The 57,671-nt window shown below is 58.7% G+C and carries 48 protein-coding genes and 1 tRNA gene (2 of these 49 cut by a window edge); 27 read left to right on the top strand and 22 right to left on the bottom strand.

All coding sequences use genetic code 11. The annotated features are described in order from the left end of the window. The 3 genes from VNL17_15320 to VNL17_15310 form a co-directional block, all read right to left on the bottom strand. On the bottom strand, positions 1 to 392 hold the 5' portion of the coding sequence (locus VNL17_15320; GenBank protein HXI85451.1) for a BON domain-containing protein. Its footprint begins 367 nt before the window's first position; the window shows 392 of its 759 coding nt (coding positions 1-392); it begins with the start codon at positions 390 to 392; its stop codon lies beyond the left edge, outside the window. 62 nt (positions 393 to 454) lie between these two features. After that, complete coding sequence (locus VNL17_15315; GenBank protein ID HXI85450.1) at positions 455 to 1,030, bottom strand: hypothetical protein; 576 nt, start codon at positions 1,028 to 1,030, stop codon at positions 455 to 457. 413 nt (positions 1,031 to 1,443) lie between these two features. Then, entirely contained in the window at positions 1,444 to 2,112 is a 669-nt protein-coding gene (locus tag VNL17_15310) for a carbonic anhydrase (GenBank protein HXI85449.1), read from the bottom strand. A gap of 296 nt (positions 2,113 to 2,408) precedes the next feature. Between VNL17_15310 and VNL17_15305 the strand changes: the two genes are divergently transcribed. The 5 genes from VNL17_15305 to VNL17_15285 all read left to right on the top strand — a co-directional run bounded on the left by VNL17_15305 (position 2,409) and on the right by VNL17_15285 (position 7,277). Then, positions 2,409 to 3,074: a PEP-CTERM sorting domain-containing protein gene (locus tag VNL17_15305; GenBank protein ID HXI85448.1), complete on the top strand. Its 666-nt coding sequence runs from the start codon at positions 2,409 to 2,411 to the stop codon at positions 3,072 to 3,074. 490 nt (positions 3,075 to 3,564) lie between these two features. Then, the gene (locus VNL17_15300) at positions 3,565 to 4,563 is read left to right on the top strand and encodes a hypothetical protein (GenBank protein HXI85447.1); all 999 of its coding nucleotides are present in this window, start codon (positions 3,565 to 3,567) and stop codon (positions 4,561 to 4,563) included. A gap of 76 nt (positions 4,564 to 4,639) precedes the next feature. Then, on the top strand, positions 4,640 to 6,118 hold the full coding sequence (locus VNL17_15295) for a sigma-70 family RNA polymerase sigma factor (GenBank protein HXI85446.1): 1,479 nt from the start codon (positions 4,640 to 4,642) through the stop codon (positions 6,116 to 6,118). Positions 6,119 to 6,145: 27 nt separating this feature from the next. Further along, positions 6,146 to 7,123 carry a hypothetical protein gene (locus VNL17_15290; GenBank protein HXI85445.1) on the top strand — a complete coding sequence of 326 codons (978 nt, stop codon included), beginning with the start codon at positions 6,146 to 6,148 and terminating at the stop codon, positions 7,121 to 7,123. A 67-nt stretch (positions 7,124 to 7,190) separates the two neighbouring features. After that, positions 7,191 to 7,277 (top strand) — tRNA-Leu (locus tag VNL17_15285). 96 nt (positions 7,278 to 7,373) lie between these two features. Here the strand turns inward: VNL17_15285 and VNL17_15280 are convergent. Next, positions 7,374 to 8,429 (bottom strand): LacI family DNA-binding transcriptional regulator, encoded by a 1,056-nt coding sequence (locus VNL17_15280; protein HXI85444.1) that lies wholly within the window; start codon positions 8,427 to 8,429, stop codon positions 7,374 to 7,376. 292 nt (positions 8,430 to 8,721) lie between these two features. Between VNL17_15280 and VNL17_15275 the strand changes: the two genes are divergently transcribed. From VNL17_15275 to VNL17_15260, 4 genes are all read left to right on the top strand, one after another. Then, on the top strand, positions 8,722 to 9,516 hold the full coding sequence (locus VNL17_15275) for a PEP-CTERM sorting domain-containing protein (protein HXI85443.1): 795 nt from the start codon (positions 8,722 to 8,724) through the stop codon (positions 9,514 to 9,516). Positions 9,517 to 9,610: 94 nt separating this feature from the next. After that, positions 9,611 to 12,790, top strand: a complete 3,180-nt coding sequence (locus VNL17_15270) for a glycoside hydrolase family 2 TIM barrel-domain containing protein (GenBank protein HXI85442.1) — start codon at positions 9,611 to 9,613, stop codon at positions 12,788 to 12,790. A 462-nt stretch (positions 12,791 to 13,252) separates the two neighbouring features. Continuing rightward, positions 13,253 to 20,395, top strand: a complete 7,143-nt coding sequence (locus tag VNL17_15265; GenBank protein ID HXI85441.1) for an autotransporter-associated beta strand repeat-containing protein — start codon at positions 13,253 to 13,255, stop codon at positions 20,393 to 20,395. 124 nt (positions 20,396 to 20,519) lie between these two features. Continuing rightward, on the top strand, positions 20,520 to 21,332 hold the full coding sequence (locus VNL17_15260; protein HXI85440.1) for a prepilin-type N-terminal cleavage/methylation domain-containing protein: 813 nt from the start codon (positions 20,520 to 20,522) through the stop codon (positions 21,330 to 21,332). Between the two features lie 480 nt (positions 21,333 to 21,812). Here VNL17_15260 and VNL17_15255 read toward each other — a convergent pair whose 3' ends face one another. Further along, a complete protein-coding gene (locus tag VNL17_15255; protein HXI85439.1) occupies positions 21,813 to 23,489 on the bottom strand; it encodes a nucleoside kinase in 1,677 nt (558 codons plus the stop codon). 265 nt (positions 23,490 to 23,754) lie between these two features. Here VNL17_15255 and VNL17_15250 point away from each other — a divergent pair, with 265 nt between their 5' ends. Then, positions 23,755 to 24,972 (top strand): adenosine deaminase family protein, encoded by a 1,218-nt coding sequence (locus tag VNL17_15250; protein HXI85438.1) that lies wholly within the window; start codon positions 23,755 to 23,757, stop codon positions 24,970 to 24,972. Between the two features lie 1,653 nt (positions 24,973 to 26,625). Here VNL17_15250 and VNL17_15245 read toward each other — a convergent pair. Both VNL17_15245 and VNL17_15240 read right to left on the bottom strand, forming a co-directional pair. After that, entirely contained in the window at positions 26,626 to 26,856 is a 231-nt protein-coding gene (locus VNL17_15245) for a hypothetical protein (protein ID HXI85437.1), read from the bottom strand. A 22-nt stretch (positions 26,857 to 26,878) separates the two neighbouring features. After that, the gene (locus tag VNL17_15240) at positions 26,879 to 27,088 is read right to left on the bottom strand and encodes a hypothetical protein (protein ID HXI85436.1); all 210 of its coding nucleotides are present in this window, start codon (positions 27,086 to 27,088) and stop codon (positions 26,879 to 26,881) included. A 176-nt stretch (positions 27,089 to 27,264) separates the two neighbouring features. On the opposite strand from VNL17_15240, the gene VNL17_15235 reads away from it, so the two are divergent. The 3 genes from VNL17_15235 (at position 27,265) to VNL17_15225 (ending at position 30,589) form a co-directional block, all read left to right on the top strand. Next, a complete protein-coding gene (locus VNL17_15235; protein ID HXI85435.1) occupies positions 27,265 to 27,564 on the top strand; it encodes a DNA-directed RNA polymerase subunit omega in 300 nt (99 codons plus the stop codon). A gap of 155 nt (positions 27,565 to 27,719) precedes the next feature. Then, entirely contained in the window at positions 27,720 to 29,867 is a 2,148-nt protein-coding gene (locus VNL17_15230; protein ID HXI85434.1) for a prolyl oligopeptidase family serine peptidase, read from the top strand. Positions 29,868 to 29,896: 29 nt separating this feature from the next. Beyond that, a complete protein-coding gene (locus VNL17_15225; protein HXI85433.1) occupies positions 29,897 to 30,589 on the top strand; it encodes a YjjG family noncanonical pyrimidine nucleotidase in 693 nt (230 codons plus the stop codon). A 294-nt stretch (positions 30,590 to 30,883) separates the two neighbouring features. Here VNL17_15225 and VNL17_15220 read toward each other — a convergent pair whose 3' ends face one another. Further along, positions 30,884 to 31,633, bottom strand: a complete 750-nt coding sequence (locus VNL17_15220; protein ID HXI85432.1) for a glucose 1-dehydrogenase — start codon at positions 31,631 to 31,633, stop codon at positions 30,884 to 30,886. A 236-nt stretch (positions 31,634 to 31,869) separates the two neighbouring features. Here VNL17_15220 and VNL17_15215 point away from each other — a divergent pair, with 236 nt between their 5' ends. Then, positions 31,870 to 32,475, top strand: coding sequence for a C-type lectin domain-containing protein (locus VNL17_15215; protein HXI85431.1), 606 nt, complete (start codon positions 31,870 to 31,872; stop codon positions 32,473 to 32,475). Positions 32,476 to 32,538: 63 nt separating this feature from the next. On the opposite strand, the gene VNL17_15210 is transcribed toward VNL17_15215, so the two are convergent. Beyond that, on the bottom strand, positions 32,539 to 33,705 hold the full coding sequence (locus VNL17_15210; protein ID HXI85430.1) for a DNA topoisomerase IB: 1,167 nt from the start codon (positions 33,703 to 33,705) through the stop codon (positions 32,539 to 32,541). On the opposite strand from VNL17_15210, the gene VNL17_15205 reads away from it, so the two are divergent. The 10 genes from VNL17_15205 to VNL17_15160 all read left to right on the top strand — a co-directional run bounded on the left by VNL17_15205 (position 33,704) and on the right by VNL17_15160 (position 43,131). Beyond that, entirely contained in the window at positions 33,704 to 35,149 is a 1,446-nt protein-coding gene (locus tag VNL17_15205) for a hypothetical protein (protein ID HXI85429.1), read from the top strand. The genes VNL17_15210 and VNL17_15205 overlap by 2 nt on opposite strands. A gap of 323 nt (positions 35,150 to 35,472) precedes the next feature. After that, positions 35,473 to 36,738: a PEP-CTERM sorting domain-containing protein gene (locus VNL17_15200; GenBank protein HXI85428.1), complete on the top strand. Its 1,266-nt coding sequence runs from the start codon at positions 35,473 to 35,475 to the stop codon at positions 36,736 to 36,738. Positions 36,739 to 36,956: 218 nt separating this feature from the next. Then, positions 36,957 to 37,421: a hypothetical protein gene (locus tag VNL17_15195; protein HXI85427.1), complete on the top strand. Its 465-nt coding sequence runs from the start codon at positions 36,957 to 36,959 to the stop codon at positions 37,419 to 37,421. 3 nt (positions 37,422 to 37,424) lie between these two features. Continuing rightward, on the top strand, positions 37,425 to 37,823 hold the full coding sequence (locus tag VNL17_15190; protein HXI85426.1) for a hypothetical protein: 399 nt from the start codon (positions 37,425 to 37,427) through the stop codon (positions 37,821 to 37,823). A 49-nt stretch (positions 37,824 to 37,872) separates the two neighbouring features. After that, entirely contained in the window at positions 37,873 to 38,766 is an 894-nt protein-coding gene (locus VNL17_15185; GenBank protein HXI85425.1) for a DMT family transporter, read from the top strand. A 59-nt stretch (positions 38,767 to 38,825) separates the two neighbouring features. Beyond that, positions 38,826 to 39,536: an ABC transporter ATP-binding protein gene (locus tag VNL17_15180; GenBank protein HXI85424.1), complete on the top strand. Its 711-nt coding sequence runs from the start codon at positions 38,826 to 38,828 to the stop codon at positions 39,534 to 39,536. Between the two features lie 12 nt (positions 39,537 to 39,548). Continuing rightward, a complete protein-coding gene (locus VNL17_15175; GenBank protein ID HXI85423.1) occupies positions 39,549 to 40,697 on the top strand; it encodes an FtsX-like permease family protein in 1,149 nt (382 codons plus the stop codon). 3 nt (positions 40,698 to 40,700) lie between these two features. Further along, positions 40,701 to 41,864, top strand: a complete 1,164-nt coding sequence (locus VNL17_15170; GenBank protein ID HXI85422.1) for an ABC transporter permease — start codon at positions 40,701 to 40,703, stop codon at positions 41,862 to 41,864. A gap of 2 nt (positions 41,865 to 41,866) precedes the next feature. Then, complete coding sequence (locus VNL17_15165; protein HXI85421.1) at positions 41,867 to 42,898, top strand: efflux RND transporter periplasmic adaptor subunit; 1,032 nt, start codon at positions 41,867 to 41,869, stop codon at positions 42,896 to 42,898. Positions 42,899 to 42,903: 5 nt separating this feature from the next. After that, positions 42,904 to 43,131, top strand: coding sequence for a KTSC domain-containing protein (locus tag VNL17_15160; protein ID HXI85420.1), 228 nt, complete (start codon positions 42,904 to 42,906; stop codon positions 43,129 to 43,131). 58 nt (positions 43,132 to 43,189) lie between these two features. Here the strand turns inward: VNL17_15160 and VNL17_15155 are convergent, their stop codons facing one another. Continuing rightward, a complete protein-coding gene (locus tag VNL17_15155; protein HXI85419.1) occupies positions 43,190 to 43,801 on the bottom strand; it encodes a superoxide dismutase in 612 nt (203 codons plus the stop codon). Between the two features lie 139 nt (positions 43,802 to 43,940). On the opposite strand from VNL17_15155, the gene VNL17_15150 reads away from it, so the two are divergent. Then, positions 43,941 to 44,288: a Rieske 2Fe-2S domain-containing protein gene (locus tag VNL17_15150; GenBank protein ID HXI85418.1), complete on the top strand. Its 348-nt coding sequence runs from the start codon at positions 43,941 to 43,943 to the stop codon at positions 44,286 to 44,288. Further along, on the top strand, positions 44,285 to 44,542 hold the full coding sequence (locus VNL17_15145) for a PGPGW domain-containing protein (GenBank protein ID HXI85417.1): 258 nt from the start codon (positions 44,285 to 44,287) through the stop codon (positions 44,540 to 44,542). The genes VNL17_15150 and VNL17_15145 overlap by 4 nt, the downstream gene beginning before the upstream one ends. Here the strand turns inward: VNL17_15145 and VNL17_15140 are convergent. From VNL17_15140 to VNL17_15085, 12 genes are all read right to left on the bottom strand, one after another. Further along, a complete protein-coding gene (locus tag VNL17_15140) occupies positions 44,539 to 45,276 on the bottom strand; it encodes a glycosyltransferase (GenBank protein ID HXI85416.1) in 738 nt (245 codons plus the stop codon). The genes VNL17_15145 and VNL17_15140 overlap by 4 nt on opposite strands. Beyond that, positions 45,273 to 45,446, bottom strand: coding sequence for a Trm112 family protein (locus tag VNL17_15135; GenBank protein HXI85415.1), 174 nt, complete (start codon positions 45,444 to 45,446; stop codon positions 45,273 to 45,275). Before VNL17_15135 ends, VNL17_15140 begins: the two co-directional genes overlap by 4 nt. After that, on the bottom strand, positions 45,443 to 46,666 hold the full coding sequence (gene larC / locus VNL17_15130) for a nickel pincer cofactor biosynthesis protein LarC (protein ID HXI85414.1): 1,224 nt from the start codon (positions 46,664 to 46,666) through the stop codon (positions 45,443 to 45,445). The genes VNL17_15135 and larC overlap by 4 nt, the downstream gene beginning before the upstream one ends. A 105-nt stretch (positions 46,667 to 46,771) precedes the next feature. Further along, positions 46,772 to 47,527, bottom strand: coding sequence for a nickel pincer cofactor biosynthesis protein LarB (gene larB, locus VNL17_15125; protein HXI85413.1), 756 nt, complete (start codon positions 47,525 to 47,527; stop codon positions 46,772 to 46,774). Beyond that, positions 47,524 to 48,849, bottom strand: coding sequence for a tetratricopeptide repeat protein (locus VNL17_15120; GenBank protein HXI85412.1), 1,326 nt, complete (start codon positions 48,847 to 48,849; stop codon positions 47,524 to 47,526). The genes larB and VNL17_15120 overlap by 4 nt, the downstream gene beginning before the upstream one ends. A gap of 135 nt (positions 48,850 to 48,984) precedes the next feature. Further along, positions 48,985 to 50,223: a S41 family peptidase gene (locus VNL17_15115; GenBank protein HXI85411.1), complete on the bottom strand. Its 1,239-nt coding sequence runs from the start codon at positions 50,221 to 50,223 to the stop codon at positions 48,985 to 48,987. Next, positions 50,220 to 51,830, bottom strand: coding sequence for an Rne/Rng family ribonuclease (locus tag VNL17_15110; GenBank protein ID HXI85410.1), 1,611 nt, complete (start codon positions 51,828 to 51,830; stop codon positions 50,220 to 50,222). The genes VNL17_15115 and VNL17_15110 overlap by 4 nt, the downstream gene beginning before the upstream one ends. A gap of 2 nt (positions 51,831 to 51,832) precedes the next feature. Beyond that, positions 51,833 to 52,963 carry a rod shape-determining protein RodA gene (gene rodA / locus VNL17_15105; GenBank protein ID HXI85409.1) on the bottom strand — a complete coding sequence of 377 codons (1,131 nt, stop codon included), beginning with the start codon at positions 52,961 to 52,963 and terminating at the stop codon, positions 51,833 to 51,835. Further along, complete coding sequence (gene mrdA / locus VNL17_15100) at positions 52,953 to 54,827, bottom strand: penicillin-binding protein 2 (protein ID HXI85408.1); 1,875 nt, start codon at positions 54,825 to 54,827, stop codon at positions 52,953 to 52,955. Before mrdA ends, rodA begins: the two co-directional genes overlap by 11 nt. Next, the gene (gene mreD / locus VNL17_15095; protein HXI85407.1) at positions 54,824 to 55,291 is read right to left on the bottom strand and encodes a rod shape-determining protein MreD; all 468 of its coding nucleotides are present in this window, start codon (positions 55,289 to 55,291) and stop codon (positions 54,824 to 54,826) included. Before mreD ends, mrdA begins: the two co-directional genes overlap by 4 nt. Beyond that, complete coding sequence (gene mreC / locus VNL17_15090) at positions 55,288 to 56,070, bottom strand: rod shape-determining protein MreC (protein HXI85406.1); 783 nt, start codon at positions 56,068 to 56,070, stop codon at positions 55,288 to 55,290. Before mreC ends, mreD begins: the two co-directional genes overlap by 4 nt. A gap of 90 nt (positions 56,071 to 56,160) precedes the next feature. Beyond that, positions 56,161 to 57,189, bottom strand: a complete 1,029-nt coding sequence (locus VNL17_15085) for a rod shape-determining protein (GenBank protein ID HXI85405.1) — start codon at positions 57,187 to 57,189, stop codon at positions 56,161 to 56,163. Positions 57,190 to 57,464: 275 nt separating this feature from the next. On the opposite strand from VNL17_15085, the gene VNL17_15080 reads away from it, so the two are divergent. Further along, on the top strand, positions 57,465 to 57,671 hold the 5' end (the start) of the coding sequence (locus VNL17_15080; protein HXI85404.1) for a heavy metal response regulator transcription factor. 465 nt of this gene lie beyond the right edge of the window; 207 of the gene's 672 nt are visible here — the first part of the coding sequence; the start codon lies at positions 57,465 to 57,467; its stop codon lies beyond the right edge, outside the window.

Here is a 57,671-nt window from a genome sequence, read left to right as displayed (position 1 = left end):
GCGACCGAAACCTCAGTCTGGCTGGCGCTGACGTTGCGATGAAACAACAGGGCGCCCTTCACTTTCATGCTGACCCACGTATCCGAGTTCTCGGTGGGATGTTCGCCTTTGACTTCGAGACGATTATCCACACTCTTAACGCCGGGCAGGCTTGCCACGGTATTCTGGGCCAGTGATTTGTGAGAGTCCTCGGCGACCGTCCCCGTCAAGGTGACGACACCGTCGTTGGACTCGATCTTAATGTCATCGCCCTTGAGGTACGTCTTGAACACGTACGTCTTCTTGGCGGATGACTGGATACGGGCATCCATCTCGGACGCCTGCACGGACATGGAGGTGGCCAACACAATGACTGCAACTGTCTTCAGCATCATTGAATACAGAGTTCTCATTTTACTCCTTTCATTCCACCGAGGTTTGGATCCTCGTTTCCGATCGTTCAGGACAGACGTGTCTATTTCTCTCCTTTGCTTTTGAACGGTTCTTTCAGCACGGCTTTGACGCCGGAGATGCTCTGGGTTACGGCGTTGCGGACCGCGTTCAATGCGGTGGAGCTCACTTTCTCGGCGCCTTTCAATGCCCCATGGGCCGCGGCCGAAGCAGCGTCTTCTGCGCTCACGCCGATGCCTTTGGCGGATTGGATCGCCCCTTCCACCAGACCGGTGGCAGCATGTTCGAGTTTACCGCCTACCGCGGCCGTGTGGTGGATCACCGCCCCGGCCGTATGGCCGATGGTGTCGATGGCCGCGCTGCCAACATGTTTGGTGCCGCGCAGCACCCCGACTACGGTTCCGCTCGCAGCATGCCCCAAGTGAGCCCCGACGTCTGCGGCACCCTGGATCGCGCCGCCCGCAACGTGGCCAATGGCTTCGGTCGCCGACGCGCCCACGTTGCCAGCATCCTTGAGGGTTGTGGAGAGCGTGCTGCCGACCGTATCCGCCGTCACCTTGGCGATGTCACCGCCCCCTTTGACCGCGGTAACAATCCCATTCTTGACCGTTTCCATCATCCCTGAGCTTCCTGTAGGCATGACTTGACTCCTTTCGTCTGGCACCTGTGATTGTTCCCGGCTCGGGCTGCGAGGCCACAGGTACATCAACCAGCGCAGACCCGGATTGTCAGCCGGTGTTCTCCTAGTGATTCCCTCGGTCGCTGTACCAACACTTGTAATATACGTCCTGGCGAGAATGGTAGTATACAGGCTCGGATGCCAGATTATCCTTAGGAAGGATTCCTATTCGCCAGCCGCGCCCCCTTGTTTGAAACCAGGTACTGCGGGGGGATTAGGATTCGGTAGCCAAGTAGCCATGTAGCCTAGTAGCCGAGTACCCAGGGAAAGTGAAAGGGGGAAGTCGGAGAGGGAGAGAATGAACGACGCGGCGCGCCCGGCGGTCACGCCCTACCTTTCAAGCGGAGGCGGCCCACGGTCAGCGCCGTCCAACATCACTCCAGCAACGCGACGCGGCCGGTGTCGAGATCGTAGCACGCGCCGACCACGCGGAGTTTGCCGGACTTGACCAGGCCGGAGAGAATCGGGGCGGTGTTGCGGAGTTGATTGACGACATGGTGCACATTGGCGCGGACGGCGTTGTCCAGGGCGTCGCCGGGCTTTCCCTTGGTTTCCTCCACTGCGGGCTTGATCTTCTTGACGACGGACGCGACGTGGCCCGGCGCCTCGCCGCCAGCGACCGCAGCTGACACGGCTCCACAGCGGGTGTGTCCCAGCACGAGAATTAGCGGCACGCCAAGATGGTCGGCGGCGTATTCGATGCTTCCGAGGGCGACGTCATCGACAACGTTGCCGGCCGTGCGGATCACGAAGAGATCGCCAAGACCCTGATCGAACACGACCTCGGGTCCGACCCGCGAGTCCGAGCAGCCGACGATAATGGCGAACGGGTCTTGTCCCTTGGCGACCTCGGCGCGTCGATCAGCGCCCTCGTTCGGATGGATGACCTTGCCGGTGACAAAGCGTTCGTTGCCCGCCTTGAGTCGCGCGAGGGCCTCGTCGGCGGTAACGGTAGCGGGTCCAGCCGCGTAGCCGGCGTAGAGGGCCGCTGTGAGAAAGATTAGTGCGCCGAGACCAACGAGACGGCTGTATTTTGTTGTCATGACCAGCCCTTTCCGTGACACACATCCTCACACCCCGGCGAGGGCGCAACAAGTCAGAAATCGCAAGGAGCACTGGCTCTCAGGCGGCGCTATGATCGAATGTTCACGACTAATGAGCCGGCGAGATCTCTATTTTCTGGCTTTATCTGGTTGCGGTTGAAGCTGTTGCGGCTAATTTTGTCGAATTGTTTCGAGCTTGACTCGCGGTGGGGTGTCCACTACACTATCTGCACGTCTAGAATTTGGGTAGGAGAAGCTTTCGGGCTTCACAATGCTAATAGGGGCACAAGGGATCAATGATGACAACCAACCGATTACTTTCTTGGGCGATTTGTCTGTCAACCGCCCTTTTCATCACGCACGCACCGGTTTCTGACGCGCAAATCGTCGATGGGCCACCCGTCAGCATGGCGAACCTAACCAATGGGCAAACCATCGTCGTCGGTGACAAGGCGTTCACGGATTTCACGATCAGCGGAGATTACCAAGCGAACCAGGTGAACGTGACGCCGATCACGGAGAACGGCGACTTCGGCATTCGATTCAGCGGCCCCTTTGTATCGTCCGGCACCCCAATGGCCATGACCCTGGGGTATCAGGTAAGCGTGACGAATTCGCTGAACCTGATTTCCGCGGCGAATCTGCTGTTCAATGGAGTGGTGGTGGGCGGGGCGGGTACGGCGCAGGTCACCGAGCAGGTCTTCACCAACAATACGTTTTACGGGCAGATGAGCGTTTTCGCCACGCAGACATCCACCGTGTCGTCAGCGAGTTTGGCAATCGTCCCGCCGCAGCCGCTCCTGACCATCAACAAGAACGTGAGCCTGACCGCGACGGTGCCGGCCTTCTCGAGCATTTCGACAATCGACCAGACTTTCACGCAGGTTCCCGAGCCCAGCGCAATGGTCCTGGTGGCGGCGGGATTCAGCGGCCTGGCCTTGCTGCGACGCCGACGTTCGTGACGGTGACGACGTGCCGACCGGCAGTTTTCCCAACACACCTGGTAGTACTTTCGCATTCCAGTCTACGCGCTGATTAAGTCTGTGATCCCATTTACCCTTCTGGTCGGCCATTACTACTGCGGCTTGTTATCGACATACCTTTGTTCTGGACATCGGATTCCGATAATGGTATGATGCGGGGATTGAACAAATGAACCCTCAACTCCCAACGTTCAACACAACTTTCAGGGGGGCCAGCACGGCGACAGAGCGCCGTGGCTACAAAGGGACAAGGGGTGAAAGAAACGTGCCATACTACCAAACGAACCCACCGCTTTTTGACGGGAGTTTTGTTGGAAGTGGCTATGAATAAATTGGTTGTGCGAGAAAAAGGCGAGACAGATCGGTGGGTTCGTTTTCCAAAACGAACCCACCGGAGAGGGGTTTCCAGGGTCGTTTTGACGCGTGGAGGAGGGTATAAACGGGCGGGACGCCCGTTCTACGGAGACTGATGGGACTACGTATACATAAAAAGGTGCTGCTGATCATCGGCGTTCTCAGTTTGGGGTTCTGCGCTTTTGCCCCGGCAGGTTCGGCGCAGGGGTTGCCGACGTATGAAGATTTTCGGCGAGTGGATCGGATGCGGCGGATGACGGGACAACTGGAGACGGCGGAACTGATGAAGGTGACGCAGGTCGATCGGCGTTTGATCCAGCGGACGGCGCTGCAGGCGACGAATGATTTCCAGGTGGTATGGGGTGCGGCGGAGTTGATCAATAACTGGCCCCTCAAACGGGAGCTGTTTGCCTCGGCGCTGGAGGCGAGCGGGACGAATACGATGGTGGCGTTGCGCTATGCGTGCGCGGCGGCGCAGCAACGCGATGAGGAAGTCGCGCGGCCCCTGTTGCATCTCGTGGAGAAAAGTGATGAGGGCAACGGGGTGCCGTGGCTGGTGGAGCTGAGATTGCTGCAGTGGGAGTCGAAGGGGTTTGCGGAGTTGAAGGTGCCGGCGTCGCGGACGATCCACTACCGCGATTACGGGGTCGAGGCGGCGCGGGCGCGGATTCGCCTGCTGGAGACCGCAGGGTATTCGCCGTACGCGGCGCGGCGGTTGGGGTTTGCGCCCGAGACGCCCGTGCTCGGGATCGCGCGCGAGTTGACGGAACAGCCGATTGAGAAGGCGGCGGCGCCATTCGTGGTGGGAGTCGCGCGGGCGATGCAGGAGCGGCCGATGTATCTGCTGACGGAGTTGGTGGGGCAGACACTGGAGCGCGCGGCGACGATGGCGGGCGTGGAGGGGCAAACGAGCGCGGAGGTTTCGATGCGGGGTGTCGAAGTGGACCATCGTCGGGAGGAAATCAAGGCGTTGGTATCGTCGGTCGATCGCAACGTGGCGGATATGGCCACGGAGACCGAGATGGTGCGTTATTTTGATGATGTGTTGAACCTGGGCGAGGAAGTAGCCATGCGGCGCCTTGCCGGGAAGGTGCAAGGGAAACCGTTGCCGTGAGCGCAGACCTGTTTTTTAGGGGCTGTGCAGTTTCTCTGTCACCTTATGCCCGCCGTGGACCACTGGTAGTGTGAGTATGAAAACTACCCTTGAAAAGGAATTGTTCAGTGATGTGGAACTGGTCGAGCGCAGCTGCGGCGGTGATCGCGAGGCGTTCGGGTCGATTGTGGAGCGGTACCAGTCGCTCATCTGCGCGCTGACCTACAGCGCTTGCGGTAACCTGCAGGGCAGTGAAGACCTGGCACAGGTGACGTTCATCACGGCGTGGTGCCAACTGCGCAACCTGCAGGAACCCGGCAAGCTCAAGTCCTGGCTCTGCGGCATCGCACGGAATGTAGCAAATAATTCGTTTCGACAGGACAAGCGCGCACCGACGGTTCACGCTGAAAGTTTGGATTCAGTAGCCGAAATTTCCTCCGGCGTACCTTCGCCGCGCGAGCAGGTTATTAGCAGGGAAGAGGAAGCCATTTTGTGGCGGTCATTGGGTGAATTGCCGACGGCATACCGGGAACCGTTGGTGTTGTTCTACCGGCAGCAGCAATCCGTGGCGGAGGTCGCCGAGGCGCTGGACTTGAACGAAGACGCCGTGAAGCAACGGCTCTCGCGCGGACGTGCGATGTTGACGGAGCAGGTCACGGCATTTGTGGAAGGGGCTTTGCGGCAGACGACGCCGGGCAGTGGCTTTACGGCGGGTGTCCTCGCGGGGCTCCCGGCAGTCGCAACCTCGACGAAGATTGTTACGGCGGGTGTTGCCGCGGCGAAAGGCGCCACCATGACGAAGTCGGCGGCGAGTCTTGTGAGCGGTGGAGTGTGGGGTCTTCTCGGTAGTTTCTATTTTGCCATTCGCGCCAACATTGAAAATACCAAGTCTCCACGTGAACGGAAGTACATGGTGCGTTCGACCTGGGTTTCGATGGTGGTGTTGGTTGTCGGTATCTTCATAGGACTTGCGTTGCGCGACACGGTTCGGCACATGGATCAGCAGACCCTTGACGTGACCGTCGCGGTGTTGGCATTTGCACTGGCTGTCTACTCAATCGTGGCGGCGGAGTACAAAAATCGGCGGCGGAAACAGATCCAAATTGAGGATGGCACCTGGGTGGCGGCGGAATGGATGGCCGAGGGAAAACGAGAAGGGTTTTCGCTGAAGGCAGGGCAGGGCGGTTCCAAGGCAAATTCGTATGCGTCACTGGCCTTCGCGATCGGCATCGTCGTCTTCGTGGCGCTGGCGTTCTCGAAAGCTATCAGTGGGCACTGGATTCGGGCGTTACTGTATTTGGGCATTTGTGCGGTGTCTTTGTTTCGGAACATCCGTGCTTGGAAGCATCAACCACGTTTTGACGCACGCTTTAGTACGTGGGCGAGGTTTGCAGGCATGTTCGGGGTGTTCACGCTGGTGTTTTACAACCTCTCAGTTTTCCGGGGACCCCCGAATGTAACCACTGCAGGGACTATCATTGGTTTCAATCTGGGCATCGTGGTGGCTTATGGAGTGTTACTGTGGATGCTGGCTTGGTATCATGAGAAGGTTGATCGATTGCCGACGAAGCCGTGAGACTTTTAGAATAAAGCGGATAATCCCATGAAGAAAAATATTGTGATCGGAATGTTGGTCGCGGCCGTGATGGCGCTGGCGATTGCGGTTGCGATGCAGAGCCATGAGATTGGGATGCTGCAGGAACAGAAGCGGATGATGGTGTCCTCGATGGCGGAGAGGGTCAAAGCGATGTCACAACCCGCGCCAGTGGCGGAAGAGACGACGCCATTACCGGAAGCGAAACCGGTTGAACCCGTGGCTGTGCCGGCGCCCGTTCCTCAGGCAGCGCCCAGCGCGGGGGCGACGAACAGTCCTTTTGCCGGGATGGCGGAGATGATGAAGAGTCCGCAGATGAAAGAGATGATGCGTGCCCAGCACAAGATAGGCATCGATGGAATGTACGGGTCACTCTCCAAATATCTGAATCTTTCCACGAATGATATGGACGCGCTCAAGGAACTGCTCTTGCAACGACAAACGGCATTGATGGATTCGGGAATGTCCATGATGAACGGTTCCGCGGCGGATCGAAAACAGGCCGCGGAGGACGCCAAGACGGTCAAGACCGACTATGACAAGAAGATTCAGGACTTGCTTGGCACGCAGGACTATCCGGTTTTTCAGGAATACGAGAAGACCGCGGCGGACCGGATGTCGGTGCAGATGTTCAAAGGTTCATTGCCAGCGGACGCCACGTTGACGGATCAACAGGAAGAAAGTTTGATCGCAGCGATGGCCGAGGAGCGCAAGGCGTTGCCGTCCCTGTCGTCCTTGAACAACCAAACTCCCGATCCGGCTAAGTTTACCGAACAAGGTATGGCCGACATGCTGAAGCAGATGGAGCAATTGCAGCAGCGCAATTCCGAACGCGCCGCGGCGATTCTGACGCCTGCGCAGCTCGAGCAATTCACGAAAGTCCAGCAGCAGATGAACAACATGGCGGCAGCCGGTATGAAAATGGCCGCACAAATGTTTGGAAGCAAGAACGCCGCGCCGGCGCCCGCCGCTGCGACCGGTCCGTAGGAAATTACCCGCGCGGTTTACCGTTGCGTGTCGAAACGGTGCCCGCTATATTCCAACCATCTGGTGCGCGGACGTGGCGAAACTGGCAGACGCGCAGCCCTCAGAAGGCTGTGACCGCAAGGTCATGGAGGTTCAACTCCTCTCGTCCGCACCAACTCAAAACCCCTGGGTCTCGCCCGCCACTCGACGAACCGCCTGCTTCCGACGCTGGCAAGTGAGGGAAGGAGTTTTCCCTGTATGAGGAAACGTGCTACGGGCTGATGTGCCGCGGGGGCAGCGTGCTACCGTCGGCCCATTCGCCCTCGACCATAAGCTCGCGGCGCAAGCGTGGGACGCCACGCTCGTTGTGGTGGATCAGTGAGATGAGCAGTTGGATCGCGACCCTGCCGATTTCATTGGAGTTTTGATAAATGCCCGCGTCGCTGCCGCCGGCCATCACACTGGTCCTGGCCAGACCGATGTCTTGTGGCACACGGTAGCCGGCGTTGACGAGCATGTCGCGCAACGCTGCCTGATCGGTGAAGATCGCATCCGGCTTGGTTCGCTTTAGCCAGGCAACTAATTTCGGTTGGTTCTCCTGGCTTGAACTTACGGGAAACAGCAGCGGAGGAAGTCGCAAGCTCGCGAGATCCTGTGACTGTGCGAACAAGTAGCCGGCCAGAAACCGCAGCCGTGTTCCGACCGTGGCGTTCGTCACCATCCCAATGCGTTGATAACCATTCTTCCGAATGCTTTCGTAGGCTAGAACACTATCGAAGAACTGATCGGAGGAAGCCAGATGCACGCGTGGCGCGTGAATGGTGTGGCCGAAGCAGACCACGCAAAATCTCTCCCAGTGAAAATCGCCCCAGTCCGGGTACTTTCCGTGCCACCACGGCGGAATCAGTATACCGGGCACGTTGCGGGCCAACAGGATTCTCTCCAGCCGTTCGGGCGGCATCTTCTCGTCCAGAGGAAATTCTTCCAACCGGTAGCCGTTCCGATCGGCCTCGGCGGCCGCGCCTTGCCAAAAGAGATCGTAGTCCCCAACGCGACGAAGTTTCTTCGGATCGGGCCAATGGTTGATCCAGGCAATCTCGGCCGTGATGCGCGATGCCGTGTTGCTGCGGCGATAATGCGCCAGCGCGCTGAGCATCGCATCCGGGCGGTAACCCATCTCCTGCGCTGTCCGTTGCACCTGCTGGCGAAGAGACTTGGAGATCTGCCGGTCATCGCGCAATGCGCGGGAAACCGTCGTATGGCTGACGTTGAGCTGGCGCGCGATATCCGACAACGTGACGCGGGCGTTGGAGGGAGATGGTGCCATAGCGAGCAATTCTGGGTGCCAGTGTACACCAAATCCGCGCATCGCACAAGTGTGCGTAGGAAATGGCTTGTTTCAAAGTCTCTCCCTTGTTAGAAAGGTGCCCGTTCGAGGCGAGGTATTTCAACTCTGACGACGGGTCACCGAGTTCGACTCGGGATCATGAATGCCGCATGCGAGAGCGGTAGGGCTAATAGAGGGAGAGGGATACATGATTAACTCAACTAAGGTGAGGGACCAAAAAATGTCTTCTTTAAAGAAATTCGTCCTATTGGCAGGAGTAGCCCTGCTCTGCATGCAAGTAACACGCGCGGACGTTATTTACCGCGAAACATTTAGCAGAACAGCGGGTGCCGCCAATACCAATCTCGCCTATGTCGGATGGTCGGGATATTGGTCAACAACTGCCCAGTCAGATGCCTCGGTCTCTGTGAACAATTTCGGTGATGGCAGCTCTGTGGGCAAACCCTCTGGCGGCAGCATCACCAATGTCAATGCCGGTCCCAGCGATGGAAACACCAATGGCTTCCCGTTCGTCAGCGGCTTCTTGGCGGTCAGCAACAACGTGCTTATCACCACGTCCGAGTATGCCGTGAATCAGAGCATTTGGAACATTGGGAGCATCTCCTTCTTCAGCGGTAATACCAGCAACAACCCGAACAGCTTCGCAAATCCAATTCCCGGGTGGCGCATTGCCATCCAGATGGATGGTAACTGGTATGCCTCGTCCACGAACCTGGTTCAGACTAACAACATTGCGAATGCCGGGGCTTTCGCCACCAGCGGGCAACAGATGATCTTTAACTGGACAAATGCCGCCAGCGCCTGGCTCTCGTTGAATTTCACCGCTGGTTCCACTTTGACGCTCGGCAGCGCTCTGGGATCAGACCTTCCCACGGACCCCATCACGGCATTCGGGCTGTATTCTGACCCTTCTGTCGACACCAACGGTGTCGGGGGAATTCAGACCCGCCGCTTTGATACGTACGAAATCGATGGTGTCGCCTTCGTTCCCGAACCAAGCAGCGTGGCGTTGGTATTCATCGGTCTGGGCGCGCTGTTGGGCCTGCACCGTTCTCGCAAAGCCTGAGCGAGTGGTAAAAGCTGTGTTTTTCCAACGGGGCGAACCGCTGCCGGTCCGCCCCGCTTGTTTATAACAAAGACTGTCGCCAGGACCTGAAGCCATGACTGACAACAACGCCATTGTTCAACGGTTACGAATCTTCATATTCCTTTTTACGGCAGCACTTGCCGTTTCGACTCCGGCTGTTTTCGGTCAGACATATTCGCCGCCATCCAACCCACGCGAAGACATCAATCTCGATGCGGGTTGGCGATTCATCCGGCAGGACGTCGCCGGCGCACAAACGAACGGCTTCGACGATTCCACGTGGACGTTGCTGAATTTGCCGCACACGTGGAACAATCTCGATGGACAGGATGGAGGCAATAATTACTACCGCGGCATCGGCTGGTATCGCCTGCACTACACAGTCAGCACCAACGAAGTGGGAAAGCGCTTGTTCCTGAAATTCGACGGAGCGAACATCGTTTCGGTCGTCTACGTCAACGGCAATAGACTTGGCGACCATGGAGGGGGGTTCGCAGCTTTTGTTTTTGACGCCACGCCCTACGTCAATATCGGCACGGACAACGTCATCGCAGTCCAAGTCAATAACACCTCCACAAACGGCATAGCGCCCCTCAATGCGGATTTCACCTTCTTCGGGGGCATCTACCGCGACGTGCATTTGCTGACAACTGATCCGCTGCAGGTTTCTCCCCTGGATTATGGTTCGCCCGGAGTGTATCTAACGACCACCAGCGTCAGTTCGAACTCCGCGAACCTTCAGGTCACCGCCGTTGTTTCCAACGCCAATCCCGGCGCAGCGACCGTGATGGTTCGGACTATCGTCACTGACGCGGCGACTAATATCGTAACGGTGTTGACGAACATCGTGACACTTTCGGCCAGTTCGGTTTCCAACGTCGTCGGGAGCACGGTCATTTCCAACCCGCATCTCTGGAATGGCCTTTCCGATCCGTATCTCTATCAAACGTTCGTCGAGGTTTACAACGGATCGAACCTGACCGATCTCGTGAGCCAGCCGCTCGGGTTCCGCTATTTCAGCGTGGACCCGAATAACGGCTTTTTCCTCAACGGCCAGCACTATGACCTCCACGGCGTGAATATGCACCAGGACTGGCTCAACTATGGATGGGCGTTGACGAATGGCCAACGCGATGCAAATTTCGCGCTTCTCAAGGAAATCGGTGGCACCTTCCTGCGCATGAGCCATTACGAGCACAATGACTACGAATATCAACTGGCGGATCAAGCTGGCCTTTGCGTCTGGAGCGAAGTCCCGGTCATCGATTTCATTACCGCGTCTGCAGCGTTTTATACCAACACCTTACAGCAACTGCGGGAGATGATTCGGCAACGATACAACCATCCTTCGGTGATTTGCTGGAGTATCTATAATGAGGTAACGCTTCAAGCCGGCCCGTCACCGATCACTCTCATCAACCTGGAGAGCCAACTAGTGGGGCAGGAAGACCCGACGCGGATTTTGACCGAAGCCGCCAATACCGGGGATAATGATCCGACAACGACCAATACCCAGGTGATTGCCTTCAACAAATATTACGGCTGGTATAACGGCGCCGCGACCGACTTCGGGGGCTGGGCTGATAATTTCCACGCCACGTATCCAACCCGCAAGATGGGCATCACCGAGTACGGGGCCGGCGCGAGCGTCTGGCAGCACAGTGAAGACCCGGTCAGCGAACCGGCCAACGCTGGTCCGTACCATCCCGAGGAGTACCAGAATCTGCTGCATGAGCAGACCTGGGCGCAAATGAAAGCGCGGCCGTTTCTGTGGTGCAAATTGGTCTGGAACGGGTTCGATTTCGCCGCGGACGGCCGCAGCGAGGGCGACACCGCCGGCCGCAACGACAAGGGCCTCATCACCTACGACCGGCAGATTCGCAAGGATGCCTTTTACTTTTACAAGGCGAGCTGGACCACCAACGCGATGGTCTATATCGCCGGCCACACGTTCACGAATCGCATCGCCAACATCACGGCCAAAGCCTACTCCAATTGCGGTTCCGTACAACTTTTCGTGAATGGCGTGTCACAAGGAACGGCCACGAGCAGCAGCAATACGTTCCTCTGGCCGGTGACGTTGCAGAACGGCACCAATAACGTCAGCGCCATCGGTACCGTGGGCAGCACTACGGTGACCGATTCACTGGTATGGGTCGTGGCGGCGGCTCCGCCTCCTCCGCCTGGTCTGTTGTCCCAAGGCAAACCGGTGACCGCCAGCGGCTTCCAGGCCGGCAATGACCCGTCGCACGGCAATGATGGCAGCCTCACCACCCGATGGGCAGCTGCCGACGGGACTTATCCGCAATGGTGGAGGGTGGATCTGGGATCCGTTCAGCCCATTACCAACGCGGTCATCAATTGGTTCAACAGCAGTACTCGGGCTTACAAATACAAGATCGAGGCCAGTAATGACGATACGAACTACACCCTCCTCGTGGCCAACACGAATAATACGACGTTCGGGGATACGACCAACACCCTCTCCGCCACAACCCGGTATGTTCGGATCACGGTGACGGGCACCACCGCCGCCGGAGGATTCGCCAGTTTTTATGAATGCCAGATTTACGGCCCCGGGCCTCTGCCTCCGTCCGCCCCGACCAGCTTGGTGGCAACCGCAGGCGATGCGGTCGTGAACCTGATGTGGGTGCAGTCCAGCACCCCGGGCATCACGACGAACAAAGTCTATCGCTCAACGACAGGCAGCGGCGGGCCATACGGTTTGCTGGCGAGTCTGGCCGCCACTACGTCTTATGCGGACACGGCCGTAGTGGATGGCAGTAACTACTTCTATACCGTCACGGCCGTAGGCACCAATGGGGAGAGCGCGATGTCCGGCTTTGCAGGCGCCACTCCGTTGTCGGCGTTTCAGTCGTGGCAGACGAACTACTTCGGCTGTCTGGCCTGTCCGCAGGCTCAACCCAATGCGGATCCATTGGGGAAAGGGATGAGCAACACCAACCAGTTCCTGCTGGGCCTGAACCCCACGAATCCGGCTTCCGTGTTCCGTATTCTCAGCGTCGTGCTGCAAAGCAATGACGTAGTGATTACATGGAGGACGGGCGGTGGGTCTACCAATGTGGTGCAGGTTACGGGCGGCGACGTCGGCGGTAATTACGCCACCAACTTCACCGATATCAGTGGCCCAATCACCATCTTGGGCAGCGGAGACGCGACGACCAATTATTTCGATTCGGGTGCTGGCACTAACAGTCCGGACCGTTACTACCGCATCCGCCTCGGCCCGTAGAAGCGCCGTGTGCATCACGGACCCTGCTGAGACACGATTGGCTGGGCCAATAGCCTCAACGATATCAAACTATGTCGGAAAGATTCACGACAACACCAGATTTCGAGTTTAGCTCTACGGATTGTGCCGAAAACGCGGAAGAGTAGCCCCTCGCTTGAGCGGGGACAGAGATCGGAAGATTGTGGTGAGGATTCTGGAGGAACCATAGGCCAAGGTATGCTTCGCACAAGTGTGCGTAAAATTCAGCTCGCTTCCAAGTCACAATCGAGTTAGAAATCTATACGGTTCAACGGGTTTAGGGCATAAGTGATGCTTCGATGTGGAAAGTAGTTGAAACCACGGTGAATTGACGTGTCTGTTTTTGTTTGCACAATCGGGAAGGCACGAAGGGATAGGGTGAGGCAGCCTATGAAAACCGCAGATTTATCTTTCAAAGTGTCTTTTTTTTCCAAGCGCCTTGCCTTGAGTTTGGGGCTTGCAACGGCGCTGGCTGCGCCGCCGACTTCGCGCGCGACAAGTGCGACGTGGAACGGGACCACGGACGCGGTATGGTCTAACAATACCAATTGGAGCGCGTCACCGGCACCGGGCGTCAACGACACGGCGACGTTTAACGGGGCGGGTAATAACAATACAAACATCGACCTCACCACAGCGGGCATCACGATCAGCAATATCGTCTTCGACACCTCAAGCGCGGCAGCGTACACGATTGGCGTGGGGACGATAGGCAGCGAGACGCTTACCTTACAGAATAATGGTATCGTCACCGTGAACTCAACAGTCATCAAACCACAGTTGGTTAACTCCAGTCTCACTCTCGGCACAAATGCGCCCGCCAGTAATTACTTTCTCGCCAACAACTCCGGTCAGTCGTTGACGATCGCGGGCGGAATCACGGGCGGCACCGGCGGAGCTGCGGGTAACAAGAATCTTTTTGTTGGTGGTTCGGGCAGCACGACGATCACCAACACCTTGTCAAACGGCGGCGGCACACTCACGCTTATCAAGGTGGGCACGGGGACCCTGACGCTGAGCGGGAACGATACCGCCAGTGGCTCGATTGTTGTGAGTAACGGCACGCTGAATCTTACCGGTTCGTACCAAAATGGCGCTAGTGCTGTCAATAACGTTGGTCTTAGTGTGGGTGCGCCAAATGGGACTCCAATCGGGGTCGCTAATGTCCTTCCTGGTGCGTTCATTAATCTTACTACAGTTAACAATCAAAATATTTTCGTTGGCAATATCCCAAACTCGGTGGGCGTTCTGAACCAGAATGGCGGTTCTATTACGGTTAGCCAGAACCTGAAGATGGGCTCGGACACCCCGAGCACAGGCACCAACTACGGGTTTTACAATATGTCGGGCGGGTCTTTCACCGTGACTGGCGTCAACCGTTGGCGTGTCGGCCAGGCGCAGGGCGGCACCGGGTCGGGATTTCTCTTTTACCTCAGTAACACCGGGTCGGTAAACGTCAATGGACTGACGGTGAGCCTGAACGACAACGCTAATGCCGGGACGGATCCCGGCGGTAACACGGTCCTTTACATTTCCGGCGGTACTCTTACGGCGACCGCACCGGCCACGGGAGGGGCGAATAACCTGTGCATGGGCATTGGCGGCAAGGGGGGACACGCGACGAACACAGTGACGATTTCGGGAACGGGCAGCGTAAGCTTGACAGGAGGGGTCGGCCTTGGCACGAGCGTAAGCACCCCTGGGGCAATCGATGCTGGCCGTGTCGCAATCTTGAATCTTAACAGCGGCGGGTTCTTGCAGACGTCGAACATTGTTCAGGGTGCGGTCCAATCACCGATCGGCTACCTCAATTTCAATGGCGGCACGTTGAAGGCGCTCGTAAACAATGCCAATTTTCTCGCCGGGCTTACCCGGGCCACCATGTACAGTGGGGGCTTGACGCTCGATGACAACGGCACTGCGGTCACTATCGGGCAATCATTGCTGGCTCCGACAGGAACCGGAGTCGTCAGCATCGCGGTCAGCGGGGCCACCGGCTACATCGGCGCGCCACTCGTCCAGATCTCGGGCGGCAACCCCACCGTACCGGCGACGGCCGTTGCGAACTGGGATGGAAGCGGCACGATTAGTACCATCACGATCACGGACCCTGGCGACGGCTTCACCAGCACTCCGACCATCACACTCCTTGGCGGTGGCAGCACTAACGGCACGCTCACTGCGACGCTTGGTGCCGGGACCAGCGCCAGCGGCGGATTGACCAAGAACGGCGCCGGCACACTGACCCTGAGCGGCGCCAACACCTACACGGGTCTGACCACGGTCGCCAATGGCACCTTGAGGGTGAGTGGCGCCAAGCTCGGCGGTTCTGTCACGGTTGGCAGTGGCCTCGGCCTTGGCGGATCGGGTGCGAGCACGATCAGTGGCTCGGTCAGCATGGGCAGCGGCGCCTTGATGAACCTGTCGAACAGCGTGGCAGCCACCTTGATCGTCAGCAATGGTGTGACGCTGAATAACAACACTCTCAATTTCTCGCTCGGCGGCCTGACCGCAACCAACAATACTGTGGTCGCCGGGGGCAGTCTCGCAGTCTCTGGACTCAATACAGTCAATCTCTCCCAAGCCGGCGGCTTTGGCACGGTGGGTAATTACAGGCTGATCACTGGTGGCGGTCTCGCCAATACGAATGCCTTCATTCTTGGCGCTACACCATCGGGTCCTTTCGGATTCACCCTTGCGGTCATTAGCGGCGACCTGTTTGTGCAGGTCACATCATCGCTTCCTCCTACGGCGTTCTGGCAGGGCGGCGCTGGCGCAACTTGGAACAATGCGGCCGACTGGTCGCCAGACTCAACTGGCACAAACAACCTATCGTCTCCCCCGGGTGCGCCGTCAGCCGTGACGTTCGCGACGACCAATGCCGGTAACTTCGCCACGACGTTGGGAGCCGATTTCGCCATTAATACCTTGGAATTCTCGACGGCCAGCAACGTGACCATATCGGGAGCCAATACACTGACCAATATCAACGGTATCACAATTGATTCCGGCGCGGGGTCCGTTACCATCAACGCCAACGGTTACGCCTTGGGCTTTAACCAGACCTGGGTCAACAACGGCAGCAATCCCTTCATCGTCAGTTCGCCGATTTCCGGCGGTGCCGGTGGCGGCAACGGACTGACCCTCGCAGGAACTGGCACGACCGTCCTGAAGGGCGTGAGCACGTACACGGGGGGCACCACCGTCAATGGCGGTACGCTGCAGCTTGGCATTGCCGGAGCGCTCGCCAGTGCCGGTTCCCTCACCATCAGTAACGCCACGGTGGACATTTCCACCAACAACGACACGGTGGCCGCGGTCACGCTCGTCAGCGGCACCATCACCGGCACGGTCGGTGTCCTGACCGGTTCGTCCTACGGGTTGCAAAGCGGCGCCGTCAGCGCCAAACTCGGCGGCACAGCCGGACTGAGCAAGACCACCAGCGGCACGGTCACTCTCACCGCCTCGAATTCCTACACCGGCAGCACATTCGTACACGCCGGCACGCTCGTGGTGGATACCGGTGGTGTTATCAGCAACACCGCTTTCTCCGACGTCGGCCAGAACGGAACCGACAACGGCACGATGACGTTGCAGGGCAACGCTTCGTTCACCGAAACTGCTGACTTTAATATCGGCGATCAGGATGCCAGCATGGGGACGCTGTATATATCAAACAACGCGACCGTTGTTGCCAGCCGTATGTTTTTGGGTTCGGCCTTCAATGCCGGCTCGGCAGCGCAAGGCGTTGTGAATCAATCGGGTGGCTCGGTGAAGGTGACTGGAACCGGCGACCCGGTCTTCGATATCGGCGGGTCTATGAACCTGACCGGCAACAAGGGTTCGGGTACCTACAACCTCAGCGGCGGGACTCTGCTTGTCCCCAACGCGGGCAACGCGTGGATTGGCGGTTGGAACAGCGGCGTGTTGAACGTCACCGGTGGCAGTGCCGTGTTCTCGAACTTCCTTTCCGTCGGCCGCCAGCACCCGACGCTCATCGGGGAAGTGCAGGGGGGCACGCTGAACGTCTCCGGCGGCTCCGTCATACAAGCCAATCCTCTCGCCCATACGGTCGTCGGTGAAGCCGGCACGGGCACGTTGATGGTTGCCAGCAGCGGTCTGATGGTCGTTGCAGGCAACGACGGACTGATTATCGGGAACGCCGCAACGGCCCTGGGCACGGTCAATCTGAACGGGGGAACGCTGATCACCACCAACGTCAATCAAAACCTGGGCGGGACCAACGGCACCTCCATTTTCAACTTCAATGGCGGCACGCTCAAGGCCAGTGGCACTCATCCGGCGTTCATGACCGGTTTGACGACAGCCACGGTCCAGTCGGCTGGAGCCATGATCGACGATAGCGGCTTTAACATCACGATCGGACAGTCCCTGTTGGACGGTGGCGGCGGTGGTGGCCTGACCAAGCTGGGCACCGGCGTTCTGACGCTTACCGGGACGAATACCTATAGCGGCACGACGGTCGTCACCGCCGGCAAACTTGTCGCCCCCGCGACGCAGACCAGCATCGGCGCGGTAACCGTAGCCGATGGCGCTTCGTTGCGCGTGACCGCCGCCAATACGAGCCAATGGTCGCCGACCAATCTCACGTTGGGCGTCACGACCGGTGCGACGATTGAATTCAATGCCCTGAGCAACTCGAACGTCCCGCCGCTGATGGTTGGAACGTACACGCTCAATGGCACTGACCGGCTCAAGATTATCGGTGGAAATTTCGTCACAAACAGCTCGTATCCGTTGATCCATTACACCACGCTGGCCGGGGCCGGCAGCAACACCTTCTCGCCACCCGGGGGCATGACGGCCACCTTGACCACCATTACCAACACGATCTACCTGACCGTGCTCAACTTTGGGACTCAGCTCTGGACAGGCAGCGTCAATAACGCCAATTGGGACATCGAAACTACGCCGAACTGGACTGTCAACAATGTGCTATCGATCTATGGCGATGGCGGCTTGGTGCAGTTCGACGACTCGGCAGCCACGACTTCGGTGAAAATCGTGTCCGACGTGGTGCCCGCGGCTGTCATCATCTCGAACATAACAAAGACCTACACCTTCAGTGGCGCGGCGATCAGCGGGTTTGCCAGTCTGACCGTCAACGGCGGTGGCTTGGCGATCCTGAGTAATAAGAACACTTATAGTGGGGACACAACGATCAACAGTGGCACGGTGCGGGTCGGCCTCGACAACGCCATCCCCGGCGGCCCGGGTCTGGGAAGCGTGGTGCTCAACGCCACGCTGGATCTGGCCGGCCATAGTAATACCATCAACGGCCTGTCAGGCAGCGGTATCGTGGACAGCACCACAGCGGGTGCGGCTGTTCTGACGGTCGGCGGCGGCGGTTCCAGTTCTACCTTCTCCGGTGTCGTGCAGAACACCGCGGGTACCCTGGCGTTGGTCAAGGTGGGCGCTGGCACGTTCACGCTCGTCAGCAGCAACAAGCACTCGGGTGGCACGACACTCTCGGCCGGCCAGTTGAACATCAACAACGCGGGAGCGCTGGGGGCGGCCGCCGGGACGTTTACCATCAACGGCGGCAGCACGATTGACGTTACCACGAGCAACGATATCACCATCGCGAACAACAATCCGCAGACTTGGAATGGCGATTTCACCTACGCCGGCTCGATGACCAACTTGAATCTCGGCACTGGCGCCGTGACGAAGCCCGTCCCCGTGCAGGTGACCGTCAACTCCAGCACATTGACCAACGGGGTGGTATTGACCAACACATTGACCGTTGCGGGCGTGATTAGCGGGTCGGGCTCGCTCAACAAGGCCGGGGCCGGCACGCTGGCGCTGTTGGGCAACAACAACTTCGGGGGTAACCTGAACATTGTCAACGGCACCGTTGTGGTGACGACCATTGGCGACTCCTTTGGCCCCGGCGGCGTGGGCGCGGGACAGGCGGTCACCTTCGGTTCGACCGCCGGCGTCGGAGTACTGCGTTACATCGGAACGGGCGTCGATTCCAACTTCCGAGAGATTCATCTCAATAGCAGTGGCACCGGGGCTTTTGACGTGTCAGGGACCGGGTCGCTGACATTGAACGGGGACTTTTTCGCGGATGGCACCACGATCCATACACTGTTCGTGCAAGGCTCGGGTCCCGGCACGGGCGAAGTCGCCACGGTGATTAGCGACAACGTCAACGGGAATGCGACGAACGCGACCTCTGTCACCAAGGATGGCACCAACGTTTGGGTGCTGAGCGTCGCTAATACCTATACGGGCGAAAGCTATGTGAGAAACGGCACCCTCATTGTGAGCAGCCTCGCCAACCTCGGCGTGGGCGGGACCATCAGTTTCGGCGGGGGAAATCTTCCAGGCACGCTGCTCTATATCGGATCGGGCGATGTTGGCACCCGGATCATCAACCTCCGCGCGGGAGGCTCGGGCGGCGGCGTCATTGATCAATCGGGGACAGGGCTGTTACAATTCGGCCCGGTGATCGATATTAACTCTGCCGGCGGCCAAGCCCATACATTGACGCTGCAAGGCTCAACCAGCGGGTTGGGCGCCATCGTTGGTACGATTTCGGATAACAACAACACCTCCTCAGTCACCAAGGCTGGCAGCGGCCTGTGGACGCTCTCCGGCACCAACACCTACACGGGCGTCACCACGATCAATAACGGCACCCTGGCGATTTCCGGCGGCGGCTCGATTAGCAATAGCCCGACGATCACCGTATCCAGTGGCGGGACGCTGGATGTCAGCGGTCGTACCGGCGGCGGGATGACGTTTGTCGTCGGCCAGACCCTGGCCGGTGGCGGCACGGTCAAGGGCAATGCAACAATTGCCAATGGCGCGACCTTGTCGCCCGGCGGTTCAGCCGCGACCGGGACGCTCACGGTCCAGGGCAATCTCGTGCTGAACACTTCCTCAATCCTGGCGTACGGGTTGGGCACCAACAGCGACCAGACAGTGGTCAACGGCCAGTTGACATTGGCCGGCACGCTCAACGTCACGGATGCCGGCGGCTTCGCTGCGGGCAACTATACGATCCTCACATACTTCAGCCTGATCAACAACACGCTGAACGTGGGTTCGTTGCCAGGCGGCTTCTCGGGCACGATTTCCAACGACACGATCAACAATCGCATCGTGCTGGTGGTGGGTGCCGCGGCGGATCCGTTCACCTCGTGGCAAACGCATTACTTCCCCGGCGGCGGTCCGAATTCTCTGGGCGGCGCGGATCCGGACGGGGACGGCATGAGCAACACCAACGAGTTCCTGGCGGGCTTCGACCCGACCAGCAACGCCGCGTATCTGCACATCATCAGCACCGTCAAGGCAGGCAATGACATCAACGTGACCTATCTGGGAGCCAACGGCGACAGCACGTGGTCGCCCGGCATCGCGTCGCGCACCAACGTGCTGGAGTTCACCACGGGCACGGTCAACGGCAGCTATAGCAGCAACAACTTCGCAAGCACCGGCCAGACCAACATTCTGAGCGGTGGGACGGGCCTCGGTGCGGTGACCAATATGGTGGATCCGGGCGGGGCGACGAACACCCCATCGCGATACTACCGTGTTCGCGTATTGGTGCCGTAATAAGGGACATCGACATGATTGAGCGCAGTCGTGTGGCAGTAGGTAGGTTGAGCAACAACAGAAGCCTGTGTTCACAACTCGGTGAAGCGACCGCCGAGTGCGCTCGGATTTTGGAGAATTGATTATGCGAAGAAAGGATGGCTTCACACTAATTGAACTACTGGTGGTCATCGCCATCATCGGAATCCTGGCCGCGCTGTTGTTGCCGGCGTTGGCGAACTCGCGCCGGAGCGCCCTGCGGGCACAATGCGTCGCCAACGAGCGCAATTTCGGCCAGGCGTGGACAATGTTTGCCCAGGATCATGACAACAAGGTGTTCATTATCACCCCCAACGCCGGTGGCGGCTGGCTCTGGGACATGGCCTCGGACGCCACTGTCGGAATCGGCACCCCGGGAACCAGCGATGATTTGGTGAAGCATTACGGATTGACCCGCGCTTCCGCCTACGACCCCAGCAATCCGAGTCACAATCTGGACGTTTTCTGGAACTGCACGGCCTGCGGCGGCACCAGCGCCGGCTACTGGCTGCTGGTTCAGCGGGTGGACACCAGCGGCACGCCGGCCGGTGGGACGACTGGTTGGGCTGCGGGACCCAACAATACTACATTCAAACAATACAATCCGAACACTACCGCGGACGCGACGAGATACGCATTCGTCTATGACGTCATAAACAGTGCGGACCCCAATCGCAATCCACAGTTGTTACTCTGCGACGCTGTCCTTCAGGATGGCAACGGCGGCCCGTTTACCCGCACAAGCAGCATTCCCGGTGGCGGAGTCAACCAATCGGCGCATATGGGACCGAACGGCCAGCCGATGGGCTCCAACCTCTGTTACACCGATGGGCACGTCGAATGGAGAAATAAGGAAGCAATGAAGGTTCGCTATACAGCGGGGGGCAACGTTGACGCCGGCGTGCTTTTCTGGTGGTAAATCGCTCGGTATGAGACGTAACGGGGGGCAATTGCTGTTCCGCTCGGGCCGGAGAACTGATTCTACAACTTGGGCTCCGAAACGTAGCTGGGGCTCGCGCTTGGCACCAGCGGAACGTTCTTGTTTGGGTCACACCACGCAACGATTCTAATTGTCTGTCTGCCGGGCTATTCGTCGGAGGAACTCTTCAACACCGGGTACGGGTGCACCTCGTCAAGCATCGATCTCAAGATGCAACGGTCCGTGCCCGTTGCGAAGGGATTTGTCACTCTCTTCATCACTAGGTTGTAGGTTCGACTCCTGCAAGGCGCACCAACTATATTGCCGTATTGATAGCGGCAGTGCCATGTACAACAACCCGCCCGCGCCAATAGCCACGAGCTGCATCTACTCTGGGATATCGCCGCCGTTGGGATCAATCAACGCCTCGCGCGTTTCCGTCCCGCAGCCGCGCGCGGCGGGATCAACAGCCTTTCCGGCTCAGTAGCGAAAACTGCTGTGGCCGATAAACTCGCGCAGGATCGACGTCGGCGGCACGAGATGATCCGCGACGCCGAGGAAGCTGGACAGGAACGCAAGCAGCCGCCGCGCTTCCGCGTACTGGGGATGGTGCGGTTTGATCTCGACCAGCAACGGCTCGACGAATGGCTTGAGAACCGCCAGCTCGTAATCCAGCGCCGAGTTGAACGCGATGTCGGCGCCTTGTTGGAAGGGGAATATCCAGGTCTTCTCGCCGCGGCGCACACTGGCCCACATGTTCAATGTCGCCAGCGCGGTGTTGCCGCGAAAATTGTTATCACGCACCAACCGTCGCACCAGGCGATTGTCCGTGGTGGAGATGCGGTTGTTCGAATCCAAATTCAACTGCGTCAGCGCGCTGATGTAAATGCGTAGCTTGTGTGCGGGCGGCACCGACTGGGTCAGCCGCGGATTCAGCCCATGAATGCCCTCGACCAGCACGAACTGGTCGGGCTCAAGGCGCAGTTTCTCGCCGCGAAATTCCCGGCAACCTTTTTCGAAATTGAAACTCGGCAACTCGACCTCTTCGCCCTTGTCCAGCCGCAACAGGTGGTCATTGAAGAGCGGCAGATCAACGGTCTCAATGTTTTCAAAGTCGGGCTTGCCGTGCTCGTCCAACGGCGTCTGCTCGCGATTGACGAAGTAGTTGTCCAGCGAGATGGTCACCGGACGCAGGCCGTTGACGCGCAACTGGACGGCGAGCCGCTTGGCGAACGTCGTCTTCCCCGAGGAGGAGGGCCCGGCGATCAACGCCCACTTGATCTGGCCGCGATGTTCGTAAATATGGTCGGCGATCTGCGCGATTTTCTTCTCGTGAAACGCCTCGGCGATCTTGATGAAATCGCTGATCTCCTTGTTGGCGATGATCTCGTTGAGCCGGCCCACCGTGTTGACGCCGAGGATCCGCCCCCATTCCTTGTGTTCCTTGAAAATCTGGAACAGTTGCGGCTGCGGCTCGAACGGCGGTAACTCCTTCGGCTTCTCCCGCTCGGGAACTTGCAGCACGAAACCGGGCGCGTACGAAATCAGCTTGAACAGGTTCAAGGACCCGGTGCTCGGGGCCAGCGGACCGTGGTCCAGGTCGGAGAAATTCTCGCACCAACACGTCGCGACCTTGGGCGGGTTGCTGAAGCGCAGGAGATTGTATTTGTCCCATTGCTTCTCCTGTTCAAAACGGCGCACGACCTCGGTGAAAGCGATCTTGCGCCGCTCGATAGGGAGGTCCCGTCCGACAATCCCCCGCATGTGTTTGTCGAGACTCTGCAACTGTTCCTCGCAGATGCCGGGCTTGCCGTTCGTTTCAAAGCTGCAATAAAAACCCGAGCCGAGCGAATGCTCGATCGCAAAATGAGCGTCGGGGAACAGTTCCTTGATCGCCTTGGCCAGGAGAAAGCAGACCGAGCGACGATAAATCTGGAACGCGTCCGAGTCCGCCCGCGTCAGCAACGTGATCTTGCTGTCCACCTCCACCGGGTACGTCACGGACACCGCGTCGTTGTTCACCAGCGCGGCGATGTAGTCGAGCCCGTCCGGCGACCGGCGCTGCGGCAGGATTTCACGGACGGGAGTGCCGGCCGCGCAACGAACCTGCATCCCATCGTCCAACGTGGCCGTGATCGTGTTATGTGTTCTCTCCATATATTCAGTTTCTCGCAACATCCGGGCCAATCGCCCAACCGCTGGAAAAGTATTCCTGTAACCGTGAAAGAAATCCCGCCTTCGTACAATTGTTTCTGTACTTATATACGGCTTTCGGTCGATTAGAAGCTTCTTTTCGCGTGGTCATCGAACCGATTGCGGCTGAGTAATTTAGCCACCGCTCCCGCCTGTTTTGCTTGATGTTTACCCCAGCGGAACTTAACGTCTCCCCACCGATTTGTTCGCCCCGACAGAAAAGAGCGCAATGAACAAGACCATACCCGCGGAATTCCTTCGCCGCATCCCGAAGACCGACCTGCATTTGCACCTCGACGGTTCGCTGCGGATCCCGACGCTGATCGAACTGGCGAAGAGCCACCGCGTCAAGTTGCCGTCGCACACTGAGGACGGGCTGCGCCGTCTCGTGTTCAAGGATACGTACGCCAATCTCCCCGAATACCTGCAGGGATTCGCCTACACCTGCGCCGTGATGCAGACCGCCGAGAGCCTCGAGCGCATCGCCTTCGAGCTGGCCGAGGACAATCTCGCCGAGGGCGTCCGCTACATCGAAGTCCGCTACGCGCCGCAGTTGCACATCAATGACCGGCAGAACATGGAAGAGGTCGTCGCCGCTGTTTGCCGCGGTCTCGGGCGCGCGCAGAAACGCCACAACCTCTCGAAGGCCGTTCGCACCGGCGCGGACGTCCCATTCCACTTCGGCATCATCGTCTGCGCGCTGCGGTTCATCTTGCCGGTGTTTTCGCCGTACTACCGCCGCCTCTTCGAGGTGATGCCCTACGCGTCTTCGACCCAGGTCTGCGCCGCCGCCTCGATGGAACTGGCCCGCGCCGCCGTCGACCTCGCCCACAACAAAGGCCTGCCCGTCGTCGGCTTCGACCTCGCGGGTGCCGAGGCCGGTTATCCCGCCGACGACCACGCCGCCGCCTACCAGTACGCGCACGATCATTTCATCCGCAAAACCGTCCACGCCGGCGAAGCCTACGGGCCCGAGTCCATCTTCCAGGCCATCACCAAATGCTACGCCAACCGCATCGGCCACGGCACCTGGCTCTTCGCCAACGACATGATCGAGGATCCCAAGATCGACGACCCCGTGGAATACGTCCACCACCTCGCCGAGTACGTCGCCAGCCAGCGCATCACCATGGAAGTCTGCCTCACCAGCAACGCCCAGACCCTCCCGCGCATGCGCAACCTCGCGCACCATCCCCTGCGCCAGATGCTCGACCACGAATTGTCCGTTTCCATCTGCACCGACAACCGCCTCATGTCCAACACCTCCGTCACCAACGAACTCCGCCTCGCCATCGACAAACTCAAAATGACCCCGCGCGAACTCCGCAACGTCGTCATCGCCGGTTTCAAAGGCAGCTTCTTCCCGGGCACCTACAGCGAAAAACGCGACTTCGTCCGCCAGGTCATCAACCGCTACGAAACCCTGTCCGCCGAACTCCCCAAATAATTCTTCAGTTGTAATCATTTTCCGGTTGTAGCCGCGCTTGCTAAGCGCGGATTCGTTTCCGCTATAGCCGCGGGCGCTGACCGCGGATCGTTCCCCTTCGAAAAGTAGGGCGCCGGTGGCCCACCGCGCCGCGGCATTCATTTCTCTCCAAACCCTCCAAAAACCGGCTTCGTTTGCCCAATTTCCGGCCTCCGAGCCCATCAAAACCCCCTCAAATTGGGTTCGTTTTCCAAAACGAACCCAAATATTTTGACCACTTTCAAAATCTCTAACACCTTGTAGCCCTGAAGGATAAACTCGGTTTCTGAGCCGGAATAAATTGGGTTCGTTTCGCAGAATCATATAGGGGCCCCCTGTCGGGCCTGCGGTGAGGGTTTTGGTAGGGACGCGCTGCCGCGCGTCCGCATACTTTGCGAGGGCTTCCCGATCCATTTTCGCCGTTCACCTTTCCAAACTCCATCTCTCTAAGTCCTTCCAAACAGGGATAATAGCTGGGGGGTTCGTTTCGCAAAAACGTGTATTTGACGCGCCTTTCCTTCTCCGACATCGCCTCTCCCCTTGGGGGGAGCGGAGTCTGACGACACGCCACGAACTCCGCAACCGGAGTTCGGAGCAAAGGGTTAGGGTGAGCGGAGCCGAGTTTCCTATGCCTCTCCCCTTGGGGGAGAGGGTTAGGGTGAGGGGTTTTTCTGTCCCCTGAGAGTTGCGTGTCCGCCGTAGCAGTAGCGAAGGAGGAAGCGTTAATCTGTTCACTCCCGCATCATACCATTATCGAAATACGATGTCCAGAGCAGAAGCGGAGTGCAGCACTGGCTGCGCGACACGCCGCGATGTAGTTGTCGCGGCAACACATCCGCTAACTCGCCGTTATTTAGCGCGAATCTTCCAAAGCGCCGATTTAAACTTCCCGACACATCCGTTCCATTCGGCGTAATCGTCCTTCCCCGTTGTAGCCACGGGCCTACCGCGCTCCGTGACCTCAGTAGAAGAGGCGTTTAGGGTGAGTGAGCTGAGGTTTGCTATGTTTCACGGCTTGTGTGCGTGGGCGAGTTGAACCGGAACTACAGCGTCAAGAGCCTTTCGAACCATCGCCTCATATCCTAGGAGGTTGTGCTCCGTGTTTAGTTCAGAAAGGTTAAGCAGGGGGATCTTTTCAGTGTACTCTACCACAAGAATAACGACCTGTATCCAAGCGCCGAAAAACTCTTCCATTTCGTTGCGAGAATAGTATTTTAGAACTTCTTTTGCAAGAAGTTGACCTCCATGAGATTGGGGTGACCTCCCTGCATTCTGTATTCGGTTGACGCAGTAAAGGCCCTTCCCACCACCCGCTCTCCGCTTCGCCTTTACCTGACCCGCCAATCCGTTTCTCAATCACCGGTGCGCCGCTACCAGTGGCTCCTGTTCGACGCCGCCGGCACGCTCTTTGACTTCGACCGCGCGGAAGTTACGGGCAGGAGGGTCAGGCCAGTACGTGCGGAGCCGGAGTTGTTGATGGTTCAGGCGGCGGGGGATTTCGACGGGAAAAAGTTGGAGAGTCGAGGCTCGAACTGCTCTGCTCTACGCCGCAACTTCAACTAGCCCTCGACTCTCCACTGCAAGGTAAGCCTGATTGCGGGAATAGCAAGTGGTTCTCGGGGCGATCTTGGGGGATCAGGCGGCGACCGATCCTGGAACCAGCAGCGGGTAGCAGCGCTTGCAACCCGGGTTTCCACAGTTGGCGATGGCGTGGCTGATATACGATTTCGATGTCCCGTCGCTCCGGCTCGATTGCTTCTTATTGGCCTTGGCCTGCGAGGAGTATAAGGCCATGCGGGCCGCTTTGGCGGCGTGTTTTTCAGCCCTCTTGGCGTCGGATCGTGCGGATTTGGATTTCTTGCCCATCGTGATATTCGCTTTCTAAAAACTACTTGATGAAGCGGGCGCGGGCCTCCGCCTTCACCAATTGCGCTTTATAGGTGGTGATTTTGCTTTCCCATGAATTCCGCATGTTGGTATTCGTCGATGCGGCGAGATAGCGGCGCACCTTGCCGAGCTGTTTGCGGATGTTGCGCTCTTCAGGGCTTCGTTTCGGGCTAATTTCAGAGACGGGCTTGGTGCCCTTTGTTTCAGTCACGCTCCAAACTACCTAAACCAGCGGCAGGCCGCTATGGGGTGTTTACCCCATGGTGGTCATTGCACGACATCGCGTATCTTGCCTCACCGCGGACTTGTTTCGAGGCCCGCGACGATTCGTTAACTGTTCAAACCAAGCCATGAGGTTCGTGGCAGAAAGTAAAAGAGAGCTTCTTTATGGAACCGGATTCCGCGCCAGTCAAACTCCCGTTACGGATCAAGAATACTTACCTGGAGCCCGCGCAGCTGCGCATTCCCAACCCCGAATTGCTTATCAACGTCGTGCGTCTGCGTGTCCGCCAACTCGCCCAGGGACATCGGCCCATCACCCAGACAAATGCGTGGATGGAGTTCTCTGATATCGCGCTGAAGGAAATCAGCGAGGGCAAGCTTGGGTACGAATTCCCTGGGGAAGCCGAATTTGTGCCCGAGGCGACTGCCGTCATCGACCCGTCTCCTTTGGCCAGCACAGCCTAACGACAAGTGGGACTGAGGAGTCGCATCTCCTCATTCTTCATTTGATTGACGCAGTGGTGCTTCTTCTCACCACCAAGGCCCCGCTTTGATTTTCACCTCGCGGAGAGTCCCGCAAAAAGGGCTTGTCGGTGTTGTCAAAGTTAATACTATCAATCATGAAGAGATTCCTTTCCCTCGTCCTTTCAGCTCTGGTTGTCGTGCCTTGCCGCGCCCAGTGGAACTATCCCCCGACAAAAACCGTCGACGCCTCGGACACCTACTTCGGGAAGACGTACAACGATCCGTACCGCTGGCTGGAGAACCTGAAGGATGCGGATGTCGAAGCCTGGTTCAAGGCCCAGGCGGAATTGACGGACGGCCTGCTCGCGAAAATCCCGGGAAGGGATTCGCTGGTGCAGGAATGGCTGGCCTTGGACAAGCTCAAACCCGCGGATTACTCGTCCATCCGGTATGAAAATGGTCGCGTCTTTTACAAGAAGACGCTAGGCGGCGAAAACGTCGGCAAACTCTACTTACGTCAGGGTTGGAACGGGACGGAAAAGCTGCTCTTCGACCCAGCCACATATAAAGCCGGTGTGGTCACGACCATTCAAAGCATTGTCCCGTCGTGGGACGGAAAGCACGTCGCGATGGGTCTTTCTTCGGGCGGCGCTGAATGGTCGGAGATCCGAATATTGGACGTGGACCGTGGAACGCTGCTGCCCGAGAGTATCTACCCTTCCTACGGGCCCCATGGATGGCTGAAGGACAGCAAGTCTTTATTGTACGACGCCGGCAAGACGACGAATATCAAGAGTCTCGAAATCGAATTGAACCGCAAAACCAAAGTGCACAAGCTCGGCACCGAGGTTTCCAGCGACATCGATATCTTCAGCGACGAGAGCAACCCTGAACTGGGCATGACAGCGAAGGAAATTCCGAGCGCTTCCGTTGATGAATCATACCCCGACTACATGGTCGGAAACGCGGAAACCGTGCAGAACGAGCTGCGGCTTTTCTATGCTCCCGTCTCCGAACTGAAACACGCAAAAATCAAATGGAATGTTCTCTGCAAACGCTCAGACAACCTGATCCGCGGGTTCGCGTTCCAGGGGGATTACGTTTACGCCGTCTCCCATACCGACGCGCCAAAATACAAGCTTGTTCGGACGAGCGCGAAACATCCGGACTGGGAAGACGCCGAGACCGTGATTCCCGAAGGGACTGACACCATTCGGTACATCACCAAGAGCAGGCACTACCTCCTCATCGTGTACTCCAATGGAGTTGTCGGCCGCCTCGTAAAATACGACCTCAGCAATGGCAAGATTTCCGAGATCAAACTTCCGTCATCCGGGACCGTGAACGTGAGTTGTCCGAATTGGCGAACGGATCGTTGCCTGGTGTACATCAGCTCCTGGACCTCTCCCGTGACGATCTATGATTTCGATGCGCAGAAGGACACCTTCGCGAAGAGCATTTTCAATACGGACGTGTCGTATCCCGGTTTCGAGAACCTGGCCTCCGAAGAAGTCGAAGTGCCCGGGCACGACGGCACCCTGATCCCGCTCTCCATCATTTACAAGAAGGACATTCTGCTGGACGGGTCAAACAGCTGCATTCTCAACGGCTATGGCGCCTACGGGATTAGTGCCATTCCAAGCTTCAACATTCGCAGTTCGGTGGCGCTACGAGGTGTGGTGCTTGCGTTTGCGCACCCCCGGGGCGGTAGCGAAAAGGGCGAGGCCTGGTACAGGGCCGGTTACAAGACGACCAAGCCCAACACCTGGAAAGATTTCATTTCCTGCGCGGAATACCTCGTGAAGAAGGGATATACCAGTCCCCAGAAACTCGCGGGAACCGGCACCAGCGCCGGCGGAATCCTGATCAGCCGCGCCATCACGGAACGCCCCGATTTGTTTGCGGCCGCCGTTTGCAATGTCGGGTGCGCGAACGTGATGCGGTTGGAGTTTTCGCCGAATGGCCCGGTCAACACGCCGGAATTTGGCACGGTGAAAGACCCCGTGGAGTGTCAGGCCCTGTTCGAGATGGACGGGGTCCAGCACGTCCAGAAAGGTGTGAAATATCCTGCGGTTATGGGTGTCGGTGGCTGGAATGATCCCCGAGTTCCCGCCTGGGAACCCGGCAAATTCGTGGCTGCCTTGCAGGCGGCAACAGCCTCGGACAATCCCAGTCTGATGAAGGTGAACTACGACAACGGCCACTTCACGGAAGAGAAGATCGTCACCTTCAAAAACTTCGCGGGCCAATCCGCTTTCCTCCTGTGGCAGACCGGCCACAAAGACTTCCAGCCGGTGAAGTAGACAAGCGGAAATCGGGGTCAGCCGCGCATATGCAACGTTACCAGTGGCTCTTGTTCGATGCCGACGGCACGCTCTTTGACTTCGAGCGCGCGGAAGGCAAGGCGCTGGAGCAGGCCTTTGGGCTGATCGGTGTCACGTTCGCCCCGGGCTACCTCGCCGCCTACCAGCGCATCAACCTGGCTCTCTGGCAAGCGGTGGAAAGGGGAGAGATCAAGCCGGGAATCGTGAAAGTCCGTCGCTTTGAACTGTTGCTCCAAGACATCGCGGTTGGCGGCTCGGCAGTTGACTTGAGCGCCCACTACCTCGAATGCCTCGCCGCCTGCTCGGAACTGATCGAGGACGCGAGCGAAGTGTTGCAGGCGCTGCACGGGAAATATCGCATTGCCATTTTGACCAACGGTCTGCGGGTGGTCCAACGTGGCCGTCTCACCCGCTCCGTGATCCGCGATCACATCGCCGATATCATCATCTCCGAAGAGATTGGTTTCGCCAAACCGGCCAAAGAATTCTTCGACATCGCATTGGCCCGGTTGGGAAATCCGTCCGTGCGCGAAGTATTGATGATCGGTGACGGTTGGAACTCCGACATTCAGGGTGCCGTCCAGTACGGTATCGACGCCTGCTGGTACAACCCTGGGAAAAAACCACGTCCGACCAATCTCGAAATCACCCGCGAAATCGCCTCGTTGCGCGAATTGGTCGAATGGCTAGCTGTGCCTTGACAGGAGTTGCTTTGTAATGCAAAGTAAATATTGAAAGTAATGGAGGCGCAAAATGAAAACAAGATGGTTCAAGCGGTTCGGCTGGTTCTACGTCCCCATTTCGGCTCCGGGCGCAATCGTATGCGTTCTCGCGGCAATATTTTGTCTCACCGTGTTTCGGGCAGTGGACGGACATTCTCACTCCGTGAGCGATACGCTGTACGGCGTATTCCCATACTTTGCTTGCGCATTTCTGCTGGTCGATTGGCTCGCCGGCCGAACGAGTAATCCGACTGCCTAACCGACTTCAACGAATCAACGTTGACCACCGGCAATGACCAGCGTTTCCCCGGTGATGAATGCTGCGTCGTCGGAAGCGAAAAAGACTGCGGCAGGCGCTATGTCATCGGGCTGGGCAATGCGGCCCAGTGGAGTTTCCGCTTCCTGCTTCTTGTGGAAATCGCTGCCGATGAAACCAGCGGAATGGACTCCCTCGGTTTCGACCATGCCGGGGTTGATGGCATTGACCCGGATCTTGCGCGGTCCCAATTCCTTGGCCAGCGACTTTGTGATCGTATCGACAGCCCCTTTCGTGGCGCTGTAAACCGAGGCACTCGGCGGCGCCAGGGTGCTGGCAAGCGAACTGATATTGACGATACTGCCGCCCGCCGAGCTGAAATGTTTGACCGCGGCTTGTGAGGTGAGGACCAAACCCAGCACATTGAGATCGAACAGCTTGTGAAACTGCGTTTCGGTAACGCCTTCAAGAGGAGAAAACTCGTACACCCCGGCATTGTTGACCAGGATATCGAGTTTGCCGAACGACTTCTTCGTCTCGGCAAATAGGCGGTCAATGTCCGTCTGCTTCGCAACATTGGCCTGCACCGCAACCGCTTTCCCGCCCTTTTTGGCGATCTCGTCAACGATACGGTCCGCTCCTTCCTTACTGGACGAGTAGTTGACGACGACCGATGCGCCTTCGGCGGCCAGATGTTTGGCAATGGAGGCGCCGATTCCCTTGGATGCGCCCGTGACGACCGCAACTTTTCCTTCAAGCTTTTTCATGATTCTCTCCTGTTAATGTATTGTGTGCCTTCGGGTGAGATGCTGGCAGTTTGATTGGCGATTCCGGTTCATCTCCGTGCCCTAGAAACCCCCGGAAAGCAGGCTCGACAGTTATCGGTAAATGAGGCTATAATCGAGGAACGAATTGCCTCACAAGCCTGCCTGCAAGCGCCGTGCTTTCATCCAGGGGAGGCAAAGCCTGAATCCCAACAACCTTAATCATTGAGGAGAGTAACATGAAAGCAAGTAGAATAAGTCGGTTGTCTGCGGATGTAATTGCCGTCTTGGCGGTCTGGGCAGCGACAAACCTTCAAGCCGCCCCGATCTCTGGCCCAATCCTGAATCCGGCCACGGGACACACCTATTATCTCTTGGCGAATAGCGACTGGACAGATGCCCAATCCCAAGCGTTAAGTTTGGGAGGAAATTTGGCGACCGTTAACGATGCCGCTGAAAACGCCTGGATCAGCCAAACGTTTACAAACTTTGGTGGCGTCACGCGCAACCTGTGGATTGGACTCAACGCGGCCGGTCTGAACGGTGGCGATCCGAACAGTTACTCATGGGTGGATGGCAGTCCGTCGACCTACAGAAACTGGGCTCCCCAGGAACCTAATTTCTCGGATCAATATACTCTCATAATTCCAGCTCCCGATACGAATGCTGGACAATGGAACAACGTGTCGGACACAACTCTGGCCGGCTACCAATCTTTTCCCGCATACCTCAACTACGGTGTTGCGGAAGTGGTTCCCGAGCCAGGTACGTATGCTTTGGCACTACTGGGATGCCTCACGATCTTGGGGAGATTAGCAATGTCTTATAAGCAGGTTCGCGCCTGACTCTTGACGTAACGTTTAGCGCTCATCATTCTCCGGCGGCCCACCGGCCTTTGATGCGCTGCCTTACCGCGCGGCGCGGCGTCGCTTCAGCAGTCGCAACACCGCCGCCTCGTCGGAACTCAAACCAGTTTGAGTGACACGGGTCGGGTGGTCGATAAACGATTGCATGAGCGTGCCATCCAGGTAGGCGTCCATGACGGCCGGGTGGATGTAATACTTGCGGCAGACGGCGCGGGTGTTCCCCAACGCTGCCGCCACTTCGTCAATCGCCTTCACGAGCGCCGATTCGACTGGTTCTTCATTGTCGTCGCCGTCGAGCTGTTGCAAGATCCTCGCCGCCTGAATGGTCCCGGCCCAGGTCCGAAAGTCTTTGGCGCTGAACTCTTCGCCCGCGATCGCGCGCACATAATCGTTCACATCTTCGGAGGTCACATCGCGAGTTTCGCCGGCAGCGTCGATGTATTGGAACAATTCGTAGCCGGGCAGGTCCTGGCAGCGTTTGACAATGCGAGCGAGACGCTTGTCGGCGAAGTCCACCTGGTGAAACTTGCCGCTCTTGCCACGAAACCGGAATTGCAGCCGTTCGCCACGCACGTGGACATGGCGGTTGCGCATGGTACTCAATCCAAAAGACTGGTTTTCATCGGCGTACTCCGCGTTGCCGACACGGATGTGGGTTTCTTCCAGCAACCGCACCACTGCCGCGACCACTTTCTCGCGCGGCAATCCACGCAACCGCAAATCACGCGCTACTCGTCTGCGAATTCTTGGTAGCGCCCGGCCGAATGCAGTCAGGCGGTGAAACTTGGTCTCGTTACGAATGGTGTGCCACTGGGGATGGTAAAGATACTGTTTGCGACCTTTGGCGTCCCGGCCGGTAGCTTGCAAATGGCCATTCGGATGGGGACAAATCCAGACCTGGTCCCAGGCTGGTGGAATGGCCAGCTCGCGAATCCGTCGTAACGCCACGCGCTTCACCCGTTTCCCCTCGGCTGTGACATAGCGAAAGCCGGTTCCACAACGCTTTCGCTGGAGACCGGGTCGTCGGTCCGACACGTAGCGCAACCGACCGTCATGCGCGTCTATCTTTTTGTGGGCCATGGTCACTAGTGCCACACGTTGCGGCCTCGGTTTGAGTTGATTTGCTGGCTGAAAGATACCCAACTTCGATACCACCGGCAACGCATACGATTTGACAAATGCCTGGATGCGGCAGAAGGGTAATGCCATGCGATGCAGGTTTCCGCTGACGGCCGGGCTGCTTCTGTTCGGGTTGGCCTTGCCGGTGCGTGCGGGAAGTCTGCAACGAATTGGCCACACAACTCTCGTACCGCGCCACAACACGCTGCTCGATACGAACGGAGTTCCTCTCCCCGACGACAAGGGGATGTACACTGCGTTCATCGATCCGACCAACGGTTATGCGTATTTTGTCGGCACATATCTTTTCAAGCTCGATATCACGGGAAATCTGCCCGTGCAAGTTGGTCCCGCTCTCTTTACGGGACAGGCAACCGAAAGCGCGATCGACCCGGCAGCCGGGTATGGGTATATGGCACGAACAACCCTGAATCGGTATGCGTTGGGACCGGGAACCAATGCGGCCAGCAGCGCCGGTACACTCACGCTGGCGGCCGGCAACGCCTTTTCCGTCGTTGTTGACGACTCGGATCCGAATCCATCCAATCATTATGGATACGTTCTCTGCACGAACTCGGGGAACCCCGCGAAAGTGGCGAAGGTGGCGCTCTCCACGTTTACCGAACTCGGCTCCGTGAGCATCACAAACAGCGACACGGCCTTTTGGTTTGGCCGAATCGACAAACAAAAGGGCTACGCCTATTTTGAAAGCTTTCCGAACTCCAACATACCCCAGGTCGTGAAGATTAAGTTGACGCCTGGCACGAACGCGCCCGGGTACATCGGTGCCGTCAGCCTGGACACGGTGATCAACTTTGTTGACGGCGCCTCCATCGACACGCTGCATGGGTATGCCTATTATGGAACGTATAACCCGGATACCAATGTCTTGAGCAAGGTGTACAAAGTGAAGCTGGGGGATGGAGATGTAGCGCCCACGCTCATCGGCAGTATCAATCTCCGGCCCGGCGAAGGACGACTGGCTGCTTGCGTCATCGATCCCCTGGGGGGCTACGTCTATTTCGCGGACGACAATAGTTATCCCGGCCGGGTGTATCAGTTCAGCCTGAATGGGACGAATCTGCCAGTGGAAATCGGTTATTTGCAGTTGCAGGGAGGTACGAGTCTTACGAATCCACCCAACGGTATGACCACCAATAACACAACATCCAACGCTGATGGCATCCTCCCATTCGGCGAGGTTTTCTTCCGGTCGGCGGTCTTCGACCCGGTGCGCGGTTACGCCTATCTCGGTCAGGACAGCCGGCCGAATCAGGTGATCAAGATCCAACTGGAGCGGGACCTGCCGGTGATCATCAGCGCCGCCTGGCTACCGGGCGGTACATTCCAATTGGTCTACACCAACCTGCCTTACGGGACCAACACGGTGTTGACCTCCACCGATATGACGGTGCCCGCGACCAACTGGACGGTTCTCGGCAGCGGCGTGGAAGTCTCGCCAGGTCAGTTCCAGTTCATTGACCCGCAGGCGACAAATATCCCGCAGCGCTTCTACCGCACCAGCTCGCCGTAATCTTATTCAGATCCCCGACAGCACGTTATCGTTGTCCTCGATGTGGGTTGCTGTTCCCATAGGCTACCATTGGCGGTCATTCACGTAAGTTTTTTGCTTGCAGTTCTGGTAATATCTAGAGTAATTAAATGACCTGTCTGGAGGCAGTAGGAGAATTCGGTGAGGCGAGCACCAATCTCTCAGCGGCGAGACGGTCTACGGCGTAATCGGCATATCTTTGTCGAAGCCAAAGGTTCTCATCCATCCGCAATACCCTACAGGGATCAACCACCAAACAAGAACACCTGTCGTGCCCTTCACGACTTTATGGGGGATCGTTGGCCATGAGTCACATTAATCGCTATTCGGTTTTCGTCTTTGTCAGTGTCGTTGTTCTTTCGCTAGCGCTGACCGCTACGCCAGCCCGCGCTGCGACCACAACGTTCGACCAGATTTCCTGGGGCGATGGTATCGGAGGGTACCAGGACCAATTCTCCCAGTGGGGGCAGGCCAGTGTGGATTTCTCCATAGCCGATGCCGGCTCGCTGGCACCGTTCGGATCCGGGTACGCGGGCTGGGTGAACATCGTTACGTCGGTGCCCGGCGGGGCCAACAATAACTGGGCGGTGGAGAATATGCCGGTGGTGTTCAACAGCGCCGGTGATCTTGATGGCGATCTGCCGTTCACGTATGATTTCAATCTCGGCCAAACGGATGGCATTGCTGTAGGCAGCCTGTCTTACTCTCTCACCCTCACGGCTGCGCCGTTATCACTCCAACCCAGCGGGTCGCTCACGAGCGCCGGCGTGGCTGGCCTGACCAAGGTCGAGGGAACGACGACCAGCCCGGGGCTGGAAGGCAGCCCAGCGAGCCAGTTCGCACAAAATACGGTTGGCATGGCGGCCTCCGTCGCCAGTGCCCTTAGCAGCCTCAGCATTAGCAACGGGGCCATTCGGACTTCCCAGACGAACATCGCTGTGGTGACAGAGCAACTCAATGGTTGCGCGCCCGGGGCCGCCGCGCGTTCGATCAAGTATCTGCAGCAGATGTATCCCTCTCTCAATGTCACCCAGAATGCGCAGCAGGTGTACGGGACTTTGACGAACTACATGAACAGTTTCACTGGACCGGCCAGCACCAATGGCGGCGGCACCGCGGTTGCCAACTTCGTGTCCGGCAAGAATTTGTACTTCGCGACGAACGGGCTGGCGATCGCGCCCACCGTGGTCACGACGAACTTCGGCCAGGTGATTAGCGCGCTGAACTCAACGGGAGACGTCGAGATCGGCGTCAGTTGGGCCGGCGGCGGTGGTCACTGCGTGTTTGTCACCGGCGTGACCACGCTCTACACAAACGGCGCGCCGTACCGCTACGTGGTAAACATCATTCAGGATCCCAATCAGGGCGGTAACTCGGTGACCAACGAGACGGACCAGTACGTCTTCGACACGAACGGCAACATGCTGAACAAGGGCGGCGGCAGCCTCAACAGTTTCCGCATCGAGTTGGCGACGGTTCCAGAACCGTCCACCATCGTGTTGTCGGCGCTGGGTCTGGGGGCGATCGGGTTCTCGCTGTCCAGGCGATCACGTCAACGCCGGTGGTCGTGAATTAGATGCACAGTACTTCCAACAGTCGCGGGTGAGTTCCACCTGCGACTGTACTTCTTGGCTTGTTATCGGCAGGCCACCGAAAGGGGCGGCGCGGATGAAAAGAATCCCCCTGCGTGCAGGCAGCTCCCCATCGCGGCCGGTTACTTCGGCTTGCTTGCGGCATGCAATCTTGGTATTCTTGAAATCGCGCTGATGCGCTTTCACGAATCTCAGTCATGAAGCTCGGCCTTACAGTACTAGCAGCAATTCTCGCGGCGTTGCTTTCCACGCCGGCTCGCGCGCAAATCGTGAAGCCGGTCGACCCCACCAAACAGGCGGATGTGAGCAACAAGACGGTCGACTTCGGCGAAGTGCAGTTTAATTCGCTCTCGCAGCCGACGAGCGTTCTGCCCGGCGGCTCGCCGCTCTCGAAGGGCAACCTCAAATTTCACGATCTCGACCAGAAGAAAACGGAATTCAACACCCTGGAAATGTCCACGATTTCCAGGCCGACCCTGCCCAAGGCGAATTTCACCACCCGGCGCGCCTCAATTGATATGACGAGTGATGTAGCCAGGAAGCAGGCGGATCAAACCACGAAGAAGGCGCACATTAACGAGCGGCAAATCCGACCGCTAACCCCGGCCGGCGAAGAAGAGTTGAAACGCCAGCTCAACGAGCCGCCTTTACAGGTGCATTGAACCATGACCAGCACTCTCGATAACGCCAAACGAATGCGACCCCTGCGGTCCGCGCTGCTGCTTTTCGTAATCTCGCTGGCGATCTCTTGCGCGACGACAATGTCGCCGCCCCGGGGGTTTCTGGCGTCGTCGGACGGTTCACTGAACCAGTGGCTCGATACGCGCCTGAACGTTAATTTCGCGGAGGTGCGTGTCATGAATCTGCCGTTGACCGATGCCTTTTCGGGAATGAAGATGGCGATTGCCCGCGCGGACGCACCTGTCGAATCGCTGAAGATCACGTTGCATGTCAATGACGTCACGCGCCGCCAGGCCTTGTGGCTGCTGGCGCAGAAGTACGGACTCCGGATCACGGTCGAGCACGTCCACAAACAACCTTCGTACATCAGCATCTCGAAGTAGGAAGGCTGCGCTTGTTTCGGGCGCGTGCGTCTGTTATCTCCTTTGCACCATGTTGCCGGCGTTGCTCACGACTCTCCTCTGGTCTGTTTCCGTCGTTTGCGCGACGCGGTCCACCCGCTACCTGGGTAGCGCCGTCGCCAATCTCGCGCGTCTGTGCCTCGCTACAATTCTGCTCGCGTTCTGGGCGTACGGATTCGGGAAGGGACTCGGCGGCGCGGGACTCTGGTTCTTTGTTTTCAGCGGCTTCATCGGCTTCGGGTTGGGCGACCTTGCCTTGTATGAGGCGCTGCCGCGCATCGGCTCGCGCCTCACGCTGCTGCTCATGCAATGCCTCGCCGCGCCCATCGGCGCGTTGGTCGAATGGCTCTGGCTCGGGACGACGCTGAGTGTTGCGCAGAGCATCGCGGGTCTGGTCATTCTGGCCGGCGTTGCTGTAGCACTCGCGCCGGGAAACCATTTCCATCTCGACCGCAAGAATCTCTTCGGCGGAACGATCTTCGGCGTGCTCGCGGCCATCGGGCAGGGCGGGGGCGCCGTGCTAAGCCGCAAGGCGTTTCAGTTGGCAGACCACGCGGGCCAAAGCATCGACGGTGGCACAGCAGCGTATCAACGCATTCTTGGCGGTATCGGCGTCGCGGCTGTTTACTTTGTCTGGGTGCGTGGTCGTGGTCGGCAGGGAGCCACCGGTGGCCGCACAGAATGGAGCAAAGCCTGGCCGTGGGTGCTGGTGAACACGCTGGGCGGCCCGGTCCTCGGGGTGGGTTGTTATCAATGGGCTTTGTCAACAACACCGAGCGGAATCGTATTGCCCATCGTCGCCACGCTGCCGTTGGCGGTGATTCCGTTTGCGTGGCGGTTCGAGGGCGACCGCCCCGGTATACGATCCGTCATCGGTGGCATCATCGCGGTAGCCGGCGTGATCGCGTTGACCCTCGTTCACTAAAACTTGGCGCGGCAATTTCAGCGGGCTTGTGCTAAAATCCCGCCAAGATGCAGGAACCGATGGTTCAGATTCGTGACCTGACGAAGGTGTACGGGCATGGCGAGATCGAGGTCGTGGCGCTCGACCACGTCGGCCTCGACATTGCGGCGGGCGAATTCCTGGCATTGATGGGCCCGAGCGGTTCGGGCAAGAGCACCCTGCTGCACATTCTGGCGGGGATCGACCGTCCGACCAGCGGCCAGTGCCTCGTGCAGGGGACCAACGTGGCCGAGCTCAGTGAAACCGACTTGGCCGACTGGCGCAACACACATGTCGGTTTCGTCTTCCAGACATTCAATCTCATTCCCGTGTTGACCGCGTTTGAAAACGTGGAACTACCGCTATTGCTGACCGCGCTCGGCGCCGGCGAACGCCGCGAGCACGTCGCGGCCGCCTTGGAATTGGTCGGCCTGGCTGACCGCATGAAACATTTGCCGCGGCAGTTGTCGGGCGGCCAGGAGCAACGGGTCGCCATCGCGCGCGCACTCGTGACGGATCCCACGCTGCTGGTAGCGGATGAACCAACCGGCAACCTCGACGCCCACGCCGCGGCGGATGTATTGGGACTGCTCCAGCGACTCAATCGGGAGGCGGGCAAGACGGTCATCATGGTGACCCACGATCCCAAGGCCGCCGCCTACGCGCGCCGCGTCGTGCATTTGGAAAAGGGAGAACTCCTCAACGAAGAGGGACAAGCGCAGCGCAACCTCTCGATGGGATTTGCAAAATAGAAGGTCTGCACCGTGACGATCTCCGGTTTCATTGCCCGAAATGCATTTCGCAACAAGCGACGGCTGGCGCTTACAGTACTGAGCGTTGCGGTCTCGCTGTTTCTGTTTACAACATTGCAGACCGCCTTGCACCTGATGACGAAGCCGCCGACAACGGACCAGGCAGCGTTCCGAATCGTGACCCGCCACCGTGTCTCGCTGGCAAATGTGCTGCCCGAGAGATACCAACTCCGCATCGAGCGTATGCCGGGCGTGCAGTATTGCTCGAAGTTCACCTGGTTCGGCGGCATCTACAAGGATCCCAGCTTTAGCAATTTCGGGCAGTTTGCGGTGGACTCGGACCGGATTTTTAAGATCTTCTCCGAGATGGTGGTCACGCCAGAGCAGCAAGCCGATTTCAACCGGGAGAAATCGTCTTGCGTCGTCGGCGCGAAGTTGATGGAACGGTTCGGCTGGAAAATCGGGGACAAAGTCACATTGCAGGGTACGATTTGGCCGTGCAATCCCGAGTTGACCATTCGCGGTGTCTATCACGCCAGCGGGGTGGACGAGACGATCATGTTCTTCCATCACGATTACTTTAATGAGTTGATGAACGACCGCGGCCTGGTCGGCACCTTCTGGATCAAGGCGGCGAACGCGGACGTGATCCCGGATTTGATGGCCCGCATCGACGCCGCCTTCCGCAACTCCGACGCGGAGACGAAAACCGAAACCGAGCGGTCCTTCCAACTTACGTTCATCTCGATGTTGGGCAACGTGAAACTGTTTCTCGGGGCGATCTCCACCGTGATCGTCTTCACGATGTTGCTCGTGACGGCCAGTACCATGAGCATGGCCATCCGCGAACGGTCCCGGGAGATCGCCATCCTCAAGGCGCTCGGTTTCAACGCGCTGGACATCTTCGGCCTGATTCTGGCGGAGTCGTTCGGCCTCGCGATGGCCGGCGGCTTGATTGGATGTTTCGGCACGAAGTTTCTATTTTCGCACGTCGATATCTACAAGTTGTCCCACGGGAATATGCCGTTTTTCCCGGTGACCGCCGATACGCTGGCGCTCGGCCTGGTCGTCGCCGCTACCTTGGGATTGGTCAGCAGCCTGGCGCCGGCCTACACCAGCCACAAAATGTCCGTGGTGGAAGGATTGCAGGAACTGGACTAAGTCATGGCGATCCCGCTCCGATACAATCTTCGCAGTTTGCGCGTGCGCTGGCACTCGACGCTCGCCACGATGCTCGGCATCGCGCTGGTCGTCCTGGTGTTCATCCTCGTCCGCGCGCTCGCGCATGGGATCGAATCCACCTACATCAACACGGGTGACGAACGCAACCTGATCATCTTGCGCAAGGGATCGACCGCCGAATCCAGCAGCCAGATCAGTCGCGACGAGGCGCGGCGCGTCAAGTACCTCGACGGCATCGCCCGCAACGACCGCGACGAACCGCTGGCCTCGGCGGAGATGATCGTGCTGATCCTGCTGGATCGAATCAACGGCAGCGGCAGCGCCAACGTGCTGGTGCGCGGCGTCAGCGACGTGGCGATGGAATTACGTCCGCAAATCAAAATCACCGAGGGCCGGATGCTGCAACCGGGATTACACGAATGTCTCGTGAGTCGCCGTATCGCCGATCGCTTTGCCCATTGCCGCGTTGGCGACAGTTTCCAATCGGGTCGGATCACGTGGCATGTTGTCGGGGTTTTCGACGCACAGCGGACCGCCTACGAATCGGAGATCTGGGTCGATGTGGATGAAGCCCGCTCATCGTTCAAGCGCGATTTTTATGGCTCTGTGTTGCTTCGTCCCGTCGATAGCGCGACCGCGGAACAGGTGAAACAACGCATCCTGACGGACAAGCTGCTGACCCTCAAGGTTGTGTCCGAGACTGACTACTACCGCGAGCAAACGCAGTCAGCCGAGCTGTTTCGATTCCTCGCTTCGTTTCTGGCGGTCATCATGAGCATCGGCGCGGCGTTCGCGGCGATGAACACGATGTACGCGGCGGTTGGCGCACGCACGCGCGAGATCGGGACGTTGCGTGTGCTTGGTTTCCGGCGAAGCCAGATTTACGTGTCGTTCCTGCTGGAGTCGGTCGTGCTGGCGTTGCTGGGAGGCGTGGTGGGCTGCGTGATTTCACTGCCGCTCAACCTCCTGTCATCGGGGACGTTCAGCCAGACGACGTTTGCGGAGGTGGCGTTTCAGTTTCGCGTCACACCGCTGATGATGGCCAAGGGGATCGCGTTTGCCTTGGTGATGGGCGTGCTCGGCGGGCTGCTACCAGCGCGCCTTGCTGCGCGAAAACCCGTGCTTGACGCACTGCGCGCGGTCTGACGATGATGAAGGATGAAGCAATCGGAAACATGAGCGAAGCGTCCAACGAACCGTTGTCGAGACTGCGCATCGACGCTGAAAAAAAGACCCGCCGCCGCGGTGGGCCGAAGATCATGCTGGTGATTGTGGCTCTGGTACTATTCGGCGCAGTGGTAATTTTCCTGGCGATGCGCAAAGGTGATCGGGATTCCGTTGCTTCGAAAGGATCCTCCGGCGCGACGGCAACCGCCGCCGGTGCAGCAACAGCAGCTACGACCGGAATGGCCTCGACTTCCGCGACGCCGGTCAAAGTTGGCGATCCCGTGCTGACGGTAAGCGGGTACGTCATCCCGCGCGAACGCGTTGCGATCAGCCCGAAGTTCATGGGAACGGTTAAGTGGATCGGCGTAAAAAAGGGCGACGAAGTGAAGAAGGGCGACGTGATCGTGTTGCTCGAGGATGACGAGTATCGCGCCCGGGTGATGGAGACCGAAGGCCGCCTCGCGTTGGCGGAAGCGAATTTGACCAATGCTGAAGTGAATCTGAAACGGCAGATCGAGTTGTCGCACCATGATGTGGATAGCGCTCGCGCCCTGGACGATGCGCTACGCGTGCGCGACGGCGGAATAGCCGAGGTGAAGATGGCGCGCGGACAGCTCGCGCTGGCGCAAACCTACCTGGATTGGTGCACGATCCATGCGCCGATCAACGGGACGATCCTGGCGAAGCTCGTGAACCCGAATGAACTCGTGGTCCCGCAAAGCTTCGGTGGCGGGAATGGTCCGAGCACGGCGTTCCTGGCGATGGCTGACCTGACGGATTTGCAGGTCGAGATCGACCTGAACGAAGCCGACACACCGAAAGTGCACATGAAGCAGCGCTGCCGCATCAGCCCTGAGGCGTATCCCGACAAGAAATACGACGGTTACGTCGCGGAGATCGCGCCGGAGGCAAATCGCTCGAAGGGCACACTGCAGGTCAAAGTGCAGGTCGAAAACCCCAACCGCTTCCTGACCCCGGAATTGACGGCGAAAGTGGATTTTCTTGCGGACTGATTCCCATGGCTGAGATCCAGCGACAACCAGTCAATTCAAGCGACATCGCTTCCATCGGCTACGACGGCACGACAGAAACACTCGAGATCGAGTTCAAGGCCACGGGCATTTACCGGTATTTCTCCGTTCCCAAGAATGTGTGGGAAGAGCTCGCGCGCACGCCGTCCCCCGGCAAATTCTTTCTCCAACACATTAAGGGCAAGTACGCCTGGGAGAAGATCGGTCGTGATTGAAATGACAAAGGCGACCCTCATGGGTCGCCCTTGCGTTTGTTGCTGTCGAATCTGATGCCTATTTCACCTTATCGAACCGCGCGGCGACTTCGTCCCAGTTGACGACGTTCCACCACGCGTCGAGGTAGTTCTTGCGGAGGTTCTGGTACTTCAGGTAGTACGCGTGCTCCCACACGTCCACGCCGAGGATCGGGACATCGCCTTCCATGAGAGGGCTGTCCTGGTTCGCTGTCGAGTACGCTTTCAGTTTCTTGTCCTTGCTTACGACCAGCCATGACCAACCGCTGCCGAAGCGCGTCATGCCGTTGCCGGTGATCGTCTCCTTGAACTTGGCGAACTCGCCAAACGCTCCCTTGATCGCGTCGGCGAGTGCGCCCGCAGGTTCACCGCCGCCACCTTTCTTCATGATCGTCCAGAAGAGGCTGTGGTTGTGATGGCCGCCGCCGTTGTTGCGCACGGCGCCGCGGATGTCTTCCGGCACGCTGCTGATACCGCGCAGCAGGTCTTCGAGACTCTTGCCGTGCAGATCGGCGTGCTTGTCGAGGGCGGCATTCAGGTTCGTGACATAAGCTTGATGATGCTTCGTGTAATGGATTTCCATCGTGCGCGCATCGATGTGCGGTTCGAGTGCGTCGTATGAATAAGGCAATTTCGGTAGTTCATGCGCCATGATCGGATTCCTTTCGTGAATTTCAGTTCAATTCTTGAGAAACGCCAACGCCACTGCATCGTAGCGCGTGGGAGAGGACGTGTCAAATCGCCTCCGCAATGATTTGTCAAAGCCGGTCGCGCAGTCTAAGGTGACGGTTGTGAACAGCCGCAGGATTTTACTGGCACGCGTGGAGGAATTGCCACCCGGCGCGACGAAGAAGTTTACCTTCGACGCCAACGGACGGAAGACGGAGGCATTCCTGGCGAATTTCCGCGGTGAGCTGGTCGGGTTCGTGAATCGGTGCGTGCACCTGCCGATCACCTTGGACCTCGACGACAACGATTTTTTCACCGGTGACGGAAATCTTTTTGTGTGCAAGACCCATGGATCAGTGTATGACCCAAGGGCAGGCAAATGCGTTGGCGGACCGGGGCAGGGGAAGTCCCTGGAACGCCTGCCGCTGGTGGTGGACGCGGGCATGATTTACCTGGACTGGAAAGAATGAACTGGCTGATACATCACACGAAAAGGGTCTTACGGATCACCAGCGGCATCCTGTTGCTGGTGATCGGATTGGTACTGATGGTTCCCGGTGTGCCGGGGCCGGGGATCCTATTGATCTTTCTGGGGTTGAGTGTTCTGGCAGTGGATTTTGTCTGGGCCCATCGGGCAAAGACTTATATGAAGGCGAAGGGGGACGCGGTCATGAAGAAATTGCGGGGCCAATCCCCCAGCGGGCCACCGGTCAAGAAAGTTTAACGGGCGGCCTTGTCGTACCAGTGTTCGCAGTACTGCTTGCTGCGGATTTTCTTCTGCAGGCCAAAGGTGAATCCGAGCAGCTTGGCTATCATGGTGAACAGCGGCGTCTGGTCGATTTTGCGTGTGGAGGTGATGATCCAGCCTTTTGTGATCAACTCAAACTTCTGTCTGCGCGGCGCGCCGATCTTTTTCAGGTCGTAGGCGAGTTGCACATCCTCGGCGGCGTAGATGGTCTCGTCGAACCCGCCGAACGAGTCAAAATCCGCTTTGCGGCAGTGCATCATTCCCACGCCGACGCCGCTGCCGCGGACGTAGATGCCCCAGAGGAAGTAGAAAAAGCTGATCTTGAAGTTGCGACGCTCGGGCTCGATCCATGTGCCCCCACCGGCGATCTTGGGGTCTTCGAGGTGGTCGTGAATCAGGACCAGCAGGTTCTCGGTGACCTGGTTGTCGGCGTCGCAAAAGGCGATATATTTGCCGCGCGCGGCTTTCACGCCCGCGTTGCGCGCCTTGCCGATGTTGTTGATTGGCTCGACGACCACCCGCGCGCCGTGCTCGCGCGCCACGTCCCCCGTGCGGTCCCGGCTGTTATTATCGACCGCGATGATTTCCGCTGTGCACCCGCGCTCGCGCTCATACACCTGCGCCGCGTGCCTCAACGAGTCGATGGCGCGCCCGATGTATTTCTCCTCGTTCCACGCCGGAACGATCACGGAGAGCGTCGGCTCGCTCATTTGCCCGGCGGTTTCTCAGCCTCGTCGATGAGCATTACGGGGATGCCGTCGCGGATCGGGTAACGCAGGCCGCACTGTGGATTGGTGCAGATGATTTTCTCGCCTTCGAGTTTTACCTCGGCCTTGCATTTGGGGCAGGCCAGGATTTCGAGCAACTCTTTGTCGATCATGCTATCTCCTCCGCCACGCGCGTGGCTTCGTTGTAAACTTCTTTGACGCTCACAGTAAATTTTGCCGCGGCCTGCTTGCACGATTCAAATTCAGGCGACCGCGTGACTATTTTGCCACGAAGTCGTCCGACTTTCACCTCAATCTCGCCGAATTTGGTCTTCACCGTCACGATCTCGCGGGCCAGCTTGCGCCGCTGCGCTTCGTGTATGCGCACACCGAAACTTGTCGTATGCGTCAATACCAAATCCGCCAGAGTGTCCACGGCCTTGCTCTCGCAAAGAACGGTCAGCATGGTGCCGGGCCGGTTTTTCTTCATTTGCACCGGCGTCAGAAAAACGTCCAGCGCGCCCGCCGTCAGCAGCCGCTCCATCACATCACCGAACAGTTGCGGATTCATATCATCGATGTTCGTTTCGATGACGGTGATCGCGTCTGTTTCTTCCGTCGCGCTCGCCGCCGCACTGGCTTCACCCAAAACCGCGCGCAACACATTGGGCGTCTTCTCGAGATCGCGCGTGCCCGCACCGTAGCCGATCTTCTCGACGCTCATCGCCGGCAGCGGACCGAACCGGGCGCAAAATTCCGCCAGCAATGCCGCGCCCGTCGGCGTGACCAGTTCAAACGATTCATTGGACGGCTGGACGGGAATGCCTTTCAGCAACTCCAGCGTCGCGGGTGCGGGAACGGGGAAGCGTCCATGCGCTGTTTCCACAAAACCCGAACCAAGCCGCGGCGGGGATGCATGGATCTCGTCCACACCGAGCAATTCGACCGCGATACAGGCGCCCACGATGTCCACGATGGAATCCACCGCGCTGATTTCATGGAAGTGGATCTTCTCCAGCGGAATCCCATGGATCTTCGCTTCCGCCTCGCCGATGCGCCGAAACACGTGCAAGGCGCGATCTTTCACGCGTTGTGATAGTCCGCTTTTCTCAATCATCGCCGCAATCTCGGTGTACCCGCGATGCTCGTGAATTGCCGCATGGAGCATCGGTGAAGGCGAGTGAGCCACCGCATCCTCGAACACTGTGACATCAAATTTGGTAGCCGAAATGTTCTGCTTGGTCACACGCTGCGAAGAGATTCGATACTCGCGCAGGTGAAGCTTCTCCAACTCGGTCCGCAACGCGTCCTCCGACACACCCAGATCCAGCAGCGCGCCGAGAAACATATCGCCGCTGATCCCCGCAAAACAATCGAGGTAGAGGAGTTTCATTTTCTTAATCCGTCACCTTGTGCGAAGCGAAGGGTCCCTGTCGTGAGTGTGGCTTCCCAGATAAGAGAGATTCTTCGCTTTGCTCAGAATGACAGGCTGGATTGTTCATTTGTTCGCCAGTTGGTTCATCAAACTCGCAGCGTAGCCGGCGCCGAAGCCGTTGTTGATGTTGACGACGGTGACGCCGCTGGCGCAGGAATTGAGCATGGCGAGCAGGGCGGCGAGACCGCCGAAACTGGCGCCGTAACCGACGGAGGTGGGCACGGCGATGACGGGCTTGTCCATAAGACCGCCGACGACGCTGGGCAGGGCGCCTTCCATACCGGCGACGACGATCAAGACGTTGGCTTCGAGAAGCTCCTCGTTCAACGCGAGGAGGCGGTGGAGACCGGCCACGCCGACGTCGTAGTAGCGCTTCACGCGATGGCCCATGATGTCGGCGGTTACGACGGCTTCCTCGGCAACGGGAATATCGGTTGTGCCGGCGCAGAGCACGGCAATCGTGCCGCCACGTTTCGGCAACGGCTTGCGCACGACGGTCACTACGCGGGAGGCTTCGTGATACTTCGCCTTCGGGAAGGCGCGTTTCAGGGCGCGAAAGGTTTCCTTCGACGCCCGCGTGGCCAGCAGATTGTCGTTGTGGCGCAAGATGGCCCGCGCGATCTTCACGACCTGCACTGGTGTCTTGCCTTCGCAGTAGATTACCTCAGGGAAACCTTTACGGAGGGCGCGATGTCCGTCCACGCGCGCAAAATCGAGGTTGTGAGTCGAGAGGGACTTCAATCGTTTGAGCGCGGTACCGGGGGGCACGCGACCGGCGCGCACGTCGTCGAGCAATTTCCTGAGCCTCACTTCATTCATGGCGTGGCGGACTCCGCCCGAAGTTCTTTCGCGCGGGCTTCCATCGACTCGGCTTCTGGGATGCGATTCAGCGCGCGAAGGACGATGGCGTAGTTGTCGAGGATCGGCAGCAATTGCGGATCGTTGTGGCCGAGGGCGGTTTCCTTGATGGCGAGCGCGCGTTTTAACAGGGGGGCCGCTTCGGCACGGCGGTCCTCCGAAGAGTAAAGCGTACCGAGATTGTTGAGATCAGTCCCGACATCGACGTGGCCCGGACCGAGGAGCTTCTCATCGATCTGCAACGCCCGCCGGTACAGCGGCTCGGCCATTGCGTTTTTGCCCTGGATGCGATAGACCTCCGCAAGGTTATTAAGACTGGAGGCAACGGTAAGGTGCACCTTGCCGTAGTTTGCCTCGTCGCGTTCAAGCGCGCGTTTAAGCGGTGATTCCGCGGCGGCGTATTTCTTCTCGAGATAGAGCACAAGTCCCAGGCTGCTGAGGTCCTTCGCCAGTTGCGGGTTTTTCTTGCCGCTGTTCTTCTCGCCGATGGCGACCGCCTGCGTGTAGGAAGCTTCCGCTTCCGTGTACTTGCGCAAGGCAGTCTGCACGGAACCGAGCGCGCGCCAGGTTGCCGCGAGGCTGGGATGATCCGGCGGTACGGTCTTCCGCCAGATGTCCAACGCCCGGGTCAGCAACGTTTCGGCCTCAGCGTTCCGGTCCTGAGCGGCCGCCAACGCGGCGAGGTTGTTCAGCGTTGTGGCGATGGCAGTGCCAGGCTGGCCGGGCGACTGCTCGCAAATCGTGAGCGCACGCTGGTACAGCGGCTCGGCCTCGGTGAGTTTACCTTCCGCGCGGTACACCCCGGCGAGATTGTTAAGGTCGGTTGCCACGCCAAGGTGATTCGTGCCGAGGGCCTTCTCGTCGATGGTGAGCGCCTGTTTGTACAATTGTTCCGCGTCGGCGTAGCGCCCCAGGTTGTCGGAGACCAGGGCGAGGTTGTTGAGGTCAACGGCGACGTCCTGATGGTCGTAGCCCAGTAGCTTCTGGTCCATCGCCAGCGCTCGTTTCAATAAACTTTCGGCTTCCGGGTAATTACCCTGCGCGCGCTGGTACTCCGCGAGGTTGCTCAGCGCGGTGGCCACTTCGCGATGCGAAGGGCCAAACAATTTCTCGGCGATTTTCAGCGCGTCCTGCCCGACGCGGACGGCGTCGGCATACTTTGCCTGTCGGTAAAGGTCGTTCGCTTGCGCGGTGAGTTTTTTCAGGGTGGCGATCTCGGCGTGCGCTGGGAAAGCCATGAGCACCAGCGCCAGTACCGTGGCGATTCGCAGACGGAGATTCATGCTGCGCATGCTAGCAGACCGAGCCGAAACACCGCAACTGTGTTAAACGGGGCAGGTGGGGCGGGCGTTTTTACCTCACCACGAAGGCACGAAGAACACCAAGGAAGGTGCAAGTCCAAATTCATCGACCTCTGCCTAGCGGGTCAGCAGCGACACAGCTTTGGCGAGGGGCAGGTCGGTGGCGAGGACTTCGCGGCGGTCGGTTTTCCAATCGAAGGTGCCGAAGCCAGAGCGGGCCAAGGAGCGTTCGGTTTCGCGCTTCAACTCGACGATGAAATCCGGTGTCAGCCCCTTTTCCTGAAGAACATGCTTCGAGGGCCGCATGTAGTACGCAGTGGGCATGATCAGCACGGAGCCATCCGACAGCGCCGCGGAGGCATTGAGAAATCCCCGGCCAAAAGTCTGGCTGCCGACGATGCGGGCGCGTTTGTTGTCCTGCAATGCCCCGGCAAAAACCTCCGCCTCGGCGGCAGTGCCGCCATTGACGAGCAAGATCAGCGGCGCGGTGACGTTGAGGCTTTCGTCACTGACGAAGGTGGTGTGCAGCCCCGGGCTTCCATACTCCAGCGCGATGAGCTCTGTGCCTCTGGAGAGGAAGAAGGACGCGGCCACCTGCGCGGCCCCGAACGCGCCGCCGGCGTTGTTGCGCAGATCGAGAATGATGCCCGCCGCACCCTGGCTTTTGGCGAGGATCATGGCGGCACGGAGGTTTTCAACAACACCTTGCGTGAATTCAGGTACCCGATAGTACGCGACGCCCCGGTCGAGGTAACGCAGGGCGGTCTGGGGAGACGGACCCGGTGCGGTACGGCGCAGGCGGAGGTCTCGAACAGCCCCGGTACGCGGATCGAGAACGCGGAAGGTCACTGGGAAATCCCTCGGACCGCCCAACAGACGGTCCACGTCGATACGTCGCGCGTGAGCGGTGGGGACATCACTGATGGCGATGAGCTGGTCGCCGCCGAGCAGGCCGCCGTTTTCCGCCGGACTGCCGTCGCGCGGCGAAATAACCGTGGGGAAATCGTCGCGGATGGCGAAGCTGAGTCCGATGGCGGCAGCGGTATCGGCGAGTTCATTTGTTACCGCGGCCTCCTCGGGTGTGAGCAAATCCGCTTCCGGATCGATGGAGCGGACGAATCCGCGCAGCGCGGCGGTGGTGCTACGGGCCGTGTTAATGCGCGAGGGTTGAGCATAGGTCTTCTGCAACAGCTCCAACAACTCTGTGAAACGCGACAGTGTCTCGAAGGAAGATGGCGTGGGCGTCAGGACGCGCGGCTCCTCGCCGGCACAGGCAAGCGCGGCCACGAGCAACGCGCAAGCCAGCAGGGGCACGGCAAGCCGCGCCCCTGCCGCACGATTCCGCAAGAGCTTCACGCAAGTTCCTGGCCGCTGATGGCGTCGGCAATTTTGAACTGCTCGAAATGGAAGGTTGGGTCGGCGCGGAAGCTGAGTTTGCCGCTGAGCTTCTTTTCCAACTCGATAAGCACCGTTTCGTCCTCGGTGCGGAGACGGTTGAGCACTTCCGGGTGGACGAAGATGCGGAGTTGCGGTTGCTCGTGTTTGCCCTGCTCGCGCAGCTTGCGGAGGAGTTCGGAGACCTTGCGTTGAATTTCAACCGACATCGACAGCGCGCTTTTGACCATGCCTTTGCCTTTGCAGTAGGGGCAATCCTCGTACACCGCGCTGGCCATGCTTTCGCTGTGGCGCTGGCGGGTCATCTCCATGAGGCCGAGCTGCGAGATGTTGAGGATGCGGGTCTTGGCCTTGTCGCGACGGACGCCCTCGCGCACTTTTTGTGTGACCTTCTGCTGGTCATTGCGATGTCGCATGTCGATGAAGTCGATGACAATGAGGCCGCCGATGTTGCGGAGGCGAAGCTGGCGGCAGATTTCCTCCGCGGCCTCGAGATTGGTTTGGAGAATCGTCGTGTCCAGGTCCTTCTGCGATTTGTGACGGCCCGTGTTGACGTCGACCGCCACGAGCGCCTCGGTTTCATCGATGCAGATGTAGCCGCCCGATTTGAGCCAGACCTGGCGGCGGAAGGCGTTCTCGATTTGTTTCTCGACGTTGAACCGGCTGAAGATCGGCGTGGGCTCGTTGTAGAGACGGACCTTGCCACGGGAGCGACGGCTGATCTGCCCAATCATGTTGCGGATGCGTTCATACGCGTGCTCGTTGTCCACCACGATGCGATCTACTTCCTCGGTGAGGAAATCCCGCACGGTACGCTCGACCAGGTCGGGTTCCTGAAAAACGCAGTACGGCGCCGACTGTGTTTTGATTTTGTCCTCGACCCCTTTCCACGTCTGCAGCAGCAATTCGAGGTCGCGGATGAAGTAGCGCTTCTTTTGATTCTCGCCGACGGTGCGGATGATGACGCCCATGCCCTCGGGAATGCGAAGGCGTTGCAGGATTGTTTTCAGACGCTTACGCTCCCGGTCATCCTCGATCTTGCGCGAGATACCGCGCTGCGGGTTGAACGGCATCAGCACGAGGTAGCGGCCCGGGATGCTGATGTTGGTGGTGATGCGCGGGCCCTTGGTGCCGATGGGTCCTTTGACGACCTGGACGATGACCTCGGAGCCCGGCGGATACAGTTGTGGAATGTCCTTTTGCGAGATTTTTGGTTTCTGCTGGGCGCGTTGGGTTTCCGGTGTTTCAAGCAGATCGACGCGCTGGTCGAGTTGCTCGGGAATGATGTCCCAGTAATGCAGAAAGGCGTTCTTCTCGAATCCGATGTCGACGAACGCTGCTTTCAGTCCCGGCTCAAGGTTCCGAATCTTCCCCTTGAACACGCTGGCGACGATCCGCGACTCGGTCGTGCGCTCGATGGTGAACTCCTCAAGCTGGCCCTCTTCCAGCACGGCGACGCGGTTCTCCAGCGCCTCGGCGTTGACGATGATTTCCTTGAAGATGCGTTTCTTGCGGCGACCGGTCAGCAGTTCTTCGCCCTTTTTCAGTATTTGTTTGATTGCGTCCATGCTCAATAGATCCTCCTGTGAATCCACACGTTTTGTAGCAGCCCGAGGGCGGTCATGCTGGCCAGCACGAACGATCCTCCCTGGCTGAGTAATGGCAGGGGCAGACCCGTGACCGGCATCAGGCCGATCGTCATGCCCACGTTAATGAAGATATGGAAAAACAACATGACCACGACCCCCGTGGCCAGAAGCATTCCCAAACGGTCGCGCGCGTTCGCGGCGATCCGTAGCCCGGAAAACAAAATGACCGCGTACAACCCCAGCACACCGAGACTGCCAACGAACCCCTTCTCCTCGGCAATCACGCTGAAGAGAAAATCGTTCGGCGCCACGGTGCTGGGCAAATATCCCAGCAGGTTTTGCGTTCCCTGCAGATAACCTTTTCCCGACCACCCACCCGAGCCGACCGAGATGAGCGATTGGGTGAGATTCCAGCCCACTCCCCTCGGATCCTTGTTCGGATGCAAAAACACCGTGAGCCGGTCACGCTGGTAATCTTTCATATGCAACCACGCGAACGGCGCGAGGACCAGGCCCAACGCGATCACCAGCAGCAAATGCTTCACGCGCACGCCCGCCACGAAAAGCAAACCAAAGCAAATCGGGAGCAAAACCAACGCCGAACCCAAATCCGGTTCCAACATGATGAGCACCAGCGGCGCTCCCGCCACCACGAACGCGACCCAGACGGTGCTCAACTGCCGGCGGGCTTCCAGCGTGCGATGAAAGAGATAATAGGAAATCGCAACCAGGGTCGCCAACTTGGCAATCTCCGCAGGTTGAATCCCGAAACCGCCAAAACCCAACCACCGCCGCGCGCCATACATTGTATGTCCCGCCACCAGGACGAGTACGAGCAATCCCAGCGCGAAGACGTACCACACGGTGGCCCATTGGCAGATGAGCCGGTAATCCACCAATGCCGCCGCCAGATAAACCAGCAGCCCGACACCGAACCACACCATCTGCATTTGGTAAGTGGGCAGCTTACCGGGATGCGCTCCAGCCGAGCCCAAGGCGGAATACGACGCGCTATAAATAAAGAAGACACTACCGACCGCCAGCGCCACCATGGCGCCGAACAGCGCCCAATCCATGCGCTTGATCATGTCGAGGTATCGGTTAATCGGCATAGACCGCCTCCGCAGGATGGTTGTCCTCGACGCTCTTCCCAAACACCTGCGCGAAAACCTTGCTGGCGACCGCCGCTGCCGTGTGGCTTTCGTTCGCTGCGTCTTCAATCAGCACGGAGATGGCAACTTGCGGCTGGTCGTAGGGTGCGAACCCGATAAACCACGCGCGATCCAACCGTTGCGATTTGCCATCGACGATCCTATCGTATTGCGCGGTGCCTGTTTTGCCCGCCACGCTCAATCCCTTCACCCCGGCCGGACGCGCCGTGCCACTTTGGACTGCGCCAAGCATTGCCTGGCGCACGAATTCAATTTGCTGGGGCTTTGCACTTAGATGGGCGCGGACATCCGGTTCGCCTTCATGGACGACCTGACCGTCGGAGGACTCGATGCGCTTCACCACATACGGCCGCAAACCCGTGCCGCGATTGGCGAATGTTGCCGCCACGCATGCCATCTGCATGGGTGTGACCAGCAGGAAGCTTTGCCCAATCGACAACTGGACCGTATCGCCATCCCACCATCTTTCGCCGCGCTGCGCCCGTTTCCACGCCGCGCTCGGCACCAAACCCCGGCCTTCACTTCCAAGGTCAAATCCCGTCGGTTGACCCAGGCCGAATTCAGCCGCGACCTTTGTGATGGTATCCAGGCCCGTTTTCAAACCCCGTTCGTAGAACCACACGTCGCAGGACTGTGCGATCGCGGTCGCGGCATCGACGGAACCATGTCCGCCGTGGTTCCAGCAGCGGAAGGTGTGATTGCCGATGGTAAAAAACCCTGGGCACACCACGGTGTCTTGTGGTGAGATTGCACCAGACTCAAGCCCGGCCAGCAAGGTGATCGGTTTGAACGTCGAGCCGGGTGGGTAACGCGCGAAGATCGTCCGATTGAGCATCGGGCTGGCGGGATTGGTCCTGACCGCTTCGATTACTTGAGCGGGTGTGCCTGGACTGAAGATGTTGGGGTCGAAGCCCGGCTCTGAAGCCAGGGCCAGCACTTCACCCGTTCGCACATCCAGAAGTACCGCCGCGCCGGAGAGCTTCTTGCCCGGGGTTGCCGGAGCTTCGCGCAACGCTTTTTCCAGGATTCGCTGCAGTCGGACGTCGATCGTCAATGTTACGCGACCGCCGCGCTCGGCTTGTTTCTCGCCCAGATCATCCTTGATCGTGCCGGCGGGATTGACCCGGATGGTGCGTCCGCCCGGTGAACCCCGCAGATATTCATCACACGCCTTCTCGACGCCCTGCCTGCCCACGCTGTCGGGTTGGTAGTAGGAATACTTCTCGATATCCTCATCGCCATCGTCCGCATCCGCCTTGCCGACATAGCCGATCAAATGCGCCGCGAGCGGACCCAGCGGGTATTGACGCACCGGCATGACGATCAGATCCGTGCCAGGAATAGTGTCGGCACGTTCGGAAAAGGCCGCAACCTGTTCGGGAGGAAGATCGTGCCACACGGGCATCGGCAGGGGACGACGCTTCTGGTAGTGAAGCTTGATGTCGCGGTCGGCAAGTTTGTTCTGGAGGCCAAGTTCCGAACCGAGCAGGCCCAGATTCGCCTGGGCGATGGTAACGACGTTGCTTTTCTTGGGTACGCCCATTTGGTCGAGGTAAATCGCGATATCGTAGCTCGGGCGGTTGTTCGCGAGGACAACACCGTTGCGATCGACAATCTCCCCGCGAGCTGCGGGGATGCGGATGCGGCGCAGCGATTGCGCGTCCTGTTTATTGTCGTAGTGCTGGCCACGCAGAATCTGCACGCGCCATAACGCGCCGAGCAGGAGGAACAACCCGCAGGCGACAATCGTGCCGATCGCCCGGAGGCGTGGGTTGTTTTCGCGAAATGGCGCGCTGATGATCATGTGTTCCCCCACGCCATCCGCGCGTAATCCAACACGAAGAAAAGCAACACTGTGACCGTCCCGCTGATCGCCGCCACGAGGATCATTTTAAAAACCATACCGAATGAAATGCCGATGGAAAAAAACGCGATGACCGCCACCGCCATCGATGTCAGGGCGCCCGCGCCCATTTGTACCCAGGGTAGGTCGCGGTCCAACACTTCGCGGAGACTTGTCATTAGAATGGCCGAAATGCCATACGCCAGAGCCGACACGCCGAATGGCGCAGCCGACAACGCGTCCTGCAGCAGGCCCGCCACGAGCGCGATCGCAATGGCGGATCGGCGCGGCATTGACAGCGCCGTGTACACCACAAGTGCCGGCAGGAATTCGATTCGTAAGCTGCCGAAAAACCAGAGCGTCGGCAAACGCGCTTGCAGCGCCGCTGCTATCAGGATTCCCACAATGGCGATGAGCGTGTTCATTCCACGATCACCATCACTTCCTCCAACCGGCGAAAGTCCGCGGCTGGCTTGATCTCGACGTCCTGATACATCCCGGTTTGTTTGTTGAGTTGCGCACCGGTGACCGTGCCGATGAGAATGCCCTTGGGAAAAACGCCGCCAAAACCGGAGGAAACCACCGGCTCACCCGGCTTGATCTTCGCATCGCGGTTCACGTAGGTCATTACGCAATGGGGGGAAAGACGAAGTGAGCGCTTGACGCCGGCGGCGATGCCGGGCTCACGCGTGTTCTGCAGGAGTGCGCTAACTTTGCAGTTCGGATCGGTGAGCAGGAGAACGCGGCTCTCGCCTTTGGTAGCAGAGACAATCTTGCCGACGAGGCCATCGGCATTGAGGACGGCCATGTTCATATGGAGACCATCGTTGCTCCCGCGGTCGATCTGGATGCTCTCCCACCAGTTGGATGCGTCGCGGCCGATGACACGTGCGGTGACGGTGTGGAAGGGGGCGTGCTCTTTCAAGCTGAGAAGCTGGCGCAGGCGCAGGTTCTCATCTCCCGTTTCACCCAGGGCACGCACTTGTTGGCGCAACGCATCGTTTTCCCGGCGCAATTCCTCATTTTGTCGGGCGAGGAGTCGGCGCGACTGGACGAAGGGAAAGTAATCTCCCAGCTTCACAAACGGCGTACCAAGTTGTACGAAAACCATGCGCAGCTTACCCGAGAAAGCGTTGGGTTGGCCCAGAAACATAATCCAGCCGACCACCAGCAATCCGATAATGACCAAATTTTTCCGATTCACTCAAACTTCCGTGCCTCTCGGTGGTCGCCAACAAACTTCCGCGACTACCGTCGGCCAATTCTTCGGCGGGTGGAGCAGGTGGGATGGCGCTTACGATGAATTCTTGGCGAGCTTCTCAAGATAGCCGAGTTCCTGGAGCACCACACCCGTACCCATCGCCACCGCGCTCAGCGGATCATCAGCGATGTGAACGGGCAGCCCCGTCTCTTCGGCCAGAAGCTTGTCGACGCCCCGAATCAGCGCGCCGCCGCCCGCCAGCATAATGCCACGGTCGACGAGGTCAGCGGCCAATTCAGGAGGGCAGCGCTCGAGTGTCACGCGGACGTTCTCGACAATGGTCGAGATCGGTTCCTGTAACGCTTCGCGCACTTCCTCGGAGGTCACCGTCAAGGTCTTCGGCAAGCCGGCCACCAGGTCGCGTCCTTTGACTTCCATGGTGAGCTCTTGTTCGAGCGGGTAGCCCGAGCCGATCTTGATCTTGATGTCCTCCGCCATGCGTTCGCCAATCATCAAATTATAAGCGCGTTTCATGTACTGGATGATGGCTTCATCCAGTTCATCTCCCGCTACACGCACGCTGCGGCTCAACACGATGCCCGCCAGGCTGATCAGGGCCACTTCCGTCGTGCCACCGCCAATATCCACAATCATGTTGCCCGCCGGCTCTTGCACCGGCAGCCCAACGCCGATGGCGGCCGCCATCGGTTCTTCAATCAGATAAACATCCCGCGCCCCCGCATGGGTGGCGCTGTCTTTGACGGCGCGCTTTTCCACCTCGGTGATCCCGCTCGGCACCGCGACAATGACCCGCGGTTTAATGCCATAACGGCGGTTGTGCACCTTCTGGATGAAATAACGCAGCATCGCCTCGGTGATCTCGAAATCCGCGATGACGCCGTCCTTCATGGGGCGAATGGCCTGGATGTTACCTGGCGTACGACCCAACATCCTCTTCGCCTCTTCTCCTACCGCCAGCACGTGGCTTGTCCCCGTTTGGATGGCCACCACGCTGGGCTCTCGCAAAACAATACCGCGATCACGCACGTAAACCAGCGTGTTCGCGGTTCCCAAATCGATGCCAATATCGGTCGAAAAATAGTTTAGAAATTTGCCAAACATCTAAATCGCTTGTCTCCCCACGCGTCCTCCCGGCGCCCTCCACTCAAAGTGATAATGACCTCCAACCACACCCTCGTCCGACCGCAGTCGGGGCCCGAAGTCATTCAAGTCGCGCCACTTTTACAGTCCAGAGCCGACCCCGTCAAGCAGTGAATTGCCAGCTGACCGTTGCGGTCATGCGCGATCAATTCCACAACCGGCTCTTGGCAAACGAGGTTGGGAAGGGGTATTCTGAAGCAGTCACGGAAGAATGTTCGCGAAGAAGGGCGGTAACTATGCGGATTCTGGTTGTAGAGGATGAACCGAAGACAGCGGCCTACTTGCGGAAAGGGCTTTCCGAGGGCGGCTACGTAGTCGACTGCGCCGTCGATGGCGACGAAGGATTGCACCTCGCGCAGACCAGTGCCTACGATCTGGTGATTCTCGACGTGATGCTCCCGCGCCGCGATGGCTGGTCGGTGATCGCGGAGATGCGGCGCGGC

The organism is Verrucomicrobiia bacterium, from assembly GCA_035577545.1.
GTDB lineage: Bacteria > Verrucomicrobiota > Verrucomicrobiia > Palsa-1439 > Palsa-1439 > Palsa-1439.
This window is presented reverse-complemented; position numbering and strand designations above follow the sequence as displayed.

Bases quoted from the DNA above. Each gene is read 5' to 3' on its own strand.
- VNL17_15315 (HXI85450.1), bottom strand. From the start codon at position 1,030: ATGCCTACAGGAAGCTCAGGGATGATGGAAACGGTCAAGAATGGGATT.
- VNL17_15310 (HXI85449.1), bottom strand. From the start codon at position 2,112: ATGACAACAAAATACAGCCGTCTCGTTGGTCTCGGCGCACTAATCTTT.
- VNL17_15305 (HXI85448.1), top strand. From the start codon at position 2,409: ATGATGACAACCAACCGATTACTTTCTTGGGCGATTTGTCTGTCAACC.
- VNL17_15300 (HXI85447.1), top strand. From the start codon at position 3,565: ATGGGACTACGTATACATAAAAAGGTGCTGCTGATCATCGGCGTTCTC.
- VNL17_15295 (HXI85446.1), top strand. From the start codon at position 4,640: ATGAAAACTACCCTTGAAAAGGAATTGTTCAGTGATGTGGAACTGGTC.
- VNL17_15290 (HXI85445.1), top strand. From the start codon at position 6,146: ATGAAGAAAAATATTGTGATCGGAATGTTGGTCGCGGCCGTGATGGCG.
- VNL17_15280 (HXI85444.1), bottom strand. From the start codon at position 8,429: ATGGCACCATCTCCCTCCAACGCCCGCGTCACGTTGTCGGATATCGCG.
- VNL17_15275 (HXI85443.1), top strand. From the start codon at position 8,722: ATGCAAGTAACACGCGCGGACGTTATTTACCGCGAAACATTTAGCAGA.
- VNL17_15270 (HXI85442.1), top strand. From the start codon at position 9,611: ATGACTGACAACAACGCCATTGTTCAACGGTTACGAATCTTCATATTC.
- VNL17_15260 (HXI85440.1), top strand. From the start codon at position 20,520: ATGCGAAGAAAGGATGGCTTCACACTAATTGAACTACTGGTGGTCATC.
- VNL17_15255 (HXI85439.1), bottom strand. From the start codon at position 23,489: ATGGAGAGAACACATAACACGATCACGGCCACGTTGGACGATGGGATG.
- VNL17_15250 (HXI85438.1), top strand. From the start codon at position 23,755: ATGAACAAGACCATACCCGCGGAATTCCTTCGCCGCATCCCGAAGACC.
- VNL17_15245 (HXI85437.1), bottom strand. From the start codon at position 26,856: ATGGGCAAGAAATCCAAATCCGCACGATCCGACGCCAAGAGGGCTGAA.
- VNL17_15235 (HXI85435.1), top strand. From the start codon at position 27,265: ATGGAACCGGATTCCGCGCCAGTCAAACTCCCGTTACGGATCAAGAAT.
- VNL17_15230 (HXI85434.1), top strand. From the start codon at position 27,720: ATGAAGAGATTCCTTTCCCTCGTCCTTTCAGCTCTGGTTGTCGTGCCT.
- VNL17_15225 (HXI85433.1), top strand. From the start codon at position 29,897: ATGCAACGTTACCAGTGGCTCTTGTTCGATGCCGACGGCACGCTCTTT.
- VNL17_15220 (HXI85432.1), bottom strand. From the start codon at position 31,633: ATGAAAAAGCTTGAAGGAAAAGTTGCGGTCGTCACGGGCGCATCCAAG.
- VNL17_15215 (HXI85431.1), top strand. From the start codon at position 31,870: ATGAAAGCAAGTAGAATAAGTCGGTTGTCTGCGGATGTAATTGCCGTC.
- VNL17_15205 (HXI85429.1), top strand. From the start codon at position 33,704: ATGCGATGCAGGTTTCCGCTGACGGCCGGGCTGCTTCTGTTCGGGTTG.
- VNL17_15210 (HXI85430.1), bottom strand. From the start codon at position 33,705: ATGGCATTACCCTTCTGCCGCATCCAGGCATTTGTCAAATCGTATGCG.
- VNL17_15200 (HXI85428.1), top strand. From the start codon at position 35,473: ATGAGTCACATTAATCGCTATTCGGTTTTCGTCTTTGTCAGTGTCGTT.
- VNL17_15195 (HXI85427.1), top strand. From the start codon at position 36,957: ATGAAGCTCGGCCTTACAGTACTAGCAGCAATTCTCGCGGCGTTGCTT.
- VNL17_15190 (HXI85426.1), top strand. From the start codon at position 37,425: ATGACCAGCACTCTCGATAACGCCAAACGAATGCGACCCCTGCGGTCC.
- VNL17_15185 (HXI85425.1), top strand. From the start codon at position 37,873: ATGTTGCCGGCGTTGCTCACGACTCTCCTCTGGTCTGTTTCCGTCGTT.
- VNL17_15180 (HXI85424.1), top strand. From the start codon at position 38,826: ATGGTTCAGATTCGTGACCTGACGAAGGTGTACGGGCATGGCGAGATC.
- VNL17_15170 (HXI85422.1), top strand. From the start codon at position 40,701: ATGGCGATCCCGCTCCGATACAATCTTCGCAGTTTGCGCGTGCGCTGG.
- VNL17_15165 (HXI85421.1), top strand. From the start codon at position 41,867: ATGATGAAGGATGAAGCAATCGGAAACATGAGCGAAGCGTCCAACGAA.
- VNL17_15160 (HXI85420.1), top strand. From the start codon at position 42,904: ATGGCTGAGATCCAGCGACAACCAGTCAATTCAAGCGACATCGCTTCC.
- VNL17_15155 (HXI85419.1), bottom strand. From the start codon at position 43,801: ATGGCGCATGAACTACCGAAATTGCCTTATTCATACGACGCACTCGAA.
- VNL17_15145 (HXI85417.1), top strand. From the start codon at position 44,285: ATGAACTGGCTGATACATCACACGAAAAGGGTCTTACGGATCACCAGC.
- VNL17_15140 (HXI85416.1), bottom strand. From the start codon at position 45,276: ATGAGCGAGCCGACGCTCTCCGTGATCGTTCCGGCGTGGAACGAGGAG.
- VNL17_15135 (HXI85415.1), bottom strand. From the start codon at position 45,446: ATGATCGACAAAGAGTTGCTCGAAATCCTGGCCTGCCCCAAATGCAAG.
- larC (HXI85414.1), bottom strand. From the start codon at position 46,666: ATGAAACTCCTCTACCTCGATTGTTTTGCGGGGATCAGCGGCGATATG.
- larB (HXI85413.1), bottom strand. From the start codon at position 47,527: ATGAATGAAGTGAGGCTCAGGAAATTGCTCGACGACGTGCGCGCCGGT.
- VNL17_15120 (HXI85412.1), bottom strand. From the start codon at position 48,849: ATGAATCTCCGTCTGCGAATCGCCACGGTACTGGCGCTGGTGCTCATG.
- VNL17_15110 (HXI85410.1), bottom strand. From the start codon at position 51,830: ATGGACGCAATCAAACAAATACTGAAAAAGGGCGAAGAACTGCTGACC.
- rodA (HXI85409.1), bottom strand. From the start codon at position 52,963: ATGCCGATTAACCGATACCTCGACATGATCAAGCGCATGGATTGGGCG.
- mrdA (HXI85408.1), bottom strand. From the start codon at position 54,827: ATGATCATCAGCGCGCCATTTCGCGAAAACAACCCACGCCTCCGGGCG.
- mreD (HXI85407.1), bottom strand. From the start codon at position 55,291: ATGAACACGCTCATCGCCATTGTGGGAATCCTGATAGCAGCGGCGCTG.
- VNL17_15085 (HXI85405.1), bottom strand. From the start codon at position 57,189: ATGTTTGGCAAATTTCTAAACTATTTTTCGACCGATATTGGCATCGAT.